This window comes from Candidatus Cloacimonadota bacterium (genome assembly GCA_020532085.1).
In the GTDB taxonomy this organism is placed as follows: domain Bacteria; phylum Cloacimonadota; class Cloacimonadia; order Cloacimonadales; family Cloacimonadaceae; genus Syntrophosphaera.
In genome coordinates this window covers 1-57671 of record JAJBAV010000013.1, presented here as the reverse complement: position 1 = coordinate 57671, position 57671 = coordinate 1, and the positions used below count along the sequence as shown (strand labels likewise).

Sequence of the window (57671 nt, the reverse complement as noted above, 5' to 3'; positions counted from 1 at the left end):
AGCTTGTCCTGTTCGCATACGATCATCAGGAAGGGGATGGTGTTGGCGAAGTAGAAGTCGCAGAGATAGAGGCTTTGGGCGGCGGTTTCCTCCGAGACGCGGATCTGTTCGAAGAACTTCTCGCAGCAGCCGCGCTTGATGGCGGCGTCCAGCTCTTCCCAGGCTTCCAGCAGGGTGAAGATGGCGCAGAATTTGTAGAAATAGCCGTCGTAGATGCGGGTGAAGTAGCTCATCAACTCGTCGTTGTTGGTGGCGAACCAGACGCGGTACTGGCTTTGGTAGACTTCATTCCGCAGTGTGATGGCTGCTTCCGAAAGGCGGAGGCGGTGGCAATCCGGAATGGCGCGGAAGACCCTGAAGATGGTGTCGTAGATGGCCAGGCAGTCTTCCAGGTTTTCGCCCTCCCTGGTCTGGAGGCTGATGTCGTCGAGGTTGATGTCCCTCACCAAAAAGTAGATGTAGCGTTGGAGAAAGCCGCCCAGTTGGTCGGAATTCTCGCGGATGTTGCGGTACATCCAGGCCTCGGTGGTGGCGGTGGCGATGCTGAGCGCGGGATTACGGATGCGTTCTGTGACGGTGAGGTTGCTCACGGTCTTGGAGATGCCGTCGTAGAGCTCGGTGATGGTCTGTTTGTAGCCGGAATTGAAGTGTTTGTTCATCTCGGCCAGCCAGGCGGAGAGCTCGTTGTGGACGAACACGCGGGAGCTGTTTGCCGCCAGCAGGGAGAGCAGCTTGGCATAGGTCACGTTCGATAGCACCAAGGTCTTGGCCTCGTAGAGATCCAGCGGAAGGTCCGCGCAGATCTGCTCGTGGGGCGCGATGGTGTAGCCGGCAAAGGTGAGGGCGGTGGTTTTGCGCGAGATCGAGGATGGCCCCAGGAGGCAGCTCCAGATGTTGGGATAGATCCTTTTGGAATTGGAGAGCATCCAGACGCGGTTGCCCAGATTCACGGCGATGTGGGGCAGCCAGGCGGTGACCAGCAGGCCGGGATGGCAGTCCGTGCTTTTGGAAGTGATGCGGATGTAATCGCGAAGCACCGGCGGGATCTTCGCCAGGTCCAGATCCACGGAGGGCTTCTTGCCGAAGAGCTCGAGGAGTTCCTTACGCATTTTCTTCCTCCTGACCACGAATGTTCTGTCCACGAATTACACGAATGGCACGAATCGCGGGGTTGGGGTCGGGGGGGCCGGAATGACACGCAGTGACCTGTCTCAAGGCAATCCAGCACGTCCAGGGCTCCACCTCCCAAAACGCCAGGGGAAGGTCGCTCCAGCGGAGGCCGGGCTCCATGACCTCACGGAAATCGCGGAAGCTCTCGAACCTCCAAAGCAGGCGGCCGCGGCGCAGGTTCTTCAGCAGACGGCGGAGGGCACCCCGGGAATTGCCGCTGGGAGCGGTTTTAACGTGTTTTTTGTTATTGGCAGCCATGACGCCCTCCGATCTCGAACAGCGTGGCCAGGGTGATCTCGCGCACGCCGCGGAAGGAATTCCACTTGGCGTCGAGTTCGCGCTGGGTGTCGCGGTAGTGGGGATTGGCAAGGAAGAGGTCCCAGAGGGGTCTTCCGGCTTCGCCAAAGCCCGCGTAAAGGGCCAAACCGATGCGATACCAGTCGGAGTAGGGAATCTGCCTCTGGGCGAGTTTTAGGACTACTTTTGAGGCCTTCTCGTAGTCGTCGGGGTTCTGTCCACGAATTACACGAATTCCACGAATTGGGGGGTGTTGGTCCGAAGATCCATCCGCCCCGTCATCACGGGGAAGGGGGGTCACACCGTCCCGGGCGGTTTCACCTGAAGGCACAGCCGCTCTGTCATTCCGGGGTAGGGGCCCCGGAATCCAGGCCTCGCGGGAATAGTCCTCGGAGGGTGTCGACCCAGACTGCGTCTGAGCCGAACCCGACTTGGATGTGAAGTTGTTTTGGTGTGACCGTCTGGATTCCTGGGCCCCGGGGGCTGAAGCCCCCACCCCGGAATGACAGGGCGGGGCCGGGCGATGGTGGTTCTGGATCCCAGCCTGCGCTGGGATGACGGGCGGGGCCGGGCGGAAAATCCGCAGCAGATCGGCGATGGCCTCGGCCTCCCGCAGCGTCTTCTTCGGGTCCAGGGGGCGGCAAGAGGGGTTGGTGAGCAACTCCGGATCGTAGGAAAGGAAACAGGCGCGGGCGGGATCCGGAGTGGAATCAACCTTGACGGCCAAAGCCTTCTCGACGCGCAGGGCCAGGTACTTCCAGATGGTCCGGAAATCGTCTTCCTTGGTAATGGGCGAGGCGAATTCGGCAACAAGCTTCACGCCGTCGCGCACGCTCTGGAAGGCGTAGCGGAGGAAGGGCAGCTTCTCCACGGCCTGGTGTTTCAAGTCTTCGATATCCGGCACGTGGTCGAGGTCGAAAACCATGAACCAGGCGGCTTTGAAGAACTCGTTCCCGCGGCGGCGGTGAAAGGTGGAGCCGCTGAACCAGGGCAGGGACTTCTTCATCCCGGCGGCGATCCCGGCCTGGCGTTCGGCCAGGGAGCGGATGGTGACGATGAGGGCCTTGAGGTCTTTGCCCTCGAAGCGGCCCTCGCGCACGCAATCCATCACATACGAGACGTCGCGTTCGGCGATCAGGGCGGGTGCTGTGATGGCCATTCCGACCGTCACGGGGCGGGTGATGGCGGCGTTGGGCTGTCCACGAATTACACGAATGGCACGAATTGGGTTTTGGGGTGGTGGCGGGGTGGCGTGGTGACGGGGTGGGGTGGGTGGCATCGGAAGGTTAACGTCCTCGTTAACCTCTCTCCGGAGGGGCGATCCTGGTTCTTCTTCGCAAAGCCCCGTGGGCTTTTGGTCGACCGGGAGGTCGACCTTCCGGGATGGGGTGGGCTTGGCTTCGCTGACGAAGCCTTGAAGGGTGGTGGCGTGGTACATTGCTGTACCTCCTGTTTTGGTAGTACCCCCGTGAACGAGGGCCTACCCTACTCCGTTTCCATATGGAAAGGCTGCGGAAAAAACGCGGACGTGGAAACCGGTATCTATCTGACGGAGAGAATGTTAGGAAATAAAAAAAGTCCGGAAAAAACTTTCCGGACAGACGCGGATACACGCGGAAAAGGGCGGATACGGAAAATCACTTCAGATAATGGACCTCTATTTTGATGTTGGCCTTCAAGGTTTTGGTGTCATGTCGGTTTGCGCTAATCCATTTGAAGGCCTGTTCTTTCTTGCCCAGGCCGAAAACAGAGCGAATCCTGGAATTCACATCCGAGACCGTTTTGTGGTTGGGACGGGTCAAAGTCAGGTCAACGCCCCGGGCGAGACTGGGAGAAGCATAATCCACCTTCGGTTTGGAACTCCGCTGTGACTCGTGATGATCCACGATGAGGGGCAGGGCGTAGCGGGTGAAAAGGCGCGCGAAATCGGCGTTGGTGAGGGTTTTGCTTTTGCGGCTGTGAACGATACGAACGGTTTTTTCGCGGAGATTGACGTGGATAGTGAGGCTGGATACGCCGGCTACCTTCCAGTCCTTCAACAGGGCGGGCAAACCGGGATCGGGGGCGGGGTCGTCGGCGGGTTCGGGCTTGATGTGGCTAATCTCATCTTGCACAGTAGCGGCTGACGGAGCCACCTTGGTAACCACAGGCGGTTCCGGGTTGAACTCGAGGAGGTCCGTTTCGGTCAATTCTCTTTGTTCCAGAATCCTAAAACGCCTCTCTGCTTCATCCTGAGCTATTGATCTCTCATCTTCCGACAGTGAGCCCTCCAGTTCATCAAAATAAGCCAAGCGAGTGTTAGGGAGTGATTTTGCTTGCGCTATCAAGGACCAGATATACGCTTCGAGGTTGTTCTTTTTGGTCCCGATATGGTCATAATAATAGCGAGATATGGTCATTTGATAGCGATAGTCATTTATAAGCACCACCTGTCTGAGAAGGGAGAATGCCTTTTTGTGGTTCTTGGTAACGCCAATGCCCTTTTCATACATGAGAGCCAATCTGAACATGGCCGGTTTATACGCAAGAGAGGCAGCACGCTCATACCATTTGGCGGCAAGCTGGGGGTCGTGTTCACCTTTCTCACATAACCAGGCGATTTCATACATGCGTTCAGGATTGGTTGGGTCCACAGACGTTTCAAGACATTTGATGCCTTCGTAAAAATCTTTATCCCAAAGATCTCCGTTGATGAGCCCCAGCCCCAGGAACCGCTGTGCGCTTTTAAGCCCTTTATCGGCAGCATCTTCAATTAAATCGATGATCAATAACTTGTCAGCGGCTGATAGTTTGGTTTGCAAATGGAGTTCCAAGGCCAAGTTGTAACTATCTTCTGCTTCCTTGAGTATATCTCTTGATAAGTCATCTGGCTTATTCTCAGACATTTTGAACCTCCTGTGATCACTGGGGGGATAATCTTTCCGGCGGGGATATCCTGTCAACAGCATTTCTGGCTGAAGTGAGCAAGGTTGATGGGGAAAGGTTTTGGGGGTGGCGGGATGTTCCAAAACGCCGGAATTACGTTAGCAGCTTTGGTAACCCTCTTAAGATGGTGGAACTTAGCTTTCCCCCTAAATAATGGAGGAACCATGAAAGTATTTTTCAAGAACATGCTGCAGGCCTACCGGGGCAAATGTGACGGGCTGGTGTATTACTACAACCCGCGCCTGAACCGGATGATAGCGCGTCCGCACGTGAAACGGCGGGAAACGGAGCAGAACCGGCTGTTCGCGGCGATCGGCGCAAACCTGAAGCTGATCCAGCCAACGGATGGCTTCAAACTGGACCTGGCCGCCTATTGCGACAGCTTCAACCGCGTTCCCAAACACTACAGCCGGCCCCTGAACAACTGGTACAACGCCTTCACCAAAATGATGTGGAACCTGGCCAAAACTTACAGCCTGGAAGGCCCGCCCCTGGGCTCCGCGGAAGGGCTCAGCGCCATCGACCTGAGAAGCCTCAGCCGCGCCGACATCGAAACTTACGACCTCCCCTGCCGCTCCGTGAAAAGCGCCGTGGAGGCGGGGCTGTTGGACGCCGTGAAAGGGTATGAGCAGTGGGACAGGGTGATGTGAGGGATCTTAACGCAGAGGCACAGAGACGGGGAGACGGGGAGAAAGAGGGAAAAAGTTGCGCCAGCCTGGAGTTCAGCGAGGCACGAGCATGGACTACAGGAAGTATTGCTGCCGTCGATGCTGCGCTCGACGCCAGCGGGATTGGCTATTCCCGCAAGGTCTGGATTCCGGGGCCTTCCCTGGAGTCCAGCGAGGCACGAGCATGGACTACAGGAAGTATTGCTGCCGTCGATGCTGCGCTCGACGCCAGCGGGATTGGCTATTCCCGCCAGGCCTGGATTCCGGGGCCTTCCCTGGAGTCCAGCGAGGCACGAGCATGGACTACAGGAAGTATTGCTGCCGTCGATGCTGCGCTCGACGCCAGCGGGATTGGCTATTGCCGCCAGGCCTGGATTCCGGGGCCCCAAGGGCTGAAGCCCTTTCCCCGGAATGACAGCAAGGCTGGGTCCTCAGAACTAACAACGCAGCCGCCCTTTCCCCGGAATGACAGCAAGGCTGGGTCCTCAGATCAAACAACGCAGCCTCCCTTTCCCCGGAATGACTGTTCGGGTCGGGGTGAGCCGCGAAGAAGAAGTGATTGACAGCTTCACCCGGGCGTGGAAAAGGGAAATCAGCCCTGATGGCAGGGACACACAAAATGGGAGGATCAGATGGACAGACCGAAAGTGGTGCTCTATGTGGGCGCCTCCGTGGACGGCAGGATCACCTTGGGCCCAAACACCACCATGTTCGACTCCTTCAAGCAGCCGGAGCTTTTCGGGATGCTGGTTTCGGGGGAGGAATGGGCCGGCTTCACCCAGGCCGTATTCCAGCTTTATAAACCGGACATGTTTTTGGAGGGCAGCAACATGCTGGTGGCGGAAAACGAGGAATTGGCGCCACTGCCCAAGTTCGGGGGAGACGCCGCCGAACTGTATCGGGACTTTTTGCCGGATGACATTCTCCATCGTCCCGGGAGGAAAACCTGGACCGCGGTGGTCGATGGCCGGGGCAGGTTCCGAAACGGCTATACGGCTGCCTGCGACGACCCGGAAACCTATATGGTGCATCTGACCACGGAGACCGCGCCGCCGGAGTATCTGGCCTTTCTGCGCGAGCGCCGCCTGCCTTACCTGATCGAGGGGCGGGAGCGGGTGGATCTGCCGGCAATGCTGGCCAAAGTGAAGGCAAAGCTGGGTGTGAACACGATCGCCACCAGTTCCGGCGGAAGGCTGAGCGGCGCCCTGATCCGCGGTTCGCTGCTGGACGAGATCAATATCCTGCTGTGTCCGCTCGTGATCGGCGGCTTTTCGATTCCCACCCTGTTTGCTTCGCCGGAACCGGTTTGGCCCACGCTCCTGCCCAACCGGCTTCGGCTGATGGAAGTGAAGCACCTGGCGAACGACAGGCTGTGGCTGAGATACAAGGTTGTCTGAGCGAGGTGGGGAAGAGCGGCCACGGCAGGGCCGGGCATTCCCACTGCATACGGATGCACGGAGTGTACGGATTTACGGATTGAACTGATTTACGGATTGAAACATCCCCCACCCCCGCCCCGGACTGTCATTCCGGGGAAGCGTGCGCCAGCACGCGGGGTCCCGGAATCCAGACCTCGCGGGAGTAGCCAATCCCAGTCCCAGGTGGAAGCGGGGCCGATGCAGACTGCGTCTGTGTCGGCACCCTGCCAGGGCATTACTCGGACCGTCTGGATTCCGGGACCCCGGCGTTAAAACGCCACCCCGGAATGACAGGCTGGAGCTGGGCGGATAGACCGTCTGGATTCCTGGGCCCCTACCCGGAATAGCAGGCTGGGGCTGGGCGGATGGACCGTCTGGATTCCTGGGCCCCTACCCGGAATAGCAGGCTGGGGCTGGGCGGATGGACCGTCTGGATTCCTGGGCCCCGGCGTTAAAACGCCACCCCGGAATGACAGGCTGAGGCTGGGCGGATAGACCGTCTGGATTCCTGGGCCCCGGCGTTAAAACGCCACCCCGGAATGACAGGGCTGGGCTGGGCGGATGGACCGTCTGGATTCCGGGACCCCTACCCCGGAATGACAGGCTGGAGCTGGGCGGATGGACCGTCTGGATTCCTGGGCCCCTACCCCGGAATGACAGGCTGGATTCACGGAGTGGACGGATTTACGGAGTGAAACATCCCCAACCCCCGCCCCAAACGTATGTAAATCCAGAACGGAGCCCCTCCGGCGCGAAGAAGAGCGGAAGGGCCTTCGGGTGAAACCGCCCGGGGCCGATTTTGCTTGACAGAATTCCAAGATTGCGGGAAAAATGCAATCCGAAAAAGCCGGCTCCTGAGCGGAGATCTTTTCCGCCCTCCTGACGGTTGCGCATTTTGCACAAGGAGTGATGCAATGAACAGGCATGGTTTGGTTTTACTGGTCGCGCTCGCGGCGGGCGCGCTGGGCGCGCAGGCTCCGGAATGGGAGTGGGGGATCTGCAGCGTGGGACTGGAAACCTTCGGCAGGGCTTATTCCAAGGGGTTGGCGCTGGATCCCTCCGGCAACAGCATCATGGCCGGAAACATCTACAAATCGGTGGCGTTCGGCGCTTGGAATCTGAGCGCCTACAACGGCAACTACTCGGACATTTTCGTGGCCAAAGCCGATCCCGCCGGCAACTGGCTGTGGGCGGTGCACGCCGGCAGCAACAACCACGATTACGCCACGGCGGTCTGCACCGACGTCACGGGCAACAGCTACGTGACCGGCCAGATCTATTCGCATTACGCGGCCTGGTTTGGCAGCATTGAACTCAGCGAGTATGGGAACCAGGCTTTTGTGGCCAAGCTCGACCCCGCGGGAAACTGGCTCTGGGCAAAGGTTCTGGACCGGACCAGCAGTTCAGGGGCAAGCTACGGCTGGGGGATAGCCTGCGACGCCGCCGGAAACTGCCATGTGACCGGGCTTTTCAACGGCACCTACGCTTTCGGCGCCACCACCCTCACCACCTACGGCGGCAACGATATCTTCGCCGCCAAGCTCGACCCCGCCGGAAACTGGCTCTGGGCCAATCAGGCGGGCACCGCCATATCCGACAACGTCAACGGCATCTGCACGGACGGCGCGGGAAACAGCTGGATCACCGGCCAATTCGAGAACACGGCCACTTTCGGAGCGCACACGGTCACCGCCGTGGACGACAAGGACGCCTATTTTGCCAAGCTCGACGCCTCCGGAACCTGGGTCTGGGCCAAAAGCCTGGGCGGGACTTATGACGACTGGGGCTGGCGCGTATCCGCCGATGCCGGCGGCAACAGCTACGTGATCGGTTATCTGAACTCCACCCTGAATTTTGCCCCCACTCCCACCAGCCTCAACGGCTATTTCGCCGCGAAAATGGATCCCGACGGCACCTGGCTCTGGGCCACCAGAATAGAAACCACGCGCGACAATCTCCGGGGCATCAAAACCGATTCCGCGGGAAACAGCCTGATAGCGGGATCGTTCACCTCCACCATCACCGTGGGCGCCACCACCCTCACCGCGGATACGGGCAGCGCCTCGGCCTTCGCCGCCAGCCTCGATCCCGGCGGCAACTGGGGTTGGGCGATCCAAGCGCACGGGGCGGGCAGCACAGGCTATCACATCGCCGGAGAGGTGGACGGCAGCTGCGTGCTGGCCGGTGATTTCGGTTACGACGTGATCTTCGGGGACGACCATTTGGTGGGCCCGTATGACTACAGCGTGTTTCTGGCCAGGATCGCCACCGCCGGAATCCCCGATCCTCCCGCCAATCTGCTGATCGGCAGATCCGACGGCGACACGGGGATCACCCTCAGCTGGAGCGCGGCGGACGGCGCGGCGGTCTACAACGTTTACGTGAGCGACGATCCCGTAACGGGGTTCGTGTATCTGCTTTCCACAACCGATCTCAGCGTGGAGATCAGCTGGGCGCAGATCGCCGCCCTGGGTTTCGATCCCGGCAGCGTCTTCTTTTATGTGACCACATCGGACTCGGCTCCCTGAACAGGCCGGATTTTGGCCCGGGGCGGAGCGAAGCCGCGAAGGCGCTGTCATGCTCTTCCGGTTGCTTCCGGAGGCCGGACCAAAGAAAAAAGATTGACAAGCAAACGCAGTCAGAACAGAGTGCCCCAAAATGACCATCCGGGAGAATGAGGATGAGCGGGGCTTGAGCCTGAAACATTGGCGCAAGCAGCTTTTCCCGGCATCAGCCGACCGGAACGCAAAGAGTGAAAAAAAACACCTGCCCCTGGCCCCGCCAGCGAGGCAGGCTAATTGTTACAAGGAGAAAAATGATGAAAATTAGAACAGCTTTAATGACCGTCGCCTTGGTGGCGATGCTCGTATTCAGCGCCTGCGCTTTGAAAGAAAAAGCCCTGGAATTGAGCAACGTTCCCGTGATGGGCAACGGAGCCGAGTTTGTGAAAGTGGTCGATGGCAGCTATATGCTCAAACCAGTGGATGGCGGCCTGGAAATGACCCTCAACGCTGAACTGCTGAAGCAGCTGGTTGGGATCAACCCCGACAGCCTGACAACGGACCACATCGGCGCCTGGACCCTCGCTTTCAAGAACTCCGATGGCGAAGCCGTGATGGGCATGGAAAACGTTCCCCTCAAGGAAGAGCACAAGGCCGAGATCGTGGCCCTGATGATAGGCCTGATCGGCGACAAGAAGGAACTCACCTTCATGCAGATGATCGAAGACAAAGCCGAAGTGAAACGCATCCTGGGCGAAGTGAGCTCCATCGAGCTCAACACCGAGATCGTCTATCCCGAACTTGCCATGGCACCTGTGCCTGAAGTTCCCGCAACCCCCGCGGCCACAACCCCGGTGACCCCCGGCCAGAAACCGCCCGTGGTGAAACCGCCCGTGCCGAAACCTCCGACACCGCCCGCCCCGCCCGCTCCGACCGTTGATGACGCCAAGATCAACGACTTCGGCACCGCCGTGGACCGCTACCTGGCCCTGAAAGCCAAGAACCCCACCACCCCCAGGGAAATCACCAGGCTCACCCAGCTGAGGACCGAAGCGCAAAATCAGCAGAACGCCCTCGCCGCCGAATATGACAACATGACCGGCGCGCAGAAAACCAAATATAACGGCCTCAAAGCCAAGCTGCAGTAGATCTCAGGCAGCAAGCTTCAATATCAAGACCCGGTCGTTTCGGCCGGGGTTTTTGTATGGCTGGCTTTGCATCGGGTTGGGGGAAGCAGCCCGGAGGGCGACAGGCCATGGCGAGGTCCAGTCCAGACCTCTGAACAGGCCATGAAGGCCAGTGGGTTAGCCCGGAGGGCGACAGACCATGGCGAGGGTGCGCAGCGCAGCGGAGCCCTTCGTACACGAGCCACAATAAAACGGAAGCCCCTTGTGGGCGACAGAAATCCATCCCCGCGGTTCTGTCGCCCGCAAGGGGCTCGATCCTTCGTTTATTACTCTTACGAGGGGTTCCGTTCCCGCCCCACGGCATCGCTGCGCTCCTCCGCAGGCGCCCCGGTCACTTCACACCCTCGCTATTGTCTGTCGCCCTCCGGGCTAACCCGCTCGATATGCAAGAGAGACTTGTTCGGCTATCTTTCAAACCAAGTGGGGGAGGGATCAGCTGGGTACAGAACTTTTATCTGACCGGCCGCGGATTGTCATTCCGGGGTGGCGTTTTAACGCCGGGGTCCCGGAATCCAGACGGTCCGGGTAATGCCCTCAGAGGGTGTCGATGCAGACGCAGTCTGTATCGGCCCCGCCTTGTTCTTGTCCTTGGCTTGGCTATTCCCGCAAGGGCTGGATTCCGGGTCCCCGCGTGCTGTCGCACGCTCCCCCGGAATGACATGCTGCTTTATCTTACCATGGGACTATTGTTTTGACACCGTCCATTCAGTTTGAAAGACAGCCCAATAAAATGGAAGCCCCTCGTGGGCGACAGAACGCCACATCCCGAACACGCCTTGTTCTTGGCCTTGGTTGGCTGTTTCCGCAAGGGCTGGATTCCGGGTCCCCGCGTGCTGACGCACGCCCCCCCGGAATGACGGAATGGCCGGGTCTTCAGGCTATAAACTCCAAAGCAAAATCACCGGGTTCCGCCAAACTGCGGCACCGCGGGCAAACTCACTCCGGAAGCCGGCTTTGCAGCTCGAACTCGTTGAAGAAGTGGTTGATGGCGGTGTTGAGGTCCTCAAACTCGATGGAGTGCTTGGTGCAGCCGGCGCGGGAGCAGATGGAGACTTTGCCGCCTTCGAAGAGATGGAAATCCACCAGCGGGGCCTGGCAGATGTTGCAGTTTTCGCCGGAGGTGAGTTCCCCGCCGCAGTGGGGGCAGGAGAGGACGCTGATCTCGCCGTCACGGGCGGTGAGGGTGGATTCCTGGCTGTAGCTGCCGTAAAGGGAGGAAAGCCAGATACTGCCTTCCTCGGCTCCGGAGCGGACCAGCAGTTTCACGGCGGGGATCCCGTCGATGAGTTTGGTCTCGTCGCTTAGTTCCCTGCCGCATTTTGGGCATTTGAGCGTAAGCTTGTAATAGTTTTGCATCGTTCCTCCAGGCAATATCGCAGTACCAGCGGGATATGCAGTTGCTTCAGAAAGTATAGCCGCCCCGCGCGCGAAGGCAACCATGGCCTTTCCGCCGCAACAACCGCCGGGAACACGGAATAACTTGCAGGATACTGATTTCGGGGTAGTATATAGCGTAGAGAGTGGTCCGGGATGTCCCATGAAAGAACTGACTTTTTGCGGGAAATCAATAAAAGCTTGACAAATTACGGGATATTCAGGATTAGAACTCTCAGAAACCAAATTCAAAGGAGAATTAAATGCGTAAATTCTTTATACTGATGATCGTGGCAACCCTTGCCATGGGTCTGTTCCTCACCGGCTGCATCGAAAACATCACCCAGCCCGAAGATGCCAAATGGTCCGTGATGGCCATCGCCGGCCCCGACGGCAAGGAAGACACCCACATCGTTACCGTGATGTGGATAGGCCCGATGGCCGATTATGTGCCGCCCACCACCCTCGAACTCAAGATAGGCGGCGTGGCTCCTGACAGTCTTATCCAATACGGTGATTTCTGGATGGGCGGCGTCTCCCTCACCCCCGGAACCGCTTATAATTTCAACCTGATCGTGAACGGCGAAACCGTTGTCAGCAGCAACCAAACCGTGGTTTACAACGCCGACGCAACTTTCCCGCTCACCTACAACCCCGCCCAGAGCGCCTACATGTACTGGTCCCTCGGTGGCAACAACCAGGTTCAGACCGCCTCGGCCTACGCCTTCGATCCGGACGATCCCTACGATGACGAAGTTGCCGATACCGATCTGGCCGCTTCGGTTCGCGAATACACCTTCCCCGCGAACGTTGTGCAGGACCATGGCACCGGCTCCACCTACTCGTTGGAGATCACCCAGATGAACCACAAGTATGTGGATAACGTCCTGGTGGCCACCGCTCAGAGCGACTGGGCCGACTATGGCGACATGAAGATCGACCACTTCTCCAACGCCCGCCTGGCCAATTACGTCCGCCGCCTCAGCGAGCGCGCCCTGGCCAGATAAACCGAGTCTTTCAAATTCTGATCAAGCCGGAGATCTTACTCTCCGGCTTGTTTTTTGGGCTGATGTTGAATCCGCGGGAGTGGAAAGGGGGGTCAGGTCAGCTTTTCCCAGGCCTGGCGCAGGGCGGTTTCGGCGGCGGGAAAATCTTCGCGGGAACGCACCCGGATCTCCGGGCCATAGCTGGCGGTGAGTTTGCTGAAGGGTTTGGGGATCCGGAAGCGGTCCCAGGAATTGAGCTGCCACTGGCGGCCGGCGGAGGCCACCACCGGAATGATGGGAATTTGGGCCAGCAGGGCGAGTTGGAGGATACCGGGCTGAATGGAACCCGCCGGGCCTTTGGGACCGTCCGGGGTGATGGCCAGGCTGCGTTTCCGGGCCAGTTCCACCAGTTCTTTCAGCGCCTGGGAGCCGCTGCGGGAGGTTGATCCGCGCACCGGTAAAAAGCCCAGGCGGGCCAGCGGGCGGGCGATGAATTCGCCGTCGCGGGAACGGGAAACCATCACGGCGATGCCGCAATCGATCCTCTGGATGGCCAGGAGCAGCAGATCGCGGTGCTGGAGCGCGTAAACGCAGGGATGGCCATTGGGGGGCTGGTTTTGCGCCTTGATCCGCAGGGTGAAGCGCCACAGGCGCAGCAGCCAGGCGCCCAGAACAGCTTCCAGTTGGAAAAGAAACTCAGGCATGGGCGTCCAGGATCTCCCGCACGAGGCGCGGCATTTCCACGCTGGTGACCGGTTCGGCCATGATTTCCCGCAGACGGGCGAGTTCGGACCTCATCCGTTCGAGGCGGGAAGGGTCGTTTAGCAGCTCCAGGGCGGTTTGTACGATGTTCTGAGGCGTACAGGCGGATTGGATGAGTTCCGGCAGCAGGTCCCGGTCCAGCAGGATATTGGGCAGGCCGATACGCTTCACCCGCACCAGGCGGCGTCCGATGGCGTAGGTGAGGGCCGAGGTTTTGTAGCAGATGAGTTGCGGAGTGCCGATGTAGGCGGCTTCCAGAGTGACTGTGCCGGAAGTGCAGACCAGCAGATCGGCGTGGCGCATCAGGTCGTAACGGTAGCCGTCGATCAGCTTCAGTTCAGGGATCCGGGCAGCATCGAGGCAGGCCATGAAAGGCCCGTGGGACACAGAGAGGGCTTTGGAAACGAGCGGCTCGAAACCCTGGGCGGCCAGCTCCCGCGCGGCTTTCAGATACACGGGCAGCATCCGCTTCACCTCGCTGTCGCGGCTGCCGGGTAGCAAGCCGATCCAGCGTTTGGCGGGATCGAGCCCGTAAAAGCTGGCGAAGGCGGCGCGGTCGAGCTCGAAGCTGACTTCCCCGGCGATGGGATGGCCCACGTAGGTGGCGCTGACGTTGTGGATGGCCAGCAATTCCGGTTCGAAAGGCAGGATGCAGGCCACGTGGCGAACGCTGTCGCGCAGTTGGAAGACGCGATGGTGTTTCCAGGCCCAGAATTGGGGACAGATGAAATAGAGCACGGGGACGCGCAGAGAGTCGGCCAGACGGGCGATCCGGAGGTTGAAACCGGGATAATCCACCAGGATGGCGAGGTCCGGCGGATCGGTTTTAAAGAATGTTCTGAGGCCTCGCTCCACTTTGAGGAAAAAGCCCAGATGGCCCAGCACTTCCGTGAAACCCATCACATTGAAGCGGGCGAAGGGAAAGAGCGGTTTGAGGCCTTCGCGCTGCATCCGGGAACCGCCGATCCCGCTGTGACGCAGGCCGGGCAGGGCGGCGTTGAGGCTTTTCATCACCAGGCTGGCGTGCAGATCACCGGAGTTTTCCCCGGCCAGCCAGAAGATGTGAGCAGCGGGTGTGGGCATGGTTCAGAAAATGGAGGTGCCCAGCAGTGTGATCAGGGTTACGATCAGGGCTGCCAGCAGCACGCCGAGGAACACGCAGATGAGGGATTTCCAGAAAGTGAGGCCGAAGATCTTGGCGGCCAGGGACCCGGTCCAGCCTCCGGTACCGGGCAGGGGGATGCCTACAAACACGATCAGACCGAGCTCCGCGTAGCGTTCCACCACCTTGCCCTTGCTGCGGGTGCGGGCATAGAGCCAGTCGGTGAACCTTTTGCCCCAGCGGTAGCGGGAAAGCAGCTTCAGAAACCACTCCAGAAAGAGCAGCAGAAAGGGAATGGGGATCATGTTGCCCAGGATCGCCAGCGGCACGGCCTCCTGCCAGGACATGCCCAAAACGGCTATGGCCACGGGGATGGCGCCGCGCAGCTCCACGATCGGCAGCATCGAGATCAGCACCACGATCAGCCAGGGACTCACACCCCTGGCCTTCAGTGAGGCGGCGGTGCGGGAGCCGAATGATTCCGCGCCCAGCAGGCTGAAGCTGAGCAGCAGAACGATCACGAGGATCAGGGCGCGTAGTTTCGGGTTCAATTGGTCTCCCTGTTCGGTAGATTTTTGATGAAAAACCATTTTTGGCCACGCTGCCGTTTTTGACAAGGGAAATTCCAGCGGGGGCAAACGCGGGAGAAATTTCCGGCGCGGCAGGAATCCCGGCTTATAATGTCTGAAGAAAATCAACATCATAAGGAAAAGACCATGAAAGACGACATGCTGAAAGCGATCAAGAAGGCTATGCAGGGCGAAAAGGACAGTGTGACCCTGTATGAGAACGCGGCCGCGCACGCGGGCGGGGCGGAGGTGGAGGAGTTCTTTGCCAGCCGCGCGGAGGAGGAACGCCGGCACTTCAACCACCTGCTGAGATATTATCAGGAGATCTCCGGCGATCTGCTGCCCTCGCAACCCGCCGCGGAACTGAGCGAAGTGCGGGAAGCGGCCTCGATCTTTTCGGAGAGTTTGATCCGCCGCATCGGCGGGGACCAGTATCTCTTTTCCGCCATCTCCACGGCGCTGCTGCTGGAAAAGGACTCTTTCGAACACTACAGCGCCACCGCCCACGCGGCCGGGCAACCCGAACTGAAGAAGTTTTTTGAACTTTTGGCACAGTGGGAGAAGAAGCACTACGACGAGCTGCTGGCGATCCAGCAGGCCGCGGAACACTACTATTGGGAGATCAACTCTTTCGAACCTTTTTAAATTGCATCTCTTGCCACCGCAAACGCCAAAACCGAGAAACTTGTCATTCCGGGGAAGCGTGCGTAAGCACGCGGGGCCCCGGAATCCAGACCTGGCGGGAATAGCCGGTCCGGTCCCAGTCCAAGGCGCGATCGATCCAGACGCCTTCTGAATCGACACCTTCTGAGGGCATTACCCGGGAAGTCTGGATTCCGGGACCCCGGGGGTTAAAACCCCCACCCCGGAATGACAGGTGAGGCCCCTGCTTCCCCGGAATGACAGGGCGGATCAAGCCTAGGATGACGTGGGTTTATAGATATCAGATCCATTTCGCAGCGAAGGTTTCGCGACGTCCGGGATTACTGGGATGGCGTCCAGACGGATAGAAGCAGGCCTGCTGATTAATTCACACGAGCCAAAAATCAGGGATGGAACTGTTCCAGAACTTCCAGCCCGCGCAGCTTGAGGGCTTTGTGGAAGTGGGCCTGGTAATACTGGGCGAAGAGGCTGTTCAATTGTGCCACGCTGGCTCTGTCCGGCCTCAGCGAGGCCACGTGTTCACCGATCACCGGCAGCAGGCGCAGGATCCTGGCTGATACAGCGCTGAGAGGTTCATAGCGGAGGGGATCCGGCAAAGCGTCCAGACAGCCGGCGCAAAACAACTTACCGCTGCCTTGTTCCCAGGCTGTGAGGGCATTTGAGCAATCCAGGCAGGCGGAGCAGAGCTGGGGATCGTAGGGAACGCCCAGCATCCGGAATACCCGCAGCAGAAAGCGCCACCAGATCAGCACGGCGTTCTTTTCCAGCGTGCCCAGATAGACGAGGAAATCGCGCAGCAGCTCGAAGTACGCAGAGCATTCCTCGGGAGGGATGATGAGCTGGGAATACATTTCCAGAGCGCATTCGGCGGCGGTCCAGCTTTCGATCTTGTCCGCGAGGTCAAACTCCTCCGCCAGCGAAAACTCGGCCAGCAGGCACAGCCCGGCCTCGCGCGGTTCGTAGAAGCTGAATTCATAGACGTAGAGCGGGTTCAGAAGGCTGGCCTCCGGTTTTGAGCGGATGCCCTTGGCCAGGATGGAGATCAGCCCGTGCTGGCGGCCAAAGGCTCTCAGGATGAGGCTGCTGTCGCTATAGGGGCTGCTTTTGATCAGGAAGGCCTGATCTTTGAGCCGGGTTCTCACAGCTTCAGTTCTTCACGCAGGGAACGGAGGTCCCGCGGATCGGCGAATACAGTCTTGTGTTCCGTGTAGGTCACGAATCCGGGCGGGCTTTTGCGGGGTTTGCGCACAAAGCGGACCTGAGTGTAATCCACCGGCACGTTGAGGGAAAAGCGGGCCTTGGAATACCAGGCCGCGAGGGAGCAGCAGATGTTGATGAGTTCATCGCCGGGAGCGGTTTTCCGGAAACAGCGCAGCAGGATGTGGGAGCCGCGGTAGATGCGGGTGTGAAACCACCAGTCGTGAGGCCGGCCGAGTTGGGTGGTGATGAAGTCGTTTTCGCTGGCCTTGCGTCCGATCACGATCTCGAAATCCTCGGAAAGCCGCAGCTTGAGTAGCCTGTCCTCCATGTCCAGCTTGCGTCCCAGGGTGGCGATGCTTTTGGCGGAGGGGGCTTCCACCTCCTCCCCGGCCTCCACGCGGGCCAGGATGTTGACCAGGTGTGCGATCTGCTGCTGGGTGGCGGCGATGTGCGCGGCGATCAGTTCCTTGCCCCGCCTGGCTTTGCCGTATTTTTTCAGATAGGCCTGGAGGTTTTGCCGGGCGGAAAGCTGAGGCTGCAGCGGGATCTCGATCGTGGCCAGCTCCGGATCGTAATAGTTGATGGCTGTGAAAGAAGTCTGGCCCCGGTTAATATTGGGCAGATTGGTTTTGAGGGTCTCGGCACAGATCATCCAATATTCCGCCTTGTCCGCGTCGGCGGCCTCGGCCTGCTGCTTGGCCAGTTTGTCTTTGGCCTTCTTCAGTTCGCGTTCCCAGCGGGAACGGAGGGTCTGGCGGCGCTGCGCTTCCTCGCGGGCCAGGAAAACGTGATGATAAAAGTTGGCCAAATAGTCGTTCACGCTGGGGCAGAGGAGGGTGGCGCCGGTTTTCAGCGATTCCAGCCTCAGAGGCGGGGATACCTCCTGCAAGATAGGCTGGAACGAGGTTTTGGCCGGCTGGTAGGGCAGCCTGGGCAGGATCTGGCGCTGGGGGTTGTCGGCATAGGAATATTTGCGGAGGGCGTCCACGATCACCAGCTCTTCATTTTGCAGGGCCAGGATGAGGTTCGGCTTCGGCGGGGTGAATTCCGCGATGAGCAGATACACCTTGTTCTGTTGGTAGATGTCGGTCTGGGTGAAGCGAAAGCGGATTATCCTGTCGGCAGGGTCGATCTCCGCTCCGGTGAGAACGGCGTGGGTGAGCGCGTCCCAGATCTTCACCTCGTTGTCCGCGGGCTGGAAATCGAGGCTGTGAAAGGCAAAGGCGTCCGCGGCGGCCAGCAGCACGAGGTCCGTTTTGTCGCTGAAGCGGAGCCTGAGGGTGGAGTTGGCCAAATTGACGCTTTCCACCTTGCGGCCCTGCAGGCCGAACTCCCGGGACCAGGCTGATAAGATCGAGTAATTCATATGTCCTGTGCTTTGTCCTTGACAGCAAAACCGCTTTTCAAAATTATGGGTCAACATATTAAACAGCGATTAGGAGTCAAGCATGAAAGCGACATCTTGGATCATAGCAGCGGTTCTGGCTGTTCTCGCCATCGTCTTTGGAGTGATGTGGAGCAGTGCTTCCAACAAGACCAAAGGACTGGAACAGAAAAACAACGAACTGCAGCAACTTTACGATACTTCGACAGCCACCATAGGCGATATCCAGAGCAGTCTGGACACCTTTGACAAAGAGCTGATGGACAGCATCGGCACAGCGAGCGAGATCGGCGGCTCCACCCCGGCTGAGATCATCACCAACGCCCGCGCCAAGATCGACGAATACAAGAAAAAGATCTCCGATCTGGAATCCCGGCTGGCCTCCAGCAAAGGACAGCTCTCCAGCATTCAGGCGATCGTGGACAAACTGAAAAGATCAGTGGCAGACAAGGAAAAGATCGTGGCCGAGCTGGAAGGCAGGGTCTCAAATCTTTCCCAGACCCTCGACACCGAGCGCCAGACAGCCCAAACCGAGATCAATCTGCGCGACTCCCAGATCAAGGATAAAGAAACCGAACTCGCCAGCCAAAGCCGGGAAAGCAACCGGCTGTTCTTTGTAGTGGGAACCCGCAAACAGCTTCTGGACAGCGGTATCATCGAACGCAAGGGCGGCCTGCTGGGCATTGGCAAAGTTTCCACCGTGAAGGACGCCGATCTTACCAAGTTCACCGAATTTAATCTCCTGGACACTCAGGAAGTCACTTTCCCGGTCACCAAAAAAGGTTATTCCATCCTCTCCAGCCACGTCGCGGCTTCATATGACGTCAGTAAAGCTGGGGAGCAATACGTGCTCCGGGTCACAGATCCCGAATCCTTCCGGAAGCAGAAGATCCTGGTGGTCGAACTCAAGTAAGCTTGCTTGACTTTAAACATATCGCCACCTCAGACTGGGGTGGCTTTTTTGTTGTTAAGGATAAGCATGGATGGGTCTATCCTCCAAAGAGCCGCACATAGCCCCTGCAAATCCGCGCAATTACAGCCCCCCGCCAAATCCCCGCCTAAAGTGGGAGGGGCTACCGAGAGATTGGTGAGCGGTGCACCCGTCTGGGATCAGGGTGATCTGAAGCTGGTCAACGCGACCCGCTGTGTTTGAACGCTAATCTTGAATGCTCTATTCAAACATAGTGGGTAAAGGGGAACCCCGGAATCCAGACCTTGCGGGAATAGCCAAAAGAATAGGTCGCGGAAAAACGCGGACAAAGAGAAAATGGGTTCAGAAAAAAGATGAAGAACTGGAAACCCGCCGGGGTCAAGCGCTATCCGTAGCGTAACATTCCAATGCTGCGGATTGGTTGTAAGAGTACAAACCGGGCTGTCATTCCGGGGTGGCGTGTTAACGCCGGGGCCCCGGAATCCAGACTTTGCGGGAATAGCTAATGCGGCCTCGCGCCAGCCCTGGCCATCATCCGCATCGTTTCATCGGGTCATTGAAGCCTGAGGGTCGGTTAAAACGGAAAGGCTCAGATATCCAGGAATTTGGCCGCTTCGAACAGCGCCCTGCCGCCAAGGAAGCCCACCGAGGCCTGAACAAGGTTTACCGGCAGATCCGCGATGGCCACGGCTTTGCCCAGTTGGGGCAGCGCCCATTCTCCGAAGAAATAACCCAGCACGAGCACTACGCTTCCGGCCAGGGGAAAGACGATCTGCCAGAGGCCTGAACGCCGGTGGGCCAGTCCGCAAACATAGCCCTCCAGGCCTTTCACGACCAGGGTGATGGGCGCGAACAGCGGAAAGAGCAGCAGATCGGCGATGGCGCTGCCGATCCCGCCCGCGATGGCTCCGGCTTTGCGGCCGGCGTAGAGGCCGATGAAAACGATCATCACGTCGCCGAAATTGAAGAAACCGCCGCCGGGCACGGGAATAGGGATGATCATCGTGGCCACGGTCACCAGCACCACAAAGCCCAGGATCAGGTACCACTGTCCGGTTTGGTTGCTTTTCCCGCTGTGGCAGCAGGCAATGCGGTTGTCGATCTGTTCGCCCCGCAGCCTCGATTCCCGCGAGAGGGCGAGCAGCAGGGCCAGCACGGCGGTCAGGCGGACCCGGAATCTTCGGGCCAGTCCGGGTTTGGCCGTCTGCTCCGAAGGGATCAGGCTGTGGTGAAATTTGATGTCATCGTAAGAATTGAAGGCGTTGGCGAAGAGGATCTTGCCCAGGATCACGTATTTGAGGGTGCCGATCTTCAGCGGCAGGCGCAGCAGGTCGTCGAAACTGACCAATGCGAAAAAAAACTGGAAGGCCAGCACGGAATTGGCAAAGAGCAGGATCCGCTTGAGTCCGAACTCCAGCCAGTGCAGCACTGATCCGGGCTCTCCTTCCTGGGTGCGCACCTTGAGAAGGCCGAACAGCAGATAAACCAGGGTGAGCGAGAACAGAAAAGGCAGCATCATCCGGTAGCCGGCAGCCCAGCGCTTCACGCCTTTTAGCCCAAGCAACAGCAGCGACAGGGCGGCGAAACAAACCAACTGCACCGCCAGGACGTTCATGTAGACACCCAGGGCCAGCACCAGGATGGCGAGCAGCAAAGTGAGGGCAAGGCCAAGTTTAAGGGTGGTGGACATAAACTTCGCTCCGCGTGGGGGAGAGGGGCTGGAACAGGATGGTCTGATCCGCCGAAAACAGCGCTGTGTGGGCGGAGTAGATGAGGGAAAAAGCGGGAAGGTGGGCTTGCAGAAAATCCAAAACCCGCTCCGCGTAGAGCGATTCGTCCATCACCACGTAGCAGGGCCGCGGTTCATTTTTCCAGGCCCGAAGCAGATCTTCCAGCAGGAAATCCACGGTATCCGCTTCGCCACAGATCCTGCGGTGGGGCTTGATCACGCTGGCGTAAGCCTTGACGGCAGTGACCTGAACGTGCATCTGCTGTTCGAAATAGATGCTGTAAACAGCGGGAGTTTTCAGCAGGCGGGGCAGCAGCACCCGGGTGAGCAGCGAACTCTTCCCGCTGCCATTGGCGCCGCTCAGATAGTGGATCCCGGGCCCCAAAGCCAGATCAGCGGACAGGGTAAGGGCAAAGCTGTCCCAAACCGGGTAATCGCCTTTAGGGAGCCGCATGGCCGTCCTCCACATAGCTGATCTCGCGATCTCCGCGCAGCCTGGCGATGAGCTCTTTGGTCCTGGCGCGGTTATCCGCGTCGAGAGAATGCCAGAGGTTTGTGAACAGGATCCTGCGGGCGGGGGAGAAGAGGGCGCAAAGACACATCAGAAGGACTTTCTGGCCGCCGGAGAGGATGTTGACGTCGCTGTCCGGAACGAGATCCTTGCCGGTGAGGGCGGCAAATTCCGCGCTCAGGGCGCCCAAGGAAGCGGGGGGAACATTGTACAGCAACAGCTCCTCGCGCAGGGTGCCTCCGCCGCACAGCGGCTGGCCCGCATCACACAAGAGCTGGATGTCTTTCTGGTTCATGGCAAAATGGCGGAGAGTCAGGGATTCGAACCCTGGGTACCCGTGAGGATACAACGGTTTTCGAGACCGTCCCGTTCAACCGCTCCGGCAACTCTCCACTTCATTGTCTTCGGCTTTGGAAAAAATCCCTGAGCAAGGCGGCGCAATCCTCTTCCAGCACGCCCCGGACGATCCGGGGATGGTGGTTGAAACTCTTGTCCGCCAGCACGTTGTAGACTGAGCCCACGGCCCCGGCCTTGGGGTCTGAAGCGCCGAACACCAAAGTGCCCAGCCGGCTCCAGATCATCATGCCGGCACACATCAGGCAGGGCTCCAAAGTCACGTACAGGGTATAATCCTGCAGGTACTTGATTTTGGAGGCGAGGATTTTGTCAATGAGCAATTTTTCCGCGTGGGCCAAAGGATCGGCCTGCTGGCGGGTCCGGTTGTGCTGAGCGGCCACCAGTTCACCGTCTTTCACCAGCACCGCCCCCACCGGGATCTCATCTTCGCTCACGGCCCGGCGGGCCTCGTCCAGGGCCAGCCGCATCCAGGCGGTGTGTTCAGAACTCATCAGAAATGCGCTCCCAGGCTCACCGAGCTGCGCCAATCCAGGTTGTCGAGGCTGTCACCCACGGGATTGAGGGAAAATTCCAGCAGCGAGGCCTCGGTGAATTTCCAGGCCAGGCCCAGCAGCAGGTTGTATTCGGTCCAGGTTCCCCAGGAATACTGGGGCTGGATGATGTAATAGAGGTTCTGGATGTCGTGTTTGAGGGTCAGCGCGGCGGTGTAGCGGGTGTTTTTGAAATCGATCACGTAGATCTGGCCGTTGAAATCGGCATATTCGTTGCGCTCGAACCCGAAGCTTAGGTCCGCCAGAAAGGCGTTGCCATCGTTGTTGCGGTAGGGCAGCAGCAGCCAGCGCTGGTCCTGGGAGCGGGCGGCGAAGGGAAAGCTGTCGAACACGAGCTTGTACTCCAGTTCCAACTGGCGGTAAAAGGCCTTGTCGGTGGGATCGTACATATAGCTGGTGTAATCCGCGCGGATCAGGTAGTTCTGGTTGAAGAGCAGCCGGTCGCCGATCAGCATGGCGCAGGAAGGATTGTAGATGTAACTGGCGGTTTGTTTGTTGTTGCCGGAGAGCAGGCCGTCCAGATATACGTCGTCGGTGAGATTCCAATAGAGGCGGTTGCTGAGCTTGAGGCGCTCTTTCCAGTAATGGGCATTGGCCAGATTCACCCGGATGTGGCGAAGATCGTTGTCCCAGCGGTTCTGATCGTCCGGGAAACTGCTGCGTTGCAGGTCCACCGAGAAAGCGGCGGAAAGGGTGTCGCCGCCTGTGTATTCCCAGTTCAGGCCGGTGGAAAGAAAGCGATTTTCGCTTTCGCGGCTGGTCTGGGTCAGGCTGTAGGTCTTGAGGCCGTAACCGTGGCTGAAAGTGGATGACCAGCCGAGGTTGTACACGGGTTTGAGCTCCAGCGAGAGCGAAGCCTGGTTCATCAGGTCCGAGTTGTTGCGCACCGTGTTTTCGGCCAGATCGGTGATCCGCTTGTTGAAACTCTCCTGCAGATTGAGGCGGAGGAGTTCCCAGGGCTCGTATTCCAGACTGCCGGAATAAACCAGGGAACTGCGCCTCTGGCTGTCATCGAGGTCGTAAAAGCCCCTGCCGCCAGCGGAGGTGTCCGGAAGCAGCACATAGATGTCATCATCGCGGCGCGAGAGGCTGAAATTGTTGTTGACCAGCAGATTTTGGCTCTGGTGGTTCAGCCAGGCGGCCAGCGAGCCGGTCTGGTAATACTCCCAATCCATGGTTTTGCGCTCATAGGCGGCGCTGAGGCCGGTGCGGGTGTTGAGGAGTTCGGTGGACGCGGAGGCCCGGCCGTGCACCAGGTAGCCCTGGCTGTTGAGTTTGGAACCCAGCAGGTAGCGGTCTTCCTCAGAGCGGATGAAGCCTTGCACGCCGGCCTCGAAGAGCAGGCTGTCCGCTGGCATCAGGTCAAGCGTGTAGCCCAAAAATCCGGTCTTGTTGCGGTAAGGCTGAAACTGCTCGTCCAGTTCGCTGGAGTCGTAGAGGTATTCATAGCCAGACTCAACGCTGTGGCGCAGCAACTCGCGGTCGAAAGCCAGGTCCAGGCTCAGCAGGGAGCGGCGGCTGCGTTGGGAGAAATTGAGCCGCTGTTCGCTGAAGGACTGCGCGCTGATCTGCAGCAGTGAGGCTTTGAAGGGTGTAAGCTGGTAACGGAGATTGTTTTCCAGGTTGCGCGAGGAATTGCTGCCGGAGAAGCTGAAATCCAGCAGATTGGCCTGCGCGCTTAGAAAGCAGAAACTAAAGCAGAGCGCTGAGAGCAATAAATTCCGCTTCACTGAGCGTTTCTCCGCGACGGGTGAGATCGATGCCGCTTTGCTGCTGAACGCGGCTGAGGCCGTCTTTGTCCAGCAGGCTGGCCAGGTTGTTGCGCAGGGTCTTGCGTCGGTGGGCAAAGGCCAGTTCGATCAGTTTGAGATACTTGGCCAGATCGGGGATCACGGCTGGAACGGCTCTGGGCTTGAGGGCCAGCACAGCGGAATCGACCTTGGGGGCGGGCGTGAAATTCTCGCGGGGAACGTCCAGCAGGATCTGGGCGTCAAAGATCCTCCGCAGGCGCAGGGTCATCACCCCGTAAGCCTTGCGGTTTGGCTCCGCGCAGATGCGCTCCGCCACTTCCTTCTGCACCATCAGAGTGGCCGCGGTGAAGGCGAGGTGATGCTTTTCCAGCTTGTAGAGCAGGGGGGAGGTGATATTGTAGGGGATGTTGGCCACCAGCTTCAGGGGTTGTCCCGAGCGGGCGAGCTCCGCTTCCCAGTCCAGCCGCAGCACATCGCCCATCAGCAGTTCGATGGAATCGCCGAACTCTTCACGCAGAGGGGCTTCCAGCCTTCGGTCCAGCTCAAACGCGCGTAACCTGGCCCCTGCCGACAGCAAGGCCCGCGTGAGGATGCCGTGGCCGGGACCGATCTCCCAAACCTTCTCGCCCGGCAGGATCCCGGCCAGTTCCACGATCTGTCTGGCTATATCCGGCTGGTTCAAAAAATTCTGCCCGAGGGCTTTGATCGCGCGCATCAAAAAAAAATCAGATCACCCCAAAAGCTCGGCAAGGGGCGATCTGAATCTCCAGAATAGGGGCCGCGTCAGGCGCTGAGGCGCTCGGCGGCAATGTTCTTACAGTTCTTGCAAACTTTGACGGTCTTGTCGCCGACCTTGATCTCGTTGAGCAACTTGATCCCGGTGCGGTGGCAGACAGGGCATTCACCCCGCCCGTGCTGAGGGAGGTTTTTCACACCTTTGCCACGACGGTTGTCTTTGGACATCATTATCTCCTTGGTTTATTCTCAATTATATCTTGCCATGATAAATCCACAAATACCAGGGCGGCTTTTGCGTCAACTGATATTTGCGCGGATGAGCTCTGATCCCTTGTTAAAACAGATCAAAAGCCAATATAGCATTGTGAGTCGGTGAAAGCTTCCAAGTTCAAGATGCCTTGTTTCCCGCATATCCAAACGGGCCCTGATCAACAGTTTTTCCGTACGGCGAACCAAGCCAGATCAAGCCATTCCCTTTCCATGTTAGTTGATCAAAAACACTTTAGATGGATTTATGGTATTACTATTCCGGGATTTTATCAGGTATACACGGGACAAGCTCCTAAGAAAAGCTTCATTCGGTTGAGGCCGCTTGGCGTGATGGGTCCTGCATTCGATCATAGCCCTGCCTTGGCAGGCTGCAGGGCAAGGGTTAAGGTGTCGCGAAAGCTGATCAGAAAAGCCTGGAAATCGCAGTGAAACTCCCTCGCCAGAAGGGTGCGGGACTATGGGCGGGGGTTTCAACCCCGGTATAAGCGAAGGCCACAACTTTAGGATAAACCCCTCGCCAGGGGGTGCGGGACTATAGGCGGGGGTTTCAACCCCCGTATAAGCGAGCCCGGGAAATCCATATAACATTCAGCCAGCACCTCCCTCCAGCACTGGCGCAGCCTGTGCTGGAGCGAGGGACTGGCATATTATCGTCAATCAATCTGCAGTTTCATGATACGGGGGTTGAAACCCCCGCCTATATTGCTGCACCCCGCGCCAGGCGGGGTTATTCCACGGGACAGTCTTGGCACCGGATATGGGAGTTGAAACCGGCTTTTTCCCTGTGGCTAGTTGGAGTCGAGCGACGTAGGAGCATCGATGACAGCCGATTCCTTACCCACCTGCCCTGGGTGTCATTCTTGGCAGCCGGGGTCCCCTTTGGGGTGGCCAGAACCGGAATCTATAATTCCTCAGGTTACTTGGCTACAACCAGCCTGGCAGTGGCGATGGTGCTGTTTCCCCTCTCCAAACTAATCAGGTAAACACCGCTGGGCATGCGTTCCAAAACCTCGGCAGGAAGCTCAAAGATCTGCTCCCTCGTTTGCCCGGAGAGCTTGCCGGAAAACACTACCTGTCCCCGGATGTTGTAAATGCTGTAACCCAAATCCCCTGGCGAAAATGACTACCGCTATACACATCTTATTGCACATGAATCTCTCCTTATTTGCTAATTAGTAGTTTTGTCGAGGCGACACTGATAGCATCCACACTCACATCAAGCAAGTAAACTCCTGTTGGCAAGGGGTTCAGCGTGAATCTGAACTCGTCTTTACCCTGAATATCGGAGTATTCATGCAATAACTGCCCCTTGATATTGAATAACCTGATCTCACGATGTTTACTTTTCCTCAATGACTCGCCTTCATATCTGAGCGTAACAAACTCCGATGACCTTACCGGATTGGGGTAAACACTTACTTGCAAGTGATTATCCAAAGGAGGCAGCGTTTCATCCAGATTGCTGACCATTTGCGCATTGCCAGCATACACGTACACATAACCAGGATTGAAGCCTTCATGCTGAGGATCTTGACCTGGAGCTCCTATTGCCACATCATCATAGCCATCGGCGTTAAAATCTCCTACTGCCACACCATGGCCATAATATGACTGGTTTCTGTATTTGGTAAAGTCGGCCTCAGCATTCATATTATTGCCACCCAAACACACCGCAAAACGCCTTTGGCTGTAGCTGGCCGCAACTACGTCATCGTAACCATCTCCGTTAACATCACCAAACTTTACACCCTTTGCCAGGGAATTACCATAATAAATAGGATTCAATAGGAGGTTGGGAGGCTGGAAGGAACTGAAATTGTCCGAGCCGAACCAAATTTTCATCCCTTCAGTATCTGCACAACCAAAAAAATCGTGGTAGCCATCATCATTCAGGTCTCCCAGGGCTCTACTCAATGCGGTGTAGAAAAATGGTGACTGAAAGAGCACAATAGGGTTTACAAATTCTCTTTGGCTGTTCCCATAATAAATATATCTGTCATTTGTTTCATCAGTCCCCCAACCCCAATATGATACTGAAATATCATAAAACCCATCGTTGTTAATGTCGCCAATCCCGTTGATATGCGAACCCGGGTCTGGATAAATGAGACTGGTATCAACTGTCTGCCACTGAAAAGAGCCACCCCAGATAATTATCTGCCGACGAATGTTTCCTGGAGGTTGGCGATAATAAACTCCGATATCATCATAACGATCTCCATCTACATCTCCCAGCCGATCCCAGTAAAAATCTGTATATGGCAGGTCGATGATGTGATCCGGATTCAGGATATTCGCTTCCGGTCCGCTGTTAAAGATCAGTAACCGCTTACTTGAAAAAGGAATCATGTCCTCTATGCCAAGATCATCATAACCATCTCCGTTCAGATCTCCAAAGTTGTATGGCTCCCATACCCGTCTGTATGCTCCCGTACCAGAACCATCAATAAAATAACCTTCGTAGCTCTGGATTGGCTGGGTTGCGAAACTAAAACCGGGGTCTCCGAAGTAAACATCTACTTTCCCAAGCGCAACGACTCCTGCATTGGGATCGTAATTCCAAGCAAATGACCACACTATCAGATCATCGTATCCATCATGATTGAAATCAAGACTTACATTAGTATGACCAAACTTAGAGCAATGATGCTCTCCTGCAAATTCTGCCATGAGAGGCATGTCGCTTATGCTCCAAAGCTGTATGGAAACAAAAATACACACTGCCAAGAGTATGCAAACTCGGATTGACTTAGAGTGCATCATGACTTTCACACCTTTCTCAAATCACTTGGCCACCACCAGCCTGGCAGTGGCGATGGTGCTGTTTCCCCTCTCCAAACTAATCAGGTAAACACCGCTGGGCATGCGTTCCCAAGCCTCGTTCGGAAGCTCAAAGATCTGCTCTTTGTTATTACCATTGAGCTTGCCGGAAAACACTATCTGTCCCCGGATATTATAAATGCTGTAGCCCAAATCCCCTGCCTGTTCGCTTTTGACTGATACTATTACTTTGCTGCTTGCCGGTTGAGGAAAAACCCTGATGAATGCCTCCGGTATAGGCGCAACCTGATCATCGCTAGCCACGGTTGTGTCCTCAAGCTGGGCATTACCTCCAAATACCCATACATATCCATTGAAGTTACCGCTTGGCCAGGGATCGTATTCATGTGATGCGGCTATGGCTATATCGTCATAACCATCGGCATTGAAATCTCCGGTTACCAGACTATAGCCGTAGTTCTCATATCCGGGATTGTTCTTGATCATGTCAGCAGTTCCATTTACGTTTTGCCTGCCTAGCCAAACCGCGAACCCGCTCCCAAAGCTCGCTCCAACCGCGTCTTCATAACCGTCGTTATTAAAGTCACCATGCTCCAAAGAGCGTTGGAACTCCCCGCCATACCAGGGTGGGTCCATATCAAAATCAGGTACAGCGTAGTTGATATTGGTTCCACCCAGCCAGGCATGCATCCCCTCATCCGTAATGTAGCCCATGAAGTCGTCATAGCCATCGGCATTCATGTCTCCCAGCGGCTTGCTGCCTCTGGATACTCCATACTGGCAATAGATGAGTGTGATTGGATTATCAGTATTCCCGGCGGCATTGCCATAATAGAGCCGAATCAGATTGTGGGTGGGATCTGAAGACGGGGTGGCAAATGCCGTGGTAAAATCAGCGTAGCCATCGTTGTTGATGTCACCGATACCATGGATTGAACATGAATAAGAATAACTTGCTTCCCCATTAGAAACTACATGTTCTTGAAATGATCCTCCCCAGATGATTGATAGTCTATTCAGGTAAGAAGGAGAGTGCAGGTAATAGAACCCCATATCTCCTAAGCCGTCTCCATTTACATCGCCAAGGGGTAATATCCTAAAAAAAGTGTATACACTTCCATACACATTGAGCACATAATCGGGATTCTCCAGATTGGTGGTTCCACCATAGAAAAAGAGCAGTTTCTTATAGCTCTCGTTCCAGGATATGTGGTCTTCTACATACATGCAGAGATCTTCAAAGCCATCACCACTGATATCACCGACTTTAAAGATACCTCTAATCTGTCTGCCCACAATATTAGCATATGTGCCTTCGATTGTTATACTGGCTGGTGTGGAGGAATTGAAACCTACTCCACCATAATAGATATATATCTTACCTCTTGTCGGTGTGATACCGTACTCATATCCGTAAGAAAAAGAGCATACTGCCAGATCATCTAATCCATCATGGTTGAAATCCAGAGATACCATTGAATATCCGTACATAGAATTGTGATGTTCGCCCTGAAAGGCAGCGATGACGGGCATATCGTTTATTGCATTTAGGAGGGTTATGGACAATAGCAATGGGATCAAAAGAGTTGCACTGCGCATATTACTCATTGTTCCTCCATCGATTTCATGACTGTCGGACTATCTTTTGTTTCTTTGGTACATCCTAAAAATTGAACATATATGCGTCAAGGAATTTCGGTCACAGCCTTCTGTTGCTTCCTGCGATTCGCCGGAATGACGAGCAGGCCAATAATGAGATTGTGTGAGTCAATGCCAAGCCCGCGAAAGGGCTCTTCAGCGGGCTTGGATATTTATCGGTTTAGGCTGGTTCGCTCAGCGCTCCAGCTTGAATTTGTCGCCCAGGGAGAGCACGAACTCCGTGATAAGTTTCACCGCGGCGTCCAGGTCTTTGAGCGAGATCACTTCGTTGGGCGAATGCATGTAGCGGTTGGGGATGCCGACCACGGCCATCGCGGCACCTCCTTTGAGGTCGTGGATGGCGTCGGCGTCTGTTCCGGTGCGGCCCGGGGCGATCTCGATCTGGATGGGAAGCTTGTGTTTCTTAGCCACATCCAGCAACCGCGCATGCACAGCCGGATGCATGGCAGTGGCGATGGTGTTGTTTCCCCTCTCCAAACTAATCAGGTAAACACCGCTGGGCATGCGTTCCAAAGCCTCGGCAGGAAGCTCAAAGATCTGCTCCCTCGTTTGCCCGGAGAGCTTGCCGGAAAACACTACCTGTCCCCGGATGTTGTAAATGCTGTAACCCAAATCCCCTGGCGAAAATGACTACCGCCATACACATCTTATTGCACATGAATCTCTCCTTATTTGCTAATTAGTAGTTTTGTCGAGGCGACACTGATAGCATCCACACTCACATCAAGCAAGTAAACTCCTGTTGGCAAGGGGTTCAATGTGATCTTGAACTCATCATTGCCCGCTATGTCTGAGTATTCCTGTAGTAACTGCCCTTTGATGTTAAACAACCTGATCTCTCTATTTTTGCTTTTTCGCAGTTTCTCGCCTTCAAATCTGAGCGTAACTGTTTCCCTTGCTGGATTGGGAAATACACTGACCCTTTCTTGTGCGTCAATGGCAGAGTTGAGATCGTCATCCACACCGACGGTGGTATCCACTAATCCGGTATTGCCAGCATAGATGATCAAGGCACCGGGAGTGTCGGATAGTCCCGGTGGGCGGTGGGATGCGCTAATTGCCAAGTCGTCCAGTCCATCGGCATTGAAATCTCCTGCCGCCATGGCATAGCCAAAGCTGGAATACACGGCAACGCTTGCAGGACGCCGCAGCAACAGGTCATGCGTGCCGTTGAAATGCCTTTTACCCAGCCAGATGACCGCTGCTCCATCATCCGCGTAGGCGGTGTACTTAGAGCCGATCAGGTCGTCATTGCCATCCCCGTTCAGGTCACCGAAGGTAAAACCAATATCTGCCCACCCGAAACCGAAATAATCCGGACGCAGTTCCACGTCAAAGACCGGAAATAGCGTTTCTCCGCCCAACCACAAAGCACCATAATAATCAGTCCCTTCACGAATGAACCTGCCTAAAAAGTCTGCATATCCATCACCGTTGACGTCTCCCGCCGCTAGGGGTTTTACTGCATAATCGATACTGCTATCTGAGACCAGATTGACCACCTCACACATTGAGATGTCCCGACAGCCATAGTAGAGATCAACGTCGACATCTTCATGATTACTATTATTGGCATATGCTAGGATGAAGTCATCAAAACCGTCATAGTTAACATCGCCAACTCCATTGATCCGAGCGTATCCCATAATATCAGTTGTTGTTTCATAGATAGTATAGAGCTGATATGATCCACCAAACATGATGTCGAGTTTAAATTTGTCTGGATTATTCCACTTAGTAACCAAACCCAGATCGTCAAAACCGTCTCCGTTAATATCGCCCAGGGCGAATACTTCCGACCAATCTACATACTGACCCTGCATCCAATAGGCGGGATGGTCAAACAGCAGCCCAGGTGTTGTAGAAGGCTGCTCCCCGCCAAAATAGACGCAGATCCGGTATATCGCATCCATGGTTCCAGCATTGATCTGACGGATCGCGGTCAGGTCTTCAAATCCATCGCCATTCACGTCACCTGCGTTTTTCAGACTGCCAGAATTGAAGTAATCATGCGGAGCGCCATAGATAACAAAGTCTGCCTCTGTATCGAAATCTGTTCCGCCATAGAGACAGAAAATCCTGCCATAATCATAGGTTCCTATGTCTTCAAAGCGCGGATTGTTGCGCTGCAAAACAGCTAGGTCTTTGATTCCGTCTCCGTTGAAATCCAGCGCCGCCATGCCACGCCCCATGCCTAAAGTGTTTGGTTCACCCTGTAGAATTGCCATCACGTCCAGATGATTCTGGCCTGATAAACCACAAAACCAGATCTGTAGCAATACAACCAAAACAAACTTTGTAACTTTCATGTTTCCTGCCTTGAAATTCAACCTGGCATTTATTCCTTTGATACTCCCTAAATATTGAACATATATGCGTCAAGGAATTTCGGTCACAGCCTTCTGTTGCTTCCTGCGACTCACCGAAACGACGCGCAGGCCAATAATAAGATTGTGTGAGTCAATGCCAAGCCCGCCGAAGGGCTCTTCAGCGGGCTTGGATATTTATCAGGGCTGGATCGCTCAGCGCTCCAGCTTGAATTTGTCGTCCAGTGAGAGCACGAACTCCGTGATCAGTTTAACCGCGGCGTCCAGGTCCTTGAGCGAGATCACTTCGTTGGGCGAATGCATATAGCGGTTGGGGATGCCGACCACGGCCATCGCGGCACCTCCTTTGAGGTCGTGGATGGCGTCGGCGTCTGTTCCGGTGCGGCCCGGGGCGATCTCGATCTGGATGGGAAGCTTGTGTTTTTTGGCCACTTCAAGCAGCCGCTTGTGCACGGCCGGATGCATAGCAGCGCCGATGCTGAGGGTGGGGCCCTTGGCCAGGGCCACGTCTCCGAAGACGCGTTTGTCCGCGCCGGGGATGTCTGAAGTGAAGGTCACGTCCACGGCGATGGCGATATCGGGCTCGATCTGCCAGGCGCTGGTGCGGGCTCCCCGCATCGTGGTTTCCTCGCCCACACTGGCAACGGCGTAATAAGAGGCTTTGAGGGCTTTCTTGGCCAGTTCCTGCATCACCGCCGCGGCCACATAGACCCCCACCTTGTTGTCGGTGGCTTTGGAGACGATCAGGTCGTCGGACAGGTGTTCAAACACGCTGTGATAGGTGATCACGTCGCCGATGGCGACTTTCTTCAGGGCCTCTTCCTTGCTGGAGGCGCCGATGTCGATCCAGAGGTCTTCCATTTTCAGTTTGGGGTTGTCGTCGCTGCCGCGCATCATGTGAATGGGCTTTTTGCCGATGATCCCGCGCACCACTTTGCCCTGGTGATAGATGTCCAGACGCAGGCCGGGCAGCAGGTTGACGTCGAAACCGCCCAGGGATTTCACGTAGAGGTAGCCCTGTTCGTCGATGTGGTTCACGATCAGGCCGATCTCGTCGGCATGCCCAACCACCATCACTTTCAGCTTGCCGCTGCCTTTTTTGAGGGCGATGAGGTTGCCGTTGCGGTCCAGGGTGATCTTGTCGGCCACGGGTTTCAGGTAATCCCGCACCACGGCTTGGGCAGGCGCTTCAAAGCCGGAGGGGCTGGGCGCGGAAACAAGGTCTTTGAGGAATTTGAGGTTCTTCGCGTTTGGCATTATCAGTTCCTAACAGTTGTTGGCGGATTCGTCCGCGAAAGGGTTGAGGGTCTTTTTCTGCACCGGCTGTTCGTGGGGGATGATGCAGAGGAATTTCATCAGCTCCGTGCCGGTGTTCTTGAAAGCGTGACTCATGCCGGGATCCACATAGATGGCGTCGTTGGCGGCGAAGGGCAGATCGCCTCTTTCGGTTTGCAGCACCCCGGTGCCGGAGAGCACAAAGACCTCATGCTCCCAATCGTGCACGTGGAAAGGAGTGTGGCCCTGGGGCTCCACTTCGAACATCCGCAGGGCGAAATTCGGAGCGCCGTCTTTCTGGGCGATCAGCCAGCGGATCATGGTCCCCTCGGCCCCTTCGGCGTGAACGGGTTCCAGCGCGACTTGGTCAAAATGTACTATTTTCATCTATTCCTCCTTGAATAGGCTTGAGATATCGGTTGCGGCCACGGTGGCGGCCTCGTTTACAGGATAATCCAGAACCGGAACAAAGCTACTCATAAACCGGATAGCCCGTCACCAGCAGGTCCTCGCCGCTGGGCTGGCAGGTCATGTCCCGGAGGGCCAGAGCGGCGGAAATGTCGGGCAGGGCGAGTTCCGCCAGCATGGCTTTGTTGCCGCCCAGGAGTTTGGGTCCGTAATAGATGTGGCATTTATCCACCAGGCGCGCCGCGAAAAAGCCCGAGGCCAGTTTGCTGCCGCATTCCAGCAGCACCAGGCAATGTCCCTGCTGATAGAGGATGCCCAGCACCTCTTTCAGGCTCAGGATCTCGCCCATCGCCGTAACCGGGTGGATTTTCGCGCCCAGCGCGATCAGGATTTTGGCCCGCATCGTTCCTTCCTTGCCCCGCGCGCAGAAGATGACGGTGGGGATATCGTGCATGCTGCGGGCGATGCGTGAATCCGGAGGCAGTTTCAGCAGAGGGTCCAAAACCGCACGCAGCGGCTGTTTTAAGGCGTCTTCGAGGCGAACGTTGAGCAGCGGATCATCGCATAAAACGGTGCCGATGCCGGTGAGCACCACATCGGCTTCCTGGCGCAGCCGGTGAGTGTGTTCGCGGGATGTCGCGCCGCTGATCCAGCGCGAAGAGCCGTCCTGCGCGGCGTATTTGCCGTCCAACGACAGCGCGGCCTTCCAGATCACGAAGGGTCGGCGCTTGCGCACGTGGCAGAGGTGGTATTCCAGCTGGCGGGTTGCTTCCGCGGTCAAAACCCCGGGGATCACTTCGATGCCGGCCTCCTGCAAATGCAGCACGCCTTTGCCGTGCACCAGGGGGTTGGGGTCCAGGATGCCCAGGAAAACCCGGCTGATCCCGGCCGCGATGATGGCCTGGGTGCAGGGCGGGGTTTTGCCCTGGTGGGCGCAGGGTTCCAGGGTTACATACATGTCCGCGCCCCGGGCCTGCTTTCCCGCCTTGGCAAGGGCCTGCACCTCGGCGTGGTCGCCTCCGTAATGCTGGGTCCAGCCTTCTCCGATCACCCTGCCGTTCTTAACGATCACGGCCCCCACAAAGGGATTGGGAGAACAGGTCCCGCGCGCTTTTTCGGCGGCCTTCAGGGCCCGACGCATGAATTTGGTCTGTTCAGCCGGGGTAACGCTCAAGGTTTTTGATCGCGGGTTCATAGTTGGGAGCGGTTTTTAGCAGTTCTCGCCAGATCGCCTGGGCGGCAGAAACGTTGCCCAGCCCGGCTTCGCAGGCAGCCAGATTGTTGCGCACATTGAGGTCGTCCGGACGCTCGGCGGCCAGCCAGGCAAGCAGTTCCTTCGCCGGAGCCAGTTCCTTGTCGGCCAGATACAGCGCGGAGAGCGCGAAACCGGCCGCGAAGTAATGATTGTCCAGGGCCAGGGCGCAGAGCAGATCCTCCCTGGCTTTGTCGAACTGCCTGGCCAGTTGCCAGTAAAGGGCGCGGTAGTAGTAAAGGTCGGCGCAATCGGGATAGAGGGGCAGGTTCTGTTTGATCAGGTCCCAGGCCGCGTCGGCTTCGCCCCGGGCCAGATGCTCAGCCAGGGTGTGAAACAGCTTGTTCTGCCCATAATACAGGTGGGGCCCGCCGTTGAGGTTCTGGCGGATCCTCCAGCGTCCTCCGGCTGAGGTAAGCAAAACCGCCCAGATCGACCTTCCGCCCAGGTCCAGCACCACCATGGCGCTCACGCCGTCATCGGCGGCCCCGGCGTGCAGGATCTCGTAGCGGTCCACCTTTTTCAGCTCGGGAACGGAGGCCACAAGACTGGTGTAGCGTCTGGCCAGGTCGTCATCATCCCGGTCGTTGATGGTGAAAGCGCGCAATTGGTCCCAATCCTGGGCGATCACGGCGTCGAAGAACCCGAAGACCACGGTTTCCGGGGTTTCCGGCTCCTCGAAGTTCTCGTGGGGCAGCTGCAGTTTTTGCAGCAGATAGGCCATGGGGAAGTTGGCCGGGAACTGAAATTTACCCAGCCAGGCCAGCAGGTTGGCTTTGTCTTTGGCCGCGTAGTCGGCCGGACTCAGGCCGTCCAAGGCCGCCAGCGGCTGATAGGCCCAGAGGTCGATGTGGCGTTTGGCGGTGCGGGTGAATTCGGTGTTGGAATCGGCGCGGAATGAGGGAAAGGGGCTGGTTTCGCTTTTCACCGCGCTGTATGGGCATGCGGAGGGGCAGCGCAGGTCGATCCTCAGTTCCAGGCAGCAGGTCCAGCCGATCAGCTTGTCCCGGTTGCGGGGGCATTTGCGCACGCTCCGCTCGGCCTTGCACTTGAAACAACGCTCGCGGTTCAGCAGCATGGTCAGTCCTCCAAAACAGGCGGCAGCTTGCGTTTGAAGGCCGAGGCCGTGATCATGCGGTCCACTTTGTGATACAGCTTGGCAGGGTGGTCCAGGTTTTCCGAGGCTCCCACGTTCACGTCCAGCTCGGTGAGCGCGTAAACGATATCGTCCAGCACGGGATAGGTGAGCCCCAGATCGGCTTCGTCGGACTGCCCGGCCCAGAGATCGGCGGTGGGGGTTTTGTTCACGATCTTGTCTGGAACTCCGATCAATCTGGCCAGGGCCCAAACCTCGGTTTTGTAAAGGTGTCCGATGGGCTCGAACGCGCAGGCGGAATCGCCGAACTGGGTGAAGTAGCCCACCATCAATTCTGTGCGGTTGCTGGTCCCCAGCACCAGGGCATTGTGTTTGGCGCTGAGGTCATAAAGCACGCACATGCGGGTGCGGGCCAGCCAGTTGCCCCTGCGAAGCGGGGTGGCGTCCGGCCCGTAAGTGTCAAAATAGGCGTCGGCCATGGGCGTGATCTCGATCACATGGTGCTCGATCCCCAAAATCCCGGCCAGATGGCTGGCGTCAGCCTGGGAATCCGGATGGCTGCTCTTGTAGGGCAGCAGCGCCGCGATCACGTTTTCCTTGCCCAAGGCTTCCACGGCCAGGGCGGCGCAGACGGCGGAATCGACTCCGCCAGAGAGGCCCAGGACCACTTTGGCAAAGCCCGCGCTTTGCAGGTACGCGCGGATGAAGCCGGTGATCCGGGTCCGTTCCTGTTGCAGGTCCAGTTTACGCAATTTTACCTCCAGATGCCTTATCAGGGCATCGGCATTATTTCTTCGGTTCAAATTTGGTCAAGTACAAAACACGTCCCGCCCCAAGCCCCTTCCAAATCGCCCCTTGTCTGCCTCCCGCAGAGTTCCCGCCTCTCAGGCGGGAACTTAGGGGGAGGCTAATGGGAAGTGAACGGGAAGCGCGATAAGGGCGACTGGGGCGGCAAAATATCGGTTTTCCGCGGGCATCCATCCAATCAGCTGGCCAGCACCGTCCATCAGCGCAGGGGCAGATAGAGGAAAGCGATCCGGAAGGTTCGGCCCGGGTTTGGGAGGTTGCTGAAATTCCCGGATTTCGAGTTGAACGCATTACTCAGGCTGGCGGTGAGGTTCAGATCGGCCCGCAGGGGCAGGCGCAGCCCGAAACCGAGGTCAAAGACGGCGGGCAGCGGCTGATCGAACTCGTCGCGGCGCCAGTACTGCTGGGCGAGAGTGGCCAGGAAACCGAGCTCGCCAAAGCCGTGCCGCGCTTCGGTGCGCGCGCTGAGGATGGGGGAGAAGGGCTTGCGGCGCCAGTTGTCATCCTGCAGGTATTCCAGATTCAGCTTCAGGTCTTGGTCGATCTCCCAGCCCCAAAACTGCAGGCTCAGTTCCGCCCCCAGCCGATAGCTGAGGATGTCGGTCTGGCGCAGCCAGGTTTGCCCCAAAACGTCGCGAACGTAGAGCTGGGGCTGATTGTAGTCGAAGCGAAGGTTCTGCTTGAAACCCAGCAAATAGAAGAGGCCGTCCTCGTTGTTGAAAGCCTGCCAGCCGCTCAGGGAAAGGTTCAGGGGCGTCATCACCACACGTTCCCGGTCGGGTAGAACCGTCCAGGGGTATTGCTCCCGGAGACGCTGGAAACCAAGATTGTGAAATTCGCTGCGGTTGCTGGCCTCCAGATATCTGCCCCGGCCCAGGTGAACCCGCTTGTGAAAGTCGAGGGCCGGCAATACGTGGATGAAATCAGTCATCAGCCCCAGCTTGAGTTCGGGCAGCTGAGCTTGCAGCCAGGGCGCGTGATATTGGGCGGAAAGGCCGAAAGCTGTGTCCTGCAGTACCAGCCGGTTGGTGAATTGGAGGTTTTGCCGCTGAAGGCGGTGGGAATGCCTGAGGCCCAGGGCGAAATCCGAACTTGCGGCCCCGGACAGGTTTTGCTGCCCGCTTTCCAGTGCCAAACCGGTGCGCAGATCGGAGAAGCTGAAGCCGGCCAGCTCGGCTCCGGCATGGTGGTTGGCAAGGCTGTAAGAGAGGGCTTCGGAAGAAAAATTCCAAGCCCTGGCCTGCTGCCAGGACAGCAGATGGTTGAGGCGCCACTGGGGGTCGAAATTGGTTTGCAGGCCGGCGTTGAGGGTTCCCCGGGTGAAGTTTGCCCCGGGTACCCAGAGATCGGCGTCCAGCCGGAGCAAGGGGATCAGCGGAGATGCCGGATAAAAGGACGCGGCAAGCTTGGTCTCGAAATCGGTGCCGGTGCTCAGTTCCAGATGAAACGGCCGGATGGTTCCCCGGGGCGGGGCAGCCTGTTTGTGCCTGAGGGAAAAAACCGGCGGGATCCGCGGCGGGATGCTGTCAGGCGGATTATCCCCGGGGAAAAGGAGGGGCTTTTTGACCAGCGGGGCTTTGACCGCAGCATCGGAACGGATCTCCACGGAGGGAAGTTCCTGAGGCTGGGCCACAAGAGGCGCGCAGGCCAGCAACACGGCTGCAAGCATGGATGGAAGGTACTTACGCATCAACCCCTACCTGCCGTCATTCAGCAGGCTCTCGATCTGGGTGACCTGCTGCCCGCTGAGCAGATGGCGGTACTCGATCAGGGCCAGCCGCGCTTCCTGCAGCTCGCCCAGTTTGGCCAGGCTGACGATGTAGTAATAACAAGCCTCGGCATGGATCTCGGGGAAATCCATGTACAGCAACCGGATCCTTTGGAATCCGCGGCGGGCGGATTGAAAATCGCCCTCTTCAAGGCTGATCCTGCCCAGCCAGGTTTCCGCGACCGCCCTGATCCAGGGGTTGGTTTGGCTGTCCAGCAGGGAATCCGCCAGGGTCCGGGCTTCCATGAACCGGCTGTTGTGGAAGAAGTAGCCAACGCGCCGCAAGAGGGTTTGGGGATGGTCGGCCTGGAATTCGCGGCCGTTCTCCCAGATCTGCTCAAACTCCAGCCAGCCGTTGGCGGCGGAAAGTTCCACCATCCGCAGCCAGAGGTCTGCGTCCGGGCTGATGGCGTAGGCGCGTTGATAACGCTCCAAGGCCAGTTCCGGGCTGCCATTCAGTTCCGCGAGCTCCGCCCAGCTAACCAACACCCCGCGGCTGGGATCCTCCGCCTGGATGCGCGTGGCCAGGCTGTCCGCTTCTTCCAGCCGGTTAAGCTGGATAAGTGACTGCAGCAGCAACTGGTCAAACTCGTTTTGCCGCTGGCGGGGCAGCTCGAGGCTGGAGCGGAACCGCGAGGCCTCCAGCAGCAGCTCTTCCCAGAGTTCGGCGTCGGCATAGAGCTTCACCAGGATGTATTCCAGCTCGAATTTGATGTAGTCGCTGTTGAAGCTGTCGATCATTGCATAGATCTCGTCGATATGCTCATCGCCATTCAGTTTTCGGGAGCTGGTTTCGATGCCGGTGAAGACCTCCGCCAAAAGGGGCCTGTCCTCGTCTTCCACATAGGTGTTGCCGGTGAAGCGGCGGAGGATGTTCAGCCAGTCGGCAAGGGATTCGGAATAGCGGCCGAGGTTGAAATTGGTGTTGGCGATGTCGGCCAGGACGTTCAGAAAACGGTCAGATCCGGGAAATTCGTCCAGCCAGCGGTCGTACAGCTCGAGGGCCCGCACCCAGTTTCTGCCGGCGGCGGCGGCTTTGGCGGCCTGGTAGAGGTAGATGTCGGCGTTGAGGCTGTCGCGGCTTAGCTCCACAAAGAGTTCCGAAGCCTCGGAATAGCGTTTCAGGTAGAACAGGGTGTAGGCTTGGTAAGATATTGCTTCCGTCTTCTGAGCTGGAGTGGCGGCAAGGTTTCCAGCCTGGGTGAAAGTGTCCAGGGCGGCGGTAAAATCCTTTTGGCTGAAACTGATCCCCGCCTGCAGCAGCGCGGCTTCGAAATCGGTGGAGGGATCCAGGCCGGAGGCGAGGATGTGGCTGGCCTCGGCGTAGTTGTCCTGATAGTAATAGGTCTGGGCCAGGCGCAGCCTGAGGCCGGGGAAATCCGCTCCACTGGCGGCCAGGCTTTGGTAGAGCTCCTCGGCTGCGGAATACTCCGAAGCCATGAAATGAAGTTCCGCCAGAGCGAAGCGGGCTTCAGCAGCCCAGGCGGAACCGGGATGCTCCCGCAGCAACTTATCATAGTTAAGCCGGGCCAGGCGGGCGGCGTCGGGCAAAACCTGGCTCCTGGCCATGAAAAAGAGCGCCAGATCGCGGTAGCTGCCATCCGGATACTTGTTCAGATAACGGTTGCAGGCATCGGCGCAGAGTTCCGGCTGGCCAATTTCATAATAACAGCGGGCGGCAAGGATCTGGGCGCGCTCCGCCGTAGGGTGGTCCAGGCGGTAATTGGTGGCCTCGATGAAGTTCTGGAGGGCGCCCAGATGGTCTCCCTCGGCCATTTTGAACTCCGCCAGCCAATAATGGGTGTCCCCGCGCCGGAAACGGGGATCTTCCATGAAGCTTTCCAGTTGCGAGATGGCTGAGGCGGGATCTGTCATCCTCAGGATCTTCAAACGTTCCAGATAGGCCTGCACGGCCAAATCCCCTTCCGGGGAATGCAGCAGGGTTTTGAACAGGGAATCGGACCGGGACAAGTAACCGTTCCTCTGCATCAGCAGAGCGCGATAATAGGTGGCCAGGTCTGAAGGCGCTGCCTGCAGTTCCAGCCAGGTTTTGTCGTTCGGAGACTCTCCCAGTTCCAGGGCTTTGCGCGTCCTCAGCAAAGCGAGCACCGGCGCGGCGGCCGCAAGGCTGTCCAAGGTCGCGGCGTGGCCTTCGAATTCGGCGTAGCGGCCATCTGAAAGCAACTGGTCCAGCCAGGCGCCGTGAAACTGGAGGTAGTCGTGCGCGCCGATGGAAAGCGTGTCCAGAATCGCCGTGACTTGGTCTTCGCGCTCCAGGGCCAGCAAGGTCTGGAAATAATCGAAGCGGACCTCAGCGCCGTTGTAGGCCAGCGCTTTCTGATATTCCTCTGCGGCGGAGAACCACAGCTCCTGCAGGGCTTTGGTGCGGCCCCGCCAAACATTCACCTGGTAGAGGTACCAGGGATGCACCGCCGCGCGCTCCAGCTCGTCAAGAAGTTTCAGGCACCGGGTGTGATCGCCGCGGTAGTAGCTGGTGATGGCGTAGTTGAGCTGAATGTCGGCCCATATGTCCGGATGGAGGTCCTGTTGGAGCAGGTCCGCGTAGATGAGGCCGCTGAGGTCATATTCTCCGCGCTTGAGGGCGATGTTGCCCTGCAGATAGCGGATGTACTGGCCGTAGCTGGAATCCGGATAGCGGTTGCTGAAAGCCTCGAGTTCCGCGGACACCTCGTCCAGATAGGCATCGCCGCTGTAATAGAGTTCCACGATGTAGGCAAAGTCATCGTCTTCACGCACCGGCTGGGCCTGCAAAGCTGCGCCCAGCAGCATCAGGACGATCAAAATGAGGCTCAAACGCGTCAGGGAGGATGTTCCTGCCGGGCGAGGCCGGGAAGATGTAGGTTGGCACATAATATCTGGTTTGTCCCGCTTATTTGAAGGGTAGGATGATGAACACGGAGGTTCCTTCGTTTTCCTTGCTCTTGATCACGATCTGGCCTCCATGCAGTTCGGCTATGCGCCTGGCGATGGAAAGCCCCAGGCCCAGGCCGCTGCTGCGATATTCCACGATTCCGCTCTTGTGAGCGTAGATCGCGTTCAGCTCGTAAAACTTGCGGAATACTTCATTGATAAGATGTTTGGGCATGCCCATGCCGTTGTCCGTTACAAAGATCACCAGGCTTTCCTTGTTGTCGATCTTTTCCTGCACGAAGGCGGAACGGCGGGCTCCGATGGTGATCAGTCCGGCTTCCCGGGTGAAGCGCACGGCGTTGAGCACGATGTTGTACACCATGCGGTGGAGGTCTGTCCAATTGGATTGGAGCGGCGGCAGGCCTGATTCGATCTCCAGCCTGATGTGCATCCTGCGTTCACGGGAGAGGATCTCCACCTGCTGGTGGATGAGCTCCAGAACGTCGGAAACCTGCAGGGGTGATTTGTCCAGCTTCTTCGCCAGGTTGTAGTGGTTCATGGTCTGGATGTCGGAGGAAGTCAGGTTCAGCTTGTTGAGGGCCGCCTCCAACTCCGAGAAGATCTGGCGGCGCTGTTTGTCATCCAGGTTCGCGCTGCGCTTCAGCTTGGTGAGGGCCCCCTGCATCATGAAGATGGGGGTGTTCAGTTCATGGGTCACGATGCCGATGAATTCGTCCTTGAGTTGCTCCAGGTTGTTCAGTTCGGCGCTCTTGCGCATCAGGCTGGAATACTGCAGCACATTCTTCACGGCATTGGCGAAGAGGTTCATCAGCAGCAGCATGATGTCCTCGTTCAGATACATGTCGCGGGTGCTGTCGCCCACGTTGTCCAGATAGATGTAGCCGGTGTAATCCTCAGCCAATTTCAGGGGGCTGCAGAAGATGGTTTGGATGGCGTAGTCGTGCACGCTCACGGAATCCTCGAAGCTTTTATCCAGTTTGGCGTTGTACACCGATACGGTTTTCTGCCTGCCCTGGCAAAGGTTGAGAGCGGTTTTGCTCACTCCGAAGGCGGTGCTGAGGATCTGTCCGTTTTGGTCCAGCTGCACCTGGAAGATGTTGTTGCCGTCGGTGTCTTTCTTGATCAGGAAGCCGCGGGTGGCGCCGGTCAGGTCGATGGCCGCGGACACGAGCGCCGTCTCCAGCTCGCTCAGGTCCAGTAGTCCCATCAGTTCATGCGAGATCTCGATCAGGCGGTTCATCTTTTCCATGCGCAGGTTGATCTCCTGATAGTCCCAGGTGCGGACCAGCATGGCGGCAAGGTGGGATTTCACGTTTTTCAGCAAAGCCTGTTCGCCAGGGGTGAATTCCAGTTCCCCGGCGTCGCTGAGAACCAGGTAGCCGATCACTTTGCTGCCGGAAAGCAGGGGCAGGATGGCGATGTGTTTTTCCTCATGCGCGAAGGTCACGAGATTGTCAGTTTGGATGGCTTTTTCGATGCAGGGCAGGAAAGCGGGGGGCAGAATGGCTTCGGGATCGGCGTTGTAGCTGTGGAAATTGTAATAGCTGCCCAGTTTTTCCGACCACACCAACAGCATGAACTGCCAAGGGGCGATGATCTGGCTGATGCCTTTCTCGATCAGGAATTTCACCCTCTGCAGGCTGTTCACGTTGGAGATGTCGAACAGCATGTCGTTCCAGCGGCTGCGGGTGTCCTTGCGGCGTGAGGCGATGGGCACCACTTTGTATTTCGCGATGTCCTGAAGACCGTGTTGTTTCACTTCCAGATAGTTGTCCCGGTCATCGGCGCTGATGTCCTTGGTGATGGTTTCCAGATATTTGCGGTAGGCGGCGAATTCCTCTTCGGCTGTGCTGAGGGAGCCGAGTTCCACCAGCAGCTGGATCTTCAGCTGCTGCAGTTCCTCCACCAAATGATAGTATTTCAGGCCGCGGCACAGTTCCAGCTGGCGGTTGATTTCGCGCAGAACCTCCCGCAGGGGGATGGCGGGATCGGCCAGCCGCAGTTTCAGTTCCAGCAGGTCCAGGCTTCGCTCCCAGTAGCGGTATTGGTTTTCCTGGATGGCCGGCCGTGCTTTGGCGATCAGGTCCGCCGCCCGGGAAGTGTCGCCCAGGCCGTAGTGGCAGGTGGCCTGAAGCACGTTGAAAACCGCCATCGCGTAGTGGTTGTTGATCTCCCCGGCAAATTGCAGGGCCAGCTTCAGTTCGTTCAAGGCAGTTGCGAAATCCTGCTCCATCATCGCCAGCAGGCTGAGGATATTGTGGTAAAACTCCTGTTCCTGGATCTGGATATAGTCGATGTGGGCGTTTTTGCGGATCAGCCGGCGCAGCTTTTTGGGGTTGGACATCTCGCTGAGGTAGTAAAAATAGGTTTTCACCAGCGGATTGATCTCGGGAACGATGCCGTCGATCAGTTTGGGCTCGTGTTCGCTGATGAATTTGAAGTAGTGGCCGAAATCGCTGATCTTGCTTTTAGCCAGGGCCAGATTGCGCTCGATGGACACCAAGTATCTGTCCGCCCCGATCCGGGTGATGAGTTCACGCGCATCCAGCAGTTTGGCTTCCGCCTCCTCAAAGCGGCCCATCTTGATCATCGCCTCACCCTGGTTGAGCAGGGCGCGCCCTTCCGAAAGCAGGTTCTGGCGGTCTTTGGCAAAGATCTGCGCCTGCTGCGCGTGGTTCAGGCCCAGGATGGTGAAACCCTGCTTCAGGTTGAGGTCGGCAAGGTTGTTGTGGATCCAGCCCAAGTGGCGGCGGATGTTGAAGGAATTCCAGATGTTCAGGGCAGTGTTGAAATGCTCATCGGCCTCGGCCACGTTCTTCTGGATGCTGTAGATCTCCCCAAGCGTGTTGTGCAGCGAGGCAAGCTCGATCATGGCATCCGGGTCCTGGCTGGGGACAAGTTCCGCCAAAAATTGCTCCAGCCCTCTGGCGGCGCCGTCAAAATCCCGATCGCGTCCCGCGTAGGCCGCCATCAGGGTGGCCGCCTTGATCTGGAAAGCCTGCGACACCTCATCCAGGGCAATGCCGTCAAGGCATTTCTTCACCCGAGCCGGGTCCGTGCGGGCGTATATCTGCGCCTGGTAAAGCTTGGCCATGGACTTCTGGCAGGCGCCGGCGGATAGTTTTTCCGCTTTCTCAAAGTTTTTGAGCGCGCTTTTGCGGTCACCTTGGAAGAGGATCAGTGTGCCCAGCACGGAGTATTTCTCAAAACATTCTGGAATGGCAGCCTGGTGCGCGAAGACAAACTCCGCTTCGGTGGTGCAGCCCGTGAATTCGATCATGCGGTGGAATTTCCCCAGATCGTCCACCAACTCTTCCAGCGGCAGTTCCAGCTCTCCTCCCAGATCTATCCTCAGCACCTCCGCCATGGCATCGTAGGCTTCCTGCTGGCGGTGTTCCTCGCAGTGCAGCAGATGCAGCTGCAGCAGGTAACGCCGCTCGGAGACAAGGTCCCGGGCTATCCGCGCGTTGCTGATGATGCCCGTACAGGTTTGGGGGTCGGTCACGTTCTGCCTGTTGTAATATTTCAACACGCGCCGTGAGACCAAGTCCCGCATCCGCGGCTGGCAGCGGTCGTAGAGGTAGGTTTTGGCTTCGGCGAAAGTGAAATGGTAGTGATTTTCCCGTTTGAGCAGGATCTCGTTGTATTTGGCCTCATTGAGCAGGTCGTATATCTCTTCATCCTTCACCTTGCAGATATAGCGGATCAATTCCCGGGAGATGGGTGTCTGCACAATGGCCAGCTTCTGCAGCTGTTTCCTGCTGGCCAGGCTGAGGTGTTCCACACGGCTGATCACTGATTGGAGCAGGCGCGTGGGAATGGTGTAGTCGTCTAGGCCATCCGGAAAGCGGTATGCGCCGTCGAAGCGGATCTTGCCCAGCAGGGTGAGGTTGATCATGATCTCGCGGATCAGGAAGGGATTGCCCGCGGAGCGGTGGTGGATCAGCTGGCAGAAGCCATCCGGAACGTCGCCGTTCACCAGCTTGCGGATGTAGGCCGCGGATTCTTCCGGTGTGAACATTGGAACGTTGATCAGAACCGTGTTTTTGATCTGCCGCAGCTGGTTGAAGTCCGTGCAACTCATCACGATCATGATCCGGTTGGTCACCACGGTGTTGGAAAAGAAATTGAGAAACTCCAGGGAATGGCGGTGCAGATGCTGGATGTTGCGCACGATGAAGATCACCGGCTTGGTTTCGGCCAGCTCGGTGAGCAGGGCTTTGGCAAACTCGAAATCGGCCCGCAGGTCCTCTTCGCTGGGGGTAACGCCCATGGCCGCCTGCTCGGACATGAACAGATAGCGCCGCATCTTTTCGGAGATGCTTTGCAGCGCGCTGTTGGCCGCGATCTCCTGCTCCGAAAGTGAACGCAGATACTCCTTGATCAAGGCGAAAAATGCCTCATGCTCATTTCTGGTGCAGGTGTAGTCGAAGATGAAGTAGCCACCCCGCAGGATGTGGTAGCGAAACAGGGAAAGGATGTTATCCTTGCCCATGCCCTCTCCCGCGATCAGCGAGATGATCTTGCCGTTGGCCGCCTCCACTTGCGGCAGGTAGGCCAGCAAATCGTTCACGATCCGCTCCTGCACCAAATAGCTGTTAAATTGCATGGAATTCACCAGCGACCAAGATACGGCAAATTTATACTGCCTGTCCGTGGTGCGGTTGATGTATTTGATGATCTCTTCGCTTTGGTGGGGACGGCTGTCCGGATTGCGGTCCAGCAGCTCGATGCAGAGGTTTTGCAGGGGAAGCGGGATGTTTGGGTTCAGGTCCACCGGATAGACCGGCGAGAAATACTGGCGGCTGCTGCTGCGCATGGCGTTGATTTGGTCCAGCGTGAAGGGAAAACTGCCGGTCAGCAGCCTGTAGATGATCACTCCCAGGGAATAGAAGTCGCTGGCGTAGCCCGCCCCCTTGCCAGTGTAGATCTCCGGAGCGATGTAGGGCAGGGTACCGGACACATATTGAGTGTCCTGGTCCAGTTCTAGACGGGAAAACCCATAGTCTATCAGCTTGACCTCTATGCCGTTAAGTGTCTTTTTATAAAGTATGTTCTCAGGCTTGAGATCCTTATGCATTATATTCTGGGTATGCAGAGCGTTCAAAGCGTAACAGATCTGCACGATGATGTCATAGAGGTCCCTGGCCCGGGCTTTGCTGAAACGGAAGTTGTTAAGCGTGGCCCCGTCGAAGTATTCGCCCACGAAGTAGATATGATCGCCCACATGGCCGAAATCGACCACCCGGGTGAGGTTGGGGTGCACGATCTTGGTGATGTGGTGCATATCGGCAGCCCGGAATTGCTTGTACAGGTCCTCGGAGGACAGATACTGGAACAGTTTGAGCGTGTAGGTGTTGTCCGTGCGGACGTCGCGCACCTTGTACACGTTCGCCCAGGATCCAGTGCCCAGGCTCTCCAGAACCTCGTAGCGGTGGTCTATGTACATCATTGAACTCCCGAAATGAATGGTTTTACCCTAATTTCACAGCGGCAGAGCTTGTCAACTGAAACTTGCCTTGTCCGGTAGGCATGGGGTTGAAGAGGTTGAACCCAACGCCCTTTTCGGCTTGAGGCGTGCTTCAAGGCTGGATCTATCCCGCCTGGTTCCCCGGAGGCCTGGTCTGGCCCTGTTTGCGCCAGCGCCGGTGCAGCCAGAGCCACTGCTCGGGATGGCGCCGAATGTAGCTTTCGGTTACGGCATTCAGCTCTTTCAGGATCAAAGCCTGGTTTTCCCGGTTGTCCTCCAGTTCCGGATGGAAGATCATGGGTTCAAAGCAGATGCGGAATCCGCCTGCCGGGGTGCGGAGCGGATAGGCCGGCACGATGGGGACTTTGTAGCGCAGCGAGATCTTGGCCGCGCCTTTCCAGTGCTGGGCCGGGTGTCCCAGAAAATCCAGTGTGAGCCCCTCCGGGCCGGCGTTCTGGTCGGTGAGGATGGCCACCATCATGTTTTCGCGCAGGTGAGCCAGCAGCGCTTTCATCCCGTGCCGCTGGTCGATCAGGCGCACTCCCTGCCGGGTGCGCAGAGCGCTGTTGTAGTTATCGAACAGCGGATTGTGCTGTTTCTGCACCACCACGGCCAGGGGGATGCCGAAGAGCGGCAGGGTCCGTGCCGCCTCCCAGTTGCCCAGATGGGCTGTGGCCAGGATGGCGCCCCGTTTCAGCGCCAGCGCTGCCACCGCGTGCTCTTTGCCGCTGAGGCTGGTGGAGGCGATCAGCTTTGGTTCCGGCAGCAGATAGAGTTCCGCGGCGGCGAGCCCCAGATTCACATAGACCTTTTTCAGCAGTTGTTTGCGCTGTCCAAGAGGCATGGCAGGATACACCATTTGGAGGTTTTCATCCGCCACTTCGCGCCTGATCCCCAGTCCGTATCCGATCCAGAGGAACAGCCGCGTGATGAGCCAGCGTCCCCAACGATAGGGGAGTAGCCGCAGTTTGAACAAAGCGAACCGGAAGAGCAGATACTCTGTCCGGTTCACGAAGTTATTGCGTTTCAAACCGTTTTGGGCTCAGACTCAGCCTCGCAGCAGCTCCAGCTTTTTCTCCAGCACCGGTTTGGGTACGGCGCCGATGGAATTGTCCTTCAATTCTCCGTTTACAAAGAACAGCAGGGTGGGAATGCTCATCACGCCATGGCGCGATGCCAGCTGAGGGTGCTCATCCACGTTCAGTTTGCCAAAGGTGATGTCCGGGTGCGCGACAGCCAGCTCTTCGATCGTTGGGGCGATCATGCGGCAAGGACCGCACCAGGCTGCCCAAAAATCCACCACCACAATGCCTTCCTTGGTCACTGTGTCGAAATTTGTATCATTCAACTCTATCAACATGTTTACTCCTGTCAAATTGATTTAAAGACATAATAACCCTGTCGGGCAAACGCGCAAGTGAGATGCCCTGACCGGTGCTCTCAACTTGGATACAGGGAGGCACAGAGACGCGAAGAGAGGGGGCAGGCGTGGCAAAGGGAAAGGGCGTGACACAAGCTGGCGTCGAGGAACGAGCATCGACGCCAGCAAACCATCCCCGTTTGCGAAGCTTCGCAAAAGCTTGTCTTTTGGTTCCGAAAGGCCTCCGGGCATTGGCTGACGGGGGCGTCTGCCTCTTTCTTTGACTGCTATAGTCGATGCTCGTTCCTCGCTCGACTCCAGCTTCACCTCACGCTAAATTAGCACTCTCACAAGATAACTGCCAATTTCCCTTGACAATTTTCCCGCTCCGCTTATTCTATCCTTAAACAGAACAACTGACCAAGGAGAGTTTCATGCCAGACCACAAAGACAAAACCACACCAGAACTGCCAGAGGAAGAAAAAACAACTGCCAGGCAGGAAGATAAGAAAGAAACCAAACAGGCGGCAAAAGCGGCCAAAAAAGCCGAAAAGGGCAGCCTCAGCATCCACACCGAAAACATCTTTCCTATCATCAAGAAATGGCTCTATTCCCAGCATGACATCTTTCTGCGCGAACTGGTCTCCAACGCCGTGGACGCTATCAACAAACGCAAATACGCCGATCCGGACTTCATGGCGGAGGACATGAAGATCAGCGTGAAGCTGGACCCCAAAAAGAACACCATCGAAATCTCGGATACCGGCATCGGCATGACTGAGGAGGAGATTCGCAAATACATCAACCAGATCGCTTTCTCCGGCGCGGAAGAGTTCGTGAACAATTTCAAGGATGTTCAGGGCAACATCATCGGCCACTTTGGCCTGGGCTTCTATTCCAGTTTCATGGTGGCGGATAAGGTGACCATCGATTCCCTATCCTGGGTTTCCGGCAGCCAGGCCGCCGGCTGGGAATGCGACGGCAGCACCGAATATGAGATGAAAGCGGGCAAACGCAAGGAGGTTGGCACCACCGTGACCATCCACCTGAACGAGGACTCCAAAAACTACTCCGAGGAAACCAAGATCCGTGAAATCCTGGAAAAATACTGCAATTTCATGCCCTGGCCCATCCTGTTCAAGGACGAGCAGGTGAACCAGAAGGAAGCCCTTTGGAACCGCAAGCCCAAAGACGTTACTGATGATGAATACAAGGAGTTTTACCACCAGGTATTCCACGATCACCGCGATCCCGTCTTCTGGATCCATCTCAACGCCGATTTCCCCGTCAACCTCCGCGGCATCCTTTATTTCCCGAAGCTCCGCAAGGACCCAGAATTCTTCAAGGGCGAGGTGAAACTCTTCTGCAACAATGTGTTCGTGGCCGACAACCTCGAGGATCTCATCCCCGATTTCCTTCTTCTGCTCAAAGGCGGCATAGACATCCCGGACATTCCCCTCAACGTTTCGCGCAGCTTTTTGCAGAACGACGCCCAAGTACGCCAAATCAGCAAATACATCGTGAAAAAGGTGGCTGACCGTTTTGGCGAAACCTTTGCTGCGGACCGCAAGAAATATGAGGAATACTGGGAGGACATAGACACCTTCATCAAATACGGCCTCATCCGCGACGAGGATTTCTTTGCCGCCATGAAAGACAGGGTGATCTTCAAATCCGCCTCCGGCGACTATGTGACCCTGGAGGAATACCAGGCCAGAAACAAATCCGAAGGCGACAAAACCCGCGTTTGGTACGCCGCTGGGGAGGACACCCAGATCAGCTACCTGGGCCTGATGAAAGAACAGGGCATCGAGGTGGTCTATCAAACTTCGCCGCTGGACACCCACCTCTACCAGCAGCTGGAAAGCCAGCTCGGCAAGGTGGAATTCATCCGGGTCGACAGTGAGGTCAACGACTTGCTGGTGGATACCGACGGAAAAGAGCTGGTGGACAGGGAAGGCCGCGCTGGATCGGACAAATTGCAGGAGATCTTTTACCGCGCCCTGGGCCAGCCGGTGGAGGCTTCCTTCAGCCAGGAAAGCTACGCCGAATTCCTGAAAAAACACCCCACCGCCGTCACCGCCCTCAATCCCTGGCTGGTCCAAAACGGCGACCGCACCGTGATCAGGCCTTACGACATCCCCTTCGCCGTGCGCGAAGAACTTGGCGAGGCAACCCTCAAAGACCTGTTCAGCCACGTTTACACCCCCCTGAAGGTCGAGGTGAAAAGCCTCAAATCGCCTCACATCCCCTCCATGATCGTCTTCAACGAGTTCATGCGCCGCTGGCACGACATGGAACTCGTTAGCCGCCAGGCTGATTCCGCCCTGCTCAAAGACCATACCCTGGTGGTGAACCGGGCCAACCCCATCATCCAAAAGATCCTGGAGCTCGACGCCTCCGGCAATAAGGAAGAGGTGAATACCCTCTGCACCTATCTCCACGACCTCTCCCTGCTTGAACAGCGCGCTTTCAGCGGCGACGAACTCAAGTCCTTCATCGCCCGCGCCAACCAGATCCTGAACTATCTCTAAGCGGAAACTGGCCTCAAGCTGGGGATCTCACAACCAACCAACCGATTGTTCAAGATAAATGAAAGGCCCGCCATCACAGCGGGCCGGTTTTATATCTGACGAAACGGGTTTATTTCTTTACGAGTCCGTGCTGCAGGATGTCGTTCAAGCCGGCGAGCAGGGGATCGATATCCAGCTCCTTGCCGTGAATGAGCCACTGCAGATACATCAGTTCCTGTGACCCCACCACGATGTAGGCCAGGGCCCTGGCGTCAACGTTGCGGATCAGGCCTTTTTTCACGGCGTTCTGGAACACCCTGGTGTAATACTCCAGATAGTAGTTGAGGGGGTTGTAAGTGGGGTTGCGTTTGTAGAAACCCTCGCTCTGGCGCAGCTCGATGAGCAGGAGCCGGGCGATGTGGGGTTTGCTTTTCAGCAGGGCAAAATGCTCGGTGAAAAAATAGTGGATCTGTTTGAGGGGATCGGCCAGCTTTTGGCTTTCCGCCTCGATGGTGTGGATCTCTTCCTCCACCATTTTTTGGATGCAAAGCTGCAGCATTTCGTCCTTGTTTTTGAAGTAGTTGTACAGGGTGCCGATGCCTACCTTGGCATGGATGGCAACGTCCGACATGGTGCATTTAACGTAGCCCTTCTGGGCAAAGATCTTCTGGGCCGAGCTCAGTATCAGGGCCTTGTAGTCGGTGGGCAACACCGTTTTTTTCCGGGGCTTGGGATACAGTTGGAGCATTCTATTCCTCGCAATCTTTTTTATGCTATCACAATAATGTCAGGATCAACAAAGGCGATGATATTGTCAAGCGATTTTCAAAGCGAATGCCCAAGCTATTGCCGCGCAGAGGTTTGAAAAAGACCAAATCCCGCTCCGTTGGGCATCATGCAAAAATATTCGAGTGAGATTTCGCTGGAGTTTACGCGGAATGATAATGCCCGTGGATCTGTCGGGCCAGCTTTCCGCCGATGCCCTTCACCTTCATCAGCTCTTCGGGGCTGGCGGCCTTGATGGCTTCCACGGAGCCCAGCTCTTTGAGCAGCAGGAATTTGGTCTGCTCGCCCACGCCGGGGATGTCCTCCAGTTCGCTCAGCAGGGTGCGTTTGGAGCGGCGGGAGCGGTGAAAGTTGATGGCGAAGCGGTGGGCTTCGTCGCGGATGGAGGTGAGCAGCCGCAGGGAAGAAGAGGAGCGGGGCAGGATGATGGATTCGGGGCGGCCGGGCAGATAGACTTCCTCGGCGCGTTTGGCCAGCGAGATGATGGGGACGTCCGGATGCGCGGAGGCGTCCAAAACCTCTTTGCAGGCAGCAAGCTGGCCTTTGCCGCCGTCGATGATGAGCAGGTCCGGCAGCATGGAGGGATCCTTGGCGGTCTCGTTCAGGAAGCGGGTGAGGGTTTCCTGGAGGGCGGCATAATCGTTTTGGGAGTCAACCTGGCGGATGATGAAGTGGCGGTAGGATTTCTTTTTGGCCCTGCCGTTTTCGAAGAACACGGCTGAGGACACCGTATCCGTGCCTTGGATGGTGGAGATGTCCATGCAGACCATCTTGCGTGGCAATCTGGGCAGGGCGAGTTTTTCCTTGAGTTCCTGGATGGGAAAGACAGTGCGGTTCGCGCGGCGGATGTGGGCGAGTTTGCGCTCTTCGATAAGCTGGAATGCGTTGCGCTTGGCCATGGCCAGCAGCCGGCTCTTCTCCCCGCGCTGGGGCAGGCTCAGTTTTCCGCCCAGCCAGGAGTTCAGCTCTTCGAATTCCGCCGGTTCCTGCGGCAGCAAAATCTCGTCCGGTAGTTCATCCCGGCTGGTGTAATAGAGCTTGATGAAGGCGGCCAAAGCCTCTTCCGGAGCGTCGTTTTCCACATTTGCGAGGGGATAGTCCTCGCGGTTGACCACCATGCCGCTCATGATCCTCAGCACCACGCCAACGGCCAGTTTTTCCTCTTGGTAAAAGCCGATCACATCTGTGTTGCGGGCGTCCGGGGAATACACGACCTGGCGTTTCTGGATGCGTTCGATGGCGATGATGCGGTCGCGCGTGCGGGCGGCCTGTTCAAATTTGAGCTCCCCGGCCAGCTCGTTCATTTCGGCGCGCAGCTCATCCAGCACTTCCTGGTGTTTGCCGTCGAAAAAGCTCATCTGGCGTTTCACCACGCGCAGGTACTCGGCCCGCGTAACAGCTCCGATGCAGGGAGCCGGGCATTTGCCCAACTGGTGGTTGATGCAGGCCTGTTTGAAGCGCACCTGGTCGGCAGGGATCACCCGTGAACAGGTGCGGATGGGAAAGATCCACTCGAAATTGCGCAGGGTCATGCGCAGGGATTTGGCGTCGGTGAAGGGCCCGAAATAGCGGGAGCCGTCCTGCACCAACTCGCGGGTTACCATGATGCGGGGGAAGGGTTCCGCGAGGGTGATCTTCACGAAGGGATAGCGTTTGTCGTCCTTCAGCAGGATGTTGTATTTGGGCTGGTGGCGGCGGATGAGGTTTGCTTCCAGGATGAAGGCGTCGTGCTCCGAAAGGGTGATGATGTAGTCCAGGTCGGTGATGTGGCGCAGGAGCTGCTCGGTCTTGGCATCCTTGGGTGAGTTGTTCAGATAGCTTTTGATGCGGCTTTCCAGCAGGCGGGCCTTGCCCACGTAGATCACCTCGCCGGCGGCGTTTTTCCAGATGTAGATGCCTGGCTGCTGGGGCAGGAGGTGGAGTTTCTGCGCTATTTGCGGCGGAATCTGTTCCATAGGCGGTCCCGCGCCTGGGCCAGGAAATCCAGCTTCAGCAGCAGGCCGAAGCCGTAGAAGAAGAGCAGCGAGGCCGTTCCCAGCAAGCCCAGCTTGAACAGCTGGGGCCAGAATCCCCGCGGCTGGTAAAAGTGGTTGGCCACAAGCAGCAAAGCCAGCATCAGCGCGCAAATGCCCAGGGTCTTCAGCAGATTGGGCAGGATCCCCGCGAAGCTGATCTGGGGCATTTTTTTGCGGATGAGGTGATATTGGATGCCGAAATTGGCCATCGCGGTGAGGGAGGTGGCGAAGGCCAGCCCACGATGCTGCAGGAACTGCATCAGGATGAAGTTCAGCACGATGTTCAGGGCCACCATGGCGGCGGCGATCCGCATGGGGGTGCGGGTGTCCTTGTTGGCGTAAAAGAGCGGGGTGAGGGTTTGGTTGAAGCTGAAAAAGATGAGGCCGAGGCTGTAGAAGATGAGGGCCTGCTGGGTCCAGAGGCTGGCCTTGGCGTCGAAGGCCCCGCGTTGGAACACCACCTGCACGAGGTCGCCGCCCAATGCGATGATCAGCGTGGTGATCGGCAGCATCAGGTAGATGAGGTTCACCGCCGCCACGCGCAGGTTTTGGGAAAGCTCCGGCCATTCGCCCTTGGTTACCTGCCTGGAAAAAGTGGGCAGCAACACCATGCCGGTGGAAACGGCGAACATACCCAGGGGAAATTGGAAGAGGCGGTAGCCGTATTCCAGCGCGGAAATGCTGCCCACGGCCAAGAACGAGGCCATGAGGCTATCGGCCACCAGGTTGATCTCGCGGATGCCCACACCGATCAGCGAGGGCAGAAAGCGGGTCCACATCGTTTTCAGGGCCTCGCCGCCAAAGCGCACGAAGAGTTTGAAGGGATACCCGAACTGTTTGAGGTAGGGAAAGTTGATGACCGTCTGCAAAAAACCGCCGCCAAACACACCCCAGGCAGCCCAGCGGACCAGCTCTTCGCCCTCGAGCTTGAAAACGAAGCGGGGGATCACCATGCTCAGGATCATGCCCAGGTTCAGCAGCGCGGAGGAGAGGCCGGTCATAAAAAAGCGTTCGTGGGAATTGAGGATGGCGATCATGGTGGAGGAAAGTCCGATCCAGAACAGATAGGGAAACATGATGCGGGTGAGCAGCACGGCCAGTTTGTAGGTTTGGGGCGCCAGCCCGGGGTAGAGCAGCTTCACGATCCAGGGCGCGAAGACGATCCCGATCACGGTGAGCGTGAGCAAAAACGATGAGAGGATGCCCAGCACCTGCAGCGCGAAGTTGATCTGGGTCTTGCGGTCCTCTTTGATGCCGATCTCGTTGTAGATGGGCACAAAGGACGCCGATAGCGCGCCCTCCCCAAACAGCGAACGCAGCAGGTTCGGGATCTTGTAGCCCACCACGAAGGCGTCGTTGAGAAAGGTGGTGCCAAAACAGAAGGCCATCAATTGGTCGCGGATCAGCCCCATGATCCTGCTCAGGAAGATGGCGAAGGACATCACGCTGATGTTACGCACCAGTTTGTTGTCGCTCATGTCAGGCCCGTAGCAGCTGTTTCCACTGGAAGTAGAGGTTGAGCATCACCAGCTGCAGATTGGCGTTGCCGCGCAGTTTGCGGATATGATCCTCCATCAGCAGCACAAAGTTGATCACCCGGTCCGTGAGATCGGCGGGGTCCACCAGCTCCAGTTGTTGCCTCGCGGAGCGCAGGAAATCCCTCTTGTCCACGTTCACCACCTCGTCGGGGGAGTCCTCCACCAGGTTCAGGTCTCCGGCGAACAGGCTGCTGTAGCGCAGGATCTCGATCGCGTTTTCCGCCGTGTATTTGCGCGACTGCCCCTGCAGCGAGCGGAAATGGGCGAGGTCCTTGCCCGCGGCGGCCAGCTCCAGGATCTCGAAGGCCCGTTCGCGCAGTTCCGAGGACTCGTTTTGGGCAAAGTGGATGGCGCGCTTCACGCTGCCGTCGGCGATGTGGGAGGCGGTGCGGGCGAGCTCCTGGGAGACGTTGAAGCGGTCGCGCAGGATGCCTTCGATCACGCGCGGGGTCACAGGCTGAAAGCGCACCGGCTGGCAGCGGGAAACCACTGTGGGCAGCAGTTGGGAAGGGTTGTTGGTGATCAGGATGATCACTGTGGCCGGCGGCGGCTCTTCCAGGGTTTTGAGGAAGGCGTTGGAGGTGGGGATGTTCATCTGGTCGGCGTCTTCGATGATGCACACGCGGTGGGAGGCCTCATAGGCGGAGAGGCTGAGGCGTTTGATCAGCCAGTTGACGCTTTCCACGCGGATCATGATGTTGGAGCTGAACTGGTAGTCCTCCCAGGGGGTGTCGATCTTGCCGCGGACGTAGCCTTCGTATTCCTTTTTGTATTCCGTCTTGGTGATCTCGCCGTCCAGATTGAGGCCCAGATTGGGGGTGGGGAAGACGTAGAGCAGGTCGGGATGGTCCAGCGCCAGGAATTTGCGGCAGGAGGAGCATACCCCGCAGGGGCGGAATTCACTCTTGGAAAGGCAGTTCAGCGCCATGCCAAAGTAGAGGGCGGTGGTGAATTTGCCCACGCCGTCGCTGCCGTGGAAAAGATAGGCTTGGGCGATCCGGTCGTTGTCCATGGCCAGCTTCAGGATCTGCAGAGCGCTGGACTGGCCTTTGATTTCGCGGAACATCTATTTTTGGCTGTCGCCTTTGCCGGTGGCGCGGGCAAAGGTTTCCTTCACCCGGGGGCTGGCGAATTCCTCCGCCAGGATGTCGTAGATCAAAACGTCGTGATAGGTGCCGGCCTTGAAGATGAACTTGCGGCGCCGGCCCACGTATTTGAAGCCAACCTTCTCGTAACAGCTGATGGCGCGCTGGTTGAAGTCGTAAACCTCCAGGCTGACGTTGTTCAGGTTGATGTTGTTGAAAGCGTGGTCCAGGATGAGCTGGGTGGCCTCCGTGCCGATGCCTTTGTTCCAGCAGGCCTTGTCGCCGATGAAGATGCCGAAATTAGCATGGCGGTGCACCTGGTCAACGTTTACCAGCCCGCAGATCCCGATCGCCTCGTCCGATGCCTTGTCCACAATGGCGAAGGACACATTGTTCCGCCTGATCTGGCTGAGGATCTCGCGCTCCCTGTCCAGGTCCAGGACGTCCGTGGAAAACAGCATGAACAGGCCCATCTCCATGTCGTTCACCCATTCGGTGAAGCGCTCCGTGTCGTCCAGCGAGATCGGCGACAGGTAACATTTTTCGCCCACCAGTTTCCTAAAATATTTCATTCTTGTCTCCCGCTCCCCGCAGCGCGGGGCCGCATCATCACTAGTTTTAGCTGAAAAGGAATAACATTTGCGCGGGGCCTATCTGTCAAGCTAAATCCGCATTTTCCGCTTCCGGAGTGGTTTGGGAGGCTCCCCACAGAGCGCTGGGTACCACCCAAACACGCTGTAAAACATCACTGATGAGTTGCACCGATCCAACATACCTTTTCTTTGATCCCGTTTAAACCTTGCTTTCGTCCCATCATTCCTTTCGTCCTTTTCATCCCTGTTCCATCTCCATTCAAATTGCCCACGGAAGCCTCCCGCATATAGCGTGGGGATCATTCGGGGGCGATGCGGGGCATATTGTCACACTGGTAAACATAGCCTCATAAACGTGTGTATGAGAAAACCGGGGCATGCGAAAGAAAAATGGGAAAAACGCCACACTGGGACTTCCTCGAGTGAGTGTGAAGCCTGATGGAATGGCAGGCGATATTCTGCCAGGAGGACGACATTGGCTACCGAAACAGAGTGGCGCCAAGGTAAGCGCTGAACCCAGTGCTTTCCGATATAGACATAAGCTGATAGAAAAGGGAGGGGCTGCCACTGCAGCCCCTTTTCCTTAACGTGCAAATTTCCCTTCCTCGGCCACCTCAATCCTGTTTAATCAATTTATCAGTTTATCAATTCCTTTCCACGGCCCCCAGGGACAGGTCCTGCAGGCAGAAATTGACAATACCTGGACGTAAGAACATATATAACATATATATATCTATATAACTACTAATACCTACTATATTAGTATATATTATATCTATATAGTATATATATCTATATCTTAGCTATCCTGCGTCCTGGCCCTGGAGGGGGAGAGTGGCAGGGGGCCGTGGAAAGGAATTGATAAACTGATAAATTGATTAAAGGTGGTTTTCTTTAGGTTGGAGTTCAAGCCGGCATCCACGTTTTCATCACCTGCTGAAGCTGCCCGGCCGTCTTGGACTTCAACGGGGTTGGGGGGGGGGGGGGGGGGATGGCGCGGTT

General features: G+C 57.2%; 45 protein-coding genes and 1 tRNA gene (1 of these 46 running past the window's edge). 8 read left to right on the top strand and 38 right to left on the bottom strand.

All coding sequences use genetic code 11. From position 1 onward, the window contains the following. The 4 genes from LHW45_05055 to LHW45_05040 form a co-directional block, all read right to left on the bottom strand. Positions 1-1109, bottom strand: the 5' portion of a protein-coding gene (locus tag LHW45_05055; protein ID MCB5284943.1) for a DUF3987 domain-containing protein. The gene continues 229 nt to the left of window position 1, outside the view; 1109 of the gene's 1338 nt are visible here — the first part of the coding sequence; it begins with the start codon at positions 1107-1109; its stop codon lies off the left edge, out of view. Beyond that, positions 1102-1428 (bottom strand): hypothetical protein, encoded by a 327-nt coding sequence (locus LHW45_05050; protein MCB5284942.1) that lies wholly within the window; start codon positions 1426-1428, stop codon positions 1102-1104. Before LHW45_05050 ends, LHW45_05055 begins: the two co-directional genes overlap by 8 nt. Beyond that, complete coding sequence (locus LHW45_05045; GenBank protein ID MCB5284941.1) at positions 1415-2905, bottom strand: PriCT-2 domain-containing protein; 1491 nt, start codon at positions 2903-2905, stop codon at positions 1415-1417. The genes LHW45_05050 and LHW45_05045 overlap by 14 nt, the downstream gene beginning before the upstream one ends. A gap of 199 nt (positions 2906-3104) precedes the next feature. Then, positions 3105-4352, bottom strand: a complete 1248-nt coding sequence (locus LHW45_05040; protein MCB5284940.1) for a sel1 repeat family protein — start codon at positions 4350-4352, stop codon at positions 3105-3107. Positions 4353-4556: 204 nt separating this feature from the next. Between LHW45_05040 and LHW45_05035 the strand changes: the two genes are divergently transcribed. From LHW45_05035 to LHW45_05020, 4 genes are all read left to right on the top strand, one after another. Beyond that, positions 4557-5042, top strand: coding sequence for a hypothetical protein (locus LHW45_05035; protein MCB5284939.1), 486 nt, complete (start codon positions 4557-4559; stop codon positions 5040-5042). A 650-nt stretch (positions 5043-5692) separates the two neighbouring features. After that, on the top strand, positions 5693-6457 hold the full coding sequence (locus tag LHW45_05030; GenBank protein MCB5284938.1) for a dihydrofolate reductase family protein: 765 nt from the start codon (positions 5693-5695) through the stop codon (positions 6455-6457). 935 nt (positions 6458-7392) lie between these two features. Then, positions 7393-9006, top strand: a complete 1614-nt coding sequence (locus LHW45_05025) for a hypothetical protein (GenBank protein MCB5284937.1) — start codon at positions 7393-7395, stop codon at positions 9004-9006. 290 nt (positions 9007-9296) lie between these two features. After that, a complete protein-coding gene (locus LHW45_05020; GenBank protein ID MCB5284936.1) occupies positions 9297-10127 on the top strand; it encodes a hypothetical protein in 831 nt (276 codons plus the stop codon). 975 nt (positions 10128-11102) lie between these two features. Here the strand turns inward: LHW45_05020 and LHW45_05015 are convergent. Further along, positions 11103-11522: a class I tRNA ligase family protein gene (locus LHW45_05015; protein MCB5284935.1), complete on the bottom strand. Its 420-nt coding sequence runs from the start codon at positions 11520-11522 to the stop codon at positions 11103-11105. A gap of 281 nt (positions 11523-11803) precedes the next feature. Here LHW45_05015 and LHW45_05010 point away from each other — a divergent pair, with 281 nt between their 5' ends. Further along, positions 11804-12547, top strand: coding sequence for a hypothetical protein (locus LHW45_05010; protein ID MCB5284934.1), 744 nt, complete (start codon positions 11804-11806; stop codon positions 12545-12547). A gap of 92 nt (positions 12548-12639) precedes the next feature. Here LHW45_05010 and LHW45_05005 read toward each other — a convergent pair whose 3' ends face one another. The 3 genes from LHW45_05005 to LHW45_04995 are packed head-to-tail and all read right to left on the bottom strand — an operon-like array spanning position 12640 to position 14941. Then, entirely contained in the window at positions 12640-13230 is a 591-nt protein-coding gene (locus LHW45_05005) for a lysophospholipid acyltransferase family protein (GenBank protein MCB5284933.1), read from the bottom strand. Continuing rightward, positions 13223-14371 (bottom strand): lipid-A-disaccharide synthase, encoded by a 1149-nt coding sequence (gene lpxB / locus LHW45_05000; GenBank protein MCB5284932.1) that lies wholly within the window; start codon positions 14369-14371, stop codon positions 13223-13225. The genes LHW45_05005 and lpxB overlap by 8 nt, the downstream gene beginning before the upstream one ends. 3 nt (positions 14372-14374) lie before the next feature. Next, the gene (locus tag LHW45_04995) at positions 14375-14941 is read right to left on the bottom strand and encodes a small multi-drug export protein (GenBank protein ID MCB5284931.1); all 567 of its coding nucleotides are present in this window, start codon (positions 14939-14941) and stop codon (positions 14375-14377) included. A 165-nt stretch (positions 14942-15106) separates the two neighbouring features. On the opposite strand from LHW45_04995, the gene LHW45_04990 reads away from it, so the two are divergent. Further along, complete coding sequence (locus tag LHW45_04990) at positions 15107-15604, top strand: ferritin family protein (protein MCB5284930.1); 498 nt, start codon at positions 15107-15109, stop codon at positions 15602-15604. Between the two features lie 401 nt (positions 15605-16005). Here the strand turns inward: LHW45_04990 and recO are convergent, their stop codons facing one another. Continuing rightward, a complete protein-coding gene (gene recO, locus LHW45_04985; GenBank protein MCB5284929.1) occupies positions 16006-16764 on the bottom strand; it encodes a DNA repair protein RecO in 759 nt (252 codons plus the stop codon). Continuing rightward, positions 16761-18188: an NFACT RNA binding domain-containing protein gene (locus tag LHW45_04980; GenBank protein MCB5284928.1), complete on the bottom strand. Its 1428-nt coding sequence runs from the start codon at positions 18186-18188 to the stop codon at positions 16761-16763. Before LHW45_04980 ends, recO begins: the two co-directional genes overlap by 4 nt. An 82-nt stretch (positions 18189-18270) precedes the next feature. On the opposite strand from LHW45_04980, the gene LHW45_04975 reads away from it, so the two are divergent. Next, the gene (locus tag LHW45_04975; protein MCB5284927.1) at positions 18271-19119 is read left to right on the top strand and encodes a hypothetical protein; all 849 of its coding nucleotides are present in this window, start codon (positions 18271-18273) and stop codon (positions 19117-19119) included. 607 nt (positions 19120-19726) lie between these two features. Here the strand turns inward: LHW45_04975 and LHW45_04970 are convergent. The 23 genes from LHW45_04970 to trxA all read right to left on the bottom strand — a co-directional run bounded on the left by LHW45_04970 (position 19727) and on the right by trxA (position 48139). Then, positions 19727-20827 carry an ECF transporter S component gene (locus LHW45_04970; GenBank protein MCB5284926.1) on the bottom strand — a complete coding sequence of 367 codons (1101 nt, stop codon included), beginning with the start codon at positions 20825-20827 and terminating at the stop codon, positions 19727-19729. Continuing rightward, entirely contained in the window at positions 20811-21320 is a 510-nt protein-coding gene (locus LHW45_04965) for a hypothetical protein (GenBank protein MCB5284925.1), read from the bottom strand. Before LHW45_04965 ends, LHW45_04970 begins: the two co-directional genes overlap by 17 nt. After that, entirely contained in the window at positions 21307-21672 is a 366-nt protein-coding gene (locus LHW45_04960) for a hypothetical protein (protein ID MCB5284924.1), read from the bottom strand. The genes LHW45_04965 and LHW45_04960 overlap by 14 nt, the downstream gene beginning before the upstream one ends. 7 nt (positions 21673-21679) lie before the next feature. Then, positions 21680-21769: transfer RNA gene (locus LHW45_04955), tRNA-Ser, on the bottom strand. Between the two features lie 3 nt (positions 21770-21772). After that, a complete protein-coding gene (gene tadA, locus LHW45_04950; GenBank protein ID MCB5284923.1) occupies positions 21773-22225 on the bottom strand; it encodes a tRNA adenosine(34) deaminase TadA in 453 nt (150 codons plus the stop codon). Further along, a complete protein-coding gene (locus tag LHW45_04945) occupies positions 22225-24015 on the bottom strand; it encodes a hypothetical protein (protein MCB5284922.1) in 1791 nt (596 codons plus the stop codon). The genes tadA and LHW45_04945 overlap by 1 nt, the downstream gene beginning before the upstream one ends. After that, positions 23978-24751 (bottom strand): 16S rRNA (adenine(1518)-N(6)/adenine(1519)-N(6))-dimethyltransferase RsmA, encoded by a 774-nt coding sequence (rsmA, locus tag LHW45_04940; GenBank protein ID MCB5284921.1) that lies wholly within the window; start codon positions 24749-24751, stop codon positions 23978-23980. Before rsmA ends, LHW45_04945 begins: the two co-directional genes overlap by 38 nt. A 68-nt stretch (positions 24752-24819) precedes the next feature. Then, a complete protein-coding gene (locus LHW45_04935) occupies positions 24820-24999 on the bottom strand; it encodes a hypothetical protein (protein ID MCB5284920.1) in 180 nt (59 codons plus the stop codon). Positions 25000-25960: 961 nt separating this feature from the next. Beyond that, complete coding sequence (locus tag LHW45_04930) at positions 25961-26149, bottom strand: T9SS type A sorting domain-containing protein (GenBank protein ID MCB5284919.1); 189 nt, start codon at positions 26147-26149, stop codon at positions 25961-25963. A gap of 56 nt (positions 26150-26205) precedes the next feature. Then, on the bottom strand, positions 26206-27807 hold the full coding sequence (locus tag LHW45_04925) for an FG-GAP-like repeat-containing protein (GenBank protein MCB5284918.1): 1602 nt from the start codon (positions 27805-27807) through the stop codon (positions 26206-26208). A gap of 21 nt (positions 27808-27828) precedes the next feature. Further along, on the bottom strand, positions 27829-29433 hold the full coding sequence (locus LHW45_04920; GenBank protein ID MCB5284917.1) for an FG-GAP-like repeat-containing protein: 1605 nt from the start codon (positions 29431-29433) through the stop codon (positions 27829-27831). Positions 29434-29658: 225 nt separating this feature from the next. Next, the gene (locus LHW45_04915; GenBank protein ID MCB5284916.1) at positions 29659-30096 is read right to left on the bottom strand and encodes a M20/M25/M40 family metallo-hydrolase; all 438 of its coding nucleotides are present in this window, start codon (positions 30094-30096) and stop codon (positions 29659-29661) included. Between the two features lie 56 nt (positions 30097-30152). Further along, complete coding sequence (locus LHW45_04910) at positions 30153-31793, bottom strand: T9SS type A sorting domain-containing protein (GenBank protein MCB5284915.1); 1641 nt, start codon at positions 31791-31793, stop codon at positions 30153-30155. A gap of 213 nt (positions 31794-32006) precedes the next feature. Further along, positions 32007-33068 (bottom strand): M42 family metallopeptidase, encoded by a 1062-nt coding sequence (locus LHW45_04905; GenBank protein ID MCB5284914.1) that lies wholly within the window; start codon positions 33066-33068, stop codon positions 32007-32009. Between the two features lie 9 nt (positions 33069-33077). After that, positions 33078-33473: a cupin domain-containing protein gene (locus LHW45_04900; GenBank protein ID MCB5284913.1), complete on the bottom strand. Its 396-nt coding sequence runs from the start codon at positions 33471-33473 to the stop codon at positions 33078-33080. 85 nt (positions 33474-33558) lie between these two features. Further along, positions 33559-34635, bottom strand: coding sequence for a bifunctional diaminohydroxyphosphoribosylaminopyrimidine deaminase/5-amino-6-(5-phosphoribosylamino)uracil reductase RibD (gene ribD / locus LHW45_04895; protein ID MCB5284912.1), 1077 nt, complete (start codon positions 34633-34635; stop codon positions 33559-33561). 13 nt (positions 34636-34648) lie between these two features. Then, positions 34649-35824, bottom strand: a complete 1176-nt coding sequence (locus LHW45_04890; protein MCB5284911.1) for a hypothetical protein — start codon at positions 35822-35824, stop codon at positions 34649-34651. 2 nt (positions 35825-35826) lie between these two features. Next, the gene (locus tag LHW45_04885) at positions 35827-36594 is read right to left on the bottom strand and encodes an NAD+ synthase (protein ID MCB5284910.1); all 768 of its coding nucleotides are present in this window, start codon (positions 36592-36594) and stop codon (positions 35827-35829) included. A 254-nt stretch (positions 36595-36848) separates the two neighbouring features. Next, positions 36849-38339, bottom strand: coding sequence for a hypothetical protein (locus tag LHW45_04880; GenBank protein MCB5284909.1), 1491 nt, complete (start codon positions 38337-38339; stop codon positions 36849-36851). 6 nt (positions 38340-38345) lie between these two features. Further along, entirely contained in the window at positions 38346-41219 is a 2874-nt protein-coding gene (locus LHW45_04875) for a tetratricopeptide repeat protein (GenBank protein MCB5284908.1), read from the bottom strand. 88 nt (positions 41220-41307) lie between these two features. Further along, positions 41308-46761 (bottom strand): protein kinase, encoded by a 5454-nt coding sequence (locus LHW45_04870; protein ID MCB5284907.1) that lies wholly within the window; start codon positions 46759-46761, stop codon positions 41308-41310. Positions 46762-46903: 142 nt separating this feature from the next. After that, entirely contained in the window at positions 46904-47809 is a 906-nt protein-coding gene (locus tag LHW45_04865) for a lysophospholipid acyltransferase family protein (protein ID MCB5284906.1), read from the bottom strand. 18 nt (positions 47810-47827) lie between these two features. Then, positions 47828-48139 carry a thioredoxin gene (gene trxA / locus LHW45_04860; GenBank protein ID MCB5284905.1) on the bottom strand — a complete coding sequence of 104 codons (312 nt, stop codon included), beginning with the start codon at positions 48137-48139 and terminating at the stop codon, positions 47828-47830. 434 nt (positions 48140-48573) lie between these two features. Here trxA and htpG point away from each other — a divergent pair, with 434 nt between their 5' ends. After that, the gene (gene htpG / locus LHW45_04855) at positions 48574-50673 is read left to right on the top strand and encodes a molecular chaperone HtpG (protein ID MCB5284904.1); all 2100 of its coding nucleotides are present in this window, start codon (positions 48574-48576) and stop codon (positions 50671-50673) included. Between the two features lie 109 nt (positions 50674-50782). On the opposite strand, the gene LHW45_04850 is transcribed toward htpG, so the two are convergent. From LHW45_04850 to LHW45_04830, 5 genes are all read right to left on the bottom strand, one after another. Continuing rightward, entirely contained in the window at positions 50783-51400 is a 618-nt protein-coding gene (locus LHW45_04850) for a TetR/AcrR family transcriptional regulator (GenBank protein MCB5284903.1), read from the bottom strand. Positions 51401-51581: 181 nt separating this feature from the next. Further along, positions 51582-53393, bottom strand: a complete 1812-nt coding sequence (gene uvrC, locus LHW45_04845; GenBank protein MCB5284902.1) for an excinuclease ABC subunit UvrC — start codon at positions 53391-53393, stop codon at positions 51582-51584. Beyond that, positions 53369-54931, bottom strand: coding sequence for a murein biosynthesis integral membrane protein MurJ (gene murJ, locus LHW45_04840; GenBank protein ID MCB5284901.1), 1563 nt, complete (start codon positions 54929-54931; stop codon positions 53369-53371). Before murJ ends, uvrC begins: the two co-directional genes overlap by 25 nt. Position 54932: 1 nt before the next feature. Further along, positions 54933-56057: a DNA polymerase III subunit delta' gene (locus LHW45_04835; protein ID MCB5284900.1), complete on the bottom strand. Its 1125-nt coding sequence runs from the start codon at positions 56055-56057 to the stop codon at positions 54933-54935. Continuing rightward, positions 56058-56648 (bottom strand): GNAT family N-acetyltransferase, encoded by a 591-nt coding sequence (locus LHW45_04830; protein ID MCB5284899.1) that lies wholly within the window; start codon positions 56646-56648, stop codon positions 56058-56060. Positions 56649-57671: the final 1023 nt, after the last annotated feature.

Bases quoted from the DNA above. Each gene is read 5' to 3' on its own strand.
- LHW45_05010 (MCB5284934.1), top strand. From the start codon at position 11,804: ATGCGTAAATTCTTTATACTGATGATCGTGGCAACCCTTGCCATGGGT.
- LHW45_04830 (MCB5284899.1), bottom strand. From the start codon at position 56,648: ATGAAATATTTTAGGAAACTGGTGGGCGAAAAATGTTACCTGTCGCCG.
- LHW45_04960 (MCB5284924.1), bottom strand. From the start codon at position 21,672: ATGAACCAGAAAGACATCCAGCTCTTGTGTGATGCGGGCCAGCCGCTG.
- LHW45_04935 (MCB5284920.1), bottom strand. From the start codon at position 24,999: ATGTCCAAAGACAACCGTCGTGGCAAAGGTGTGAAAAACCTCCCTCAG.
- trxA (MCB5284905.1), bottom strand. From the start codon at position 48,139: ATGTTGATAGAGTTGAATGATACAAATTTCGACACAGTGACCAAGGAA.
- LHW45_04880 (MCB5284909.1), bottom strand. From the start codon at position 38,339: ATGCGTAAGTACCTTCCATCCATGCTTGCAGCCGTGTTGCTGGCCTGC.
- LHW45_05020 (MCB5284936.1), top strand. From the start codon at position 9,297: ATGAAAATTAGAACAGCTTTAATGACCGTCGCCTTGGTGGCGATGCTC.
- LHW45_04870 (MCB5284907.1), bottom strand. From the start codon at position 46,761: ATGATGTACATAGACCACCGCTACGAGGTTCTGGAGAGCCTGGGCACT.
- uvrC (MCB5284902.1), bottom strand. From the start codon at position 53,393: ATGGAACAGATTCCGCCGCAAATAGCGCAGAAACTCCACCTCCTGCCC.
- lpxB (MCB5284932.1), bottom strand. From the start codon at position 14,371: ATGCCCACACCCGCTGCTCACATCTTCTGGCTGGCCGGGGAAAACTCC.
- LHW45_04890 (MCB5284911.1), bottom strand. From the start codon at position 35,824: ATGCTGCTGAACCGCGAGCGTTGTTTCAAGTGCAAGGCCGAGCGGAGC.
- LHW45_04980 (MCB5284928.1), bottom strand. From the start codon at position 18,188: ATGAATTACTCGATCTTATCAGCCTGGTCCCGGGAGTTCGGCCTGCAG.
- LHW45_04850 (MCB5284903.1), bottom strand. From the start codon at position 51,400: ATGCTCCAACTGTATCCCAAGCCCCGGAAAAAAACGGTGTTGCCCACC.
- LHW45_05030 (MCB5284938.1), top strand. From the start codon at position 5,693: ATGGACAGACCGAAAGTGGTGCTCTATGTGGGCGCCTCCGTGGACGGC.
- tadA (MCB5284923.1), bottom strand. From the start codon at position 22,225: ATGAGTTCTGAACACACCGCCTGGATGCGGCTGGCCCTGGACGAGGCC.
- LHW45_04970 (MCB5284926.1), bottom strand. From the start codon at position 20,827: ATGTCCACCACCCTTAAACTTGGCCTTGCCCTCACTTTGCTGCTCGCC.
- LHW45_04835 (MCB5284900.1), bottom strand. From the start codon at position 56,057: ATGTTCCGCGAAATCAAAGGCCAGTCCAGCGCTCTGCAGATCCTGAAG.
- rsmA (MCB5284921.1), bottom strand. From the start codon at position 24,751: ATGCGCGCGATCAAAGCCCTCGGGCAGAATTTTTTGAACCAGCCGGAT.
- LHW45_05035 (MCB5284939.1), top strand. From the start codon at position 4,557: ATGAAAGTATTTTTCAAGAACATGCTGCAGGCCTACCGGGGCAAATGT.
- LHW45_04990 (MCB5284930.1), top strand. From the start codon at position 15,107: ATGAAAGACGACATGCTGAAAGCGATCAAGAAGGCTATGCAGGGCGAA.
- LHW45_05045 (MCB5284941.1), bottom strand. From the start codon at position 2,905: ATGTACCACGCCACCACCCTTCAAGGCTTCGTCAGCGAAGCCAAGCCC.
- LHW45_04910 (MCB5284915.1), bottom strand. From the start codon at position 31,793: ATGAAAGTTACAAAGTTTGTTTTGGTTGTATTGCTACAGATCTGGTTT.
- LHW45_05040 (MCB5284940.1), bottom strand. From the start codon at position 4,352: ATGTCTGAGAATAAGCCAGATGACTTATCAAGAGATATACTCAAGGAA.
- LHW45_04905 (MCB5284914.1), bottom strand. From the start codon at position 33,068: ATGCCAAACGCGAAGAACCTCAAATTCCTCAAAGACCTTGTTTCCGCG.
- LHW45_04975 (MCB5284927.1), top strand. From the start codon at position 18,271: ATGAAAGCGACATCTTGGATCATAGCAGCGGTTCTGGCTGTTCTCGCC.
- LHW45_05015 (MCB5284935.1), bottom strand. From the start codon at position 11,522: ATGCAAAACTATTACAAGCTTACGCTCAAATGCCCAAAATGCGGCAGG.
- LHW45_05050 (MCB5284942.1), bottom strand. From the start codon at position 1,428: ATGGCTGCCAATAACAAAAAACACGTTAAAACCGCTCCCAGCGGCAAT.
- LHW45_05025 (MCB5284937.1), top strand. From the start codon at position 7,393: ATGAACAGGCATGGTTTGGTTTTACTGGTCGCGCTCGCGGCGGGCGCG.
- LHW45_04900 (MCB5284913.1), bottom strand. From the start codon at position 33,473: ATGAAAATAGTACATTTTGACCAAGTCGCGCTGGAACCCGTTCACGCC.
- LHW45_05005 (MCB5284933.1), bottom strand. From the start codon at position 13,230: ATGCCTGAGTTTCTTTTCCAACTGGAAGCTGTTCTGGGCGCCTGGCTG.
- murJ (MCB5284901.1), bottom strand. From the start codon at position 54,931: ATGAGCGACAACAAACTGGTGCGTAACATCAGCGTGATGTCCTTCGCC.
- LHW45_04965 (MCB5284925.1), bottom strand. From the start codon at position 21,320: ATGCGGCTCCCTAAAGGCGATTACCCGGTTTGGGACAGCTTTGCCCTT.
- htpG (MCB5284904.1), top strand. From the start codon at position 48,574: ATGCCAGACCACAAAGACAAAACCACACCAGAACTGCCAGAGGAAGAA.
- ribD (MCB5284912.1), bottom strand. From the start codon at position 34,635: ATGCGTCGGGCCCTGAAGGCCGCCGAAAAAGCGCGCGGGACCTGTTCT.
- LHW45_04925 (MCB5284918.1), bottom strand. From the start codon at position 27,807: ATGATGCACTCTAAGTCAATCCGAGTTTGCATACTCTTGGCAGTGTGT.
- LHW45_04920 (MCB5284917.1), bottom strand. From the start codon at position 29,433: ATGAGTAATATGCGCAGTGCAACTCTTTTGATCCCATTGCTATTGTCC.